This is a genomic window from Acinetobacter sp. WC-323 (genome assembly GCF_000314615.1).
Lineage (GTDB): Bacteria > Pseudomonadota > Gammaproteobacteria > Pseudomonadales > Moraxellaceae > Acinetobacter > Acinetobacter courvalinii.
Map to the genome: position 1 here is coordinate 1 of NZ_AMZS01000033.1, position 57671 is coordinate 57671.

Annotated in this window: 57 protein-coding genes (1 of these 57 running past the window's edge); 21 read left to right on the top strand and 36 right to left on the bottom strand. The window is 45.0% G+C overall.

Annotated features, from left to right (window positions below; translation table 11 throughout):
• Window positions 1-754: 754 nt before the first annotated feature.
• From ACINWC323_RS13345 to ACINWC323_RS13330, 4 genes are all read right to left on the bottom strand, one after another.
• Window positions 755-2731, bottom strand: coding sequence for a glycine betaine transporter (locus ACINWC323_RS13345; RefSeq protein WP_032881263.1), 1977 nt, complete (start codon window positions 2729-2731; stop codon window positions 755-757).
• 233 nt (window positions 2732-2964) lie between these two features.
• Window positions 2965-4185 carry a CaiB/BaiF CoA transferase family protein gene (locus ACINWC323_RS13340; protein WP_009510472.1) on the bottom strand — a complete coding sequence of 407 codons (1221 nt, stop codon included), beginning with the start codon at window positions 4183-4185 and terminating at the stop codon, window positions 2965-2967.
• Between the two features lie 16 nt (window positions 4186-4201).
• Window positions 4202-5518, bottom strand: coding sequence for an MFS transporter (locus ACINWC323_RS13335; RefSeq protein WP_009510456.1), 1317 nt, complete (start codon window positions 5516-5518; stop codon window positions 4202-4204).
• Window positions 5519-5743: 225 nt separating this feature from the next.
• Window positions 5744-6952 carry an acyl-CoA dehydrogenase gene (locus ACINWC323_RS13330; RefSeq protein ID WP_005228422.1) on the bottom strand — a complete coding sequence of 403 codons (1209 nt, stop codon included), beginning with the start codon at window positions 6950-6952 and terminating at the stop codon, window positions 5744-5746.
• Between the two features lie 229 nt (window positions 6953-7181).
• Here ACINWC323_RS13330 and ACINWC323_RS13325 point away from each other — a divergent pair, with 229 nt between their 5' ends.
• Window positions 7182-8138 (top strand): LysR family transcriptional regulator, encoded by a 957-nt coding sequence (locus ACINWC323_RS13325; protein WP_009510421.1) that lies wholly within the window; start codon window positions 7182-7184, stop codon window positions 8136-8138.
• Here the strand turns inward: ACINWC323_RS13325 and ACINWC323_RS13320 are convergent.
• Window positions 8132-8815: an ion channel gene (locus tag ACINWC323_RS13320; RefSeq protein ID WP_032881281.1), complete on the bottom strand. Its 684-nt coding sequence runs from the start codon at window positions 8813-8815 to the stop codon at window positions 8132-8134. The two genes, ACINWC323_RS13325 and ACINWC323_RS13320, sit on opposite strands and share 7 nt — an antisense overlap.
• 46 nt (window positions 8816-8861) lie before the next feature.
• Window positions 8862-9458 carry a TetR/AcrR family transcriptional regulator gene (locus ACINWC323_RS13315; RefSeq protein ID WP_005281178.1) on the bottom strand — a complete coding sequence of 199 codons (597 nt, stop codon included), beginning with the start codon at window positions 9456-9458 and terminating at the stop codon, window positions 8862-8864.
• 85 nt (window positions 9459-9543) lie between these two features.
• Between ACINWC323_RS13315 and ACINWC323_RS13310 the strand changes: the two genes are divergently transcribed.
• A complete protein-coding gene (locus ACINWC323_RS13310) occupies window positions 9544-10752 on the top strand; it encodes an oxygenase MpaB family protein (protein ID WP_009510413.1) in 1209 nt (402 codons plus the stop codon).
• Between the two features lie 50 nt (window positions 10753-10802).
• On the opposite strand, the gene ACINWC323_RS13305 is transcribed toward ACINWC323_RS13310, so the two are convergent.
• Window positions 10803-12518 carry a cation acetate symporter gene (locus ACINWC323_RS13305; protein WP_009510431.1) on the bottom strand — a complete coding sequence of 572 codons (1716 nt, stop codon included), beginning with the start codon at window positions 12516-12518 and terminating at the stop codon, window positions 10803-10805.
• Between the two features lies 1 nt (window position 12519).
• Complete coding sequence (locus ACINWC323_RS13300) at window positions 12520-12852, bottom strand: DUF485 domain-containing protein (RefSeq protein ID WP_005228407.1); 333 nt, start codon at window positions 12850-12852, stop codon at window positions 12520-12522.
• 184 nt (window positions 12853-13036) lie between these two features.
• Between ACINWC323_RS13300 and ACINWC323_RS13295 the strand changes: the two genes are divergently transcribed.
• Window positions 13037-16531: a hybrid sensor histidine kinase/response regulator gene (locus ACINWC323_RS13295; RefSeq protein WP_162137899.1), complete on the top strand. Its 3495-nt coding sequence runs from the start codon at window positions 13037-13039 to the stop codon at window positions 16529-16531.
• Window positions 16532-16846: 315 nt separating this feature from the next.
• Window positions 16847-17608 (top strand): hypothetical protein, encoded by a 762-nt coding sequence (locus ACINWC323_RS13290; protein WP_009510353.1) that lies wholly within the window; start codon window positions 16847-16849, stop codon window positions 17606-17608.
• 47 nt (window positions 17609-17655) lie between these two features.
• Here the strand turns inward: ACINWC323_RS13290 and ACINWC323_RS13285 are convergent, their stop codons facing one another.
• The 4 genes from ACINWC323_RS13285 to def all read right to left on the bottom strand — a co-directional run bounded on the left by ACINWC323_RS13285 (window position 17656) and on the right by def (window position 22089).
• On the bottom strand, window positions 17656-18843 hold the full coding sequence (locus ACINWC323_RS13285) for a hypothetical protein (RefSeq protein WP_009510450.1): 1188 nt from the start codon (window positions 18841-18843) through the stop codon (window positions 17656-17658).
• 64 nt (window positions 18844-18907) lie between these two features.
• Window positions 18908-21028: a TonB-dependent copper receptor gene (locus tag ACINWC323_RS13280; RefSeq protein WP_009510448.1), complete on the bottom strand. Its 2121-nt coding sequence runs from the start codon at window positions 21026-21028 to the stop codon at window positions 18908-18910.
• 73 nt (window positions 21029-21101) lie between these two features.
• Window positions 21102-21539: a DUF2946 family protein gene (locus tag ACINWC323_RS13275; protein ID WP_009510458.1), complete on the bottom strand. Its 438-nt coding sequence runs from the start codon at window positions 21537-21539 to the stop codon at window positions 21102-21104.
• Between the two features lie 19 nt (window positions 21540-21558).
• Window positions 21559-22089 (bottom strand): peptide deformylase, encoded by a 531-nt coding sequence (gene def, locus ACINWC323_RS13270; protein WP_005281196.1) that lies wholly within the window; start codon window positions 22087-22089, stop codon window positions 21559-21561.
• A gap of 123 nt (window positions 22090-22212) precedes the next feature.
• On the opposite strand from def, the gene ACINWC323_RS13265 reads away from it, so the two are divergent.
• From ACINWC323_RS13265 to tsaC, 3 genes are read left to right on the top strand one after another with little or no spacing between them, the layout of a single operon-like run.
• Window positions 22213-23364 (top strand): LysM peptidoglycan-binding domain-containing protein, encoded by a 1152-nt coding sequence (locus ACINWC323_RS13265; RefSeq protein WP_005228394.1) that lies wholly within the window; start codon window positions 22213-22215, stop codon window positions 23362-23364.
• Window positions 23365-23372: 8 nt separating this feature from the next.
• The gene (gene dprA, locus ACINWC323_RS13260) at window positions 23373-24503 is read left to right on the top strand and encodes a DNA-processing protein DprA (protein WP_009510379.1); all 1131 of its coding nucleotides are present in this window, start codon (window positions 23373-23375) and stop codon (window positions 24501-24503) included.
• Between the two features lie 37 nt (window positions 24504-24540).
• On the top strand, window positions 24541-25110 hold the full coding sequence (tsaC, locus tag ACINWC323_RS13255; RefSeq protein ID WP_009510486.1) for an L-threonylcarbamoyladenylate synthase type 1 TsaC: 570 nt from the start codon (window positions 24541-24543) through the stop codon (window positions 25108-25110).
• A gap of 393 nt (window positions 25111-25503) precedes the next feature.
• Here the strand turns inward: tsaC and ACINWC323_RS13250 are convergent, their stop codons facing one another.
• Both ACINWC323_RS13250 and ACINWC323_RS13245 read right to left on the bottom strand, forming a co-directional pair.
• Window positions 25504-26424 (bottom strand): DMT family transporter, encoded by a 921-nt coding sequence (locus ACINWC323_RS13250; protein ID WP_009510330.1) that lies wholly within the window; start codon window positions 26422-26424, stop codon window positions 25504-25506.
• Window positions 26425-26528: 104 nt separating this feature from the next.
• Window positions 26529-27182, bottom strand: coding sequence for a TetR/AcrR family transcriptional regulator (locus tag ACINWC323_RS13245; protein WP_165569319.1), 654 nt, complete (start codon window positions 27180-27182; stop codon window positions 26529-26531).
• Between the two features lie 136 nt (window positions 27183-27318).
• Between ACINWC323_RS13245 and ACINWC323_RS13240 the strand changes: the two genes are divergently transcribed.
• The 5 genes from ACINWC323_RS13240 to ACINWC323_RS13220 all read left to right on the top strand — a co-directional run bounded on the left by ACINWC323_RS13240 (window position 27319) and on the right by ACINWC323_RS13220 (window position 32298).
• Entirely contained in the window at window positions 27319-28539 is a 1221-nt protein-coding gene (locus ACINWC323_RS13240; protein WP_009510417.1) for an MFS transporter, read from the top strand.
• Window positions 28540-28860: 321 nt separating this feature from the next.
• Complete coding sequence (locus ACINWC323_RS13235; protein ID WP_009510419.1) at window positions 28861-30075, top strand: MFS transporter; 1215 nt, start codon at window positions 28861-28863, stop codon at window positions 30073-30075.
• Between the two features lie 16 nt (window positions 30076-30091).
• A complete protein-coding gene (locus tag ACINWC323_RS13230) occupies window positions 30092-30865 on the top strand; it encodes an AraC family transcriptional regulator (protein WP_005228385.1) in 774 nt (257 codons plus the stop codon).
• Window positions 30866-30982: 117 nt separating this feature from the next.
• The gene (locus ACINWC323_RS13225; RefSeq protein WP_005281224.1) at window positions 30983-31528 is read left to right on the top strand and encodes a glutathione peroxidase; all 546 of its coding nucleotides are present in this window, start codon (window positions 30983-30985) and stop codon (window positions 31526-31528) included.
• Window positions 31529-31701: 173 nt separating this feature from the next.
• Window positions 31702-32298 carry a PM1805 family lipoprotein gene (locus tag ACINWC323_RS13220; protein WP_009510429.1) on the top strand — a complete coding sequence of 199 codons (597 nt, stop codon included), beginning with the start codon at window positions 31702-31704 and terminating at the stop codon, window positions 32296-32298.
• 58 nt (window positions 32299-32356) lie between these two features.
• On the opposite strand, the gene ACINWC323_RS13215 is transcribed toward ACINWC323_RS13220, so the two are convergent.
• From ACINWC323_RS13215 to ACINWC323_RS13165, 11 genes are all read right to left on the bottom strand, one after another.
• Window positions 32357-32842 (bottom strand): DUF2846 domain-containing protein, encoded by a 486-nt coding sequence (locus ACINWC323_RS13215; protein WP_009510478.1) that lies wholly within the window; start codon window positions 32840-32842, stop codon window positions 32357-32359.
• A gap of 133 nt (window positions 32843-32975) precedes the next feature.
• Window positions 32976-33395, bottom strand: coding sequence for a F0F1 ATP synthase subunit epsilon (locus ACINWC323_RS13210; protein ID WP_005228378.1), 420 nt, complete (start codon window positions 33393-33395; stop codon window positions 32976-32978).
• A 28-nt stretch (window positions 33396-33423) separates the two neighbouring features.
• A complete protein-coding gene (gene atpD, locus ACINWC323_RS13205) occupies window positions 33424-34818 on the bottom strand; it encodes a F0F1 ATP synthase subunit beta (protein WP_004930535.1) in 1395 nt (464 codons plus the stop codon).
• Between the two features lie 30 nt (window positions 34819-34848).
• The gene (gene atpG, locus ACINWC323_RS13200) at window positions 34849-35718 is read right to left on the bottom strand and encodes a F0F1 ATP synthase subunit gamma (protein ID WP_004773227.1); all 870 of its coding nucleotides are present in this window, start codon (window positions 35716-35718) and stop codon (window positions 34849-34851) included.
• A 77-nt stretch (window positions 35719-35795) separates the two neighbouring features.
• Complete coding sequence (atpA, locus tag ACINWC323_RS13195) at window positions 35796-37340, bottom strand: F0F1 ATP synthase subunit alpha (protein ID WP_004773229.1); 1545 nt, start codon at window positions 37338-37340, stop codon at window positions 35796-35798.
• 42 nt (window positions 37341-37382) lie between these two features.
• Window positions 37383-37919, bottom strand: a complete 537-nt coding sequence (locus tag ACINWC323_RS13190; RefSeq protein ID WP_004773231.1) for a F0F1 ATP synthase subunit delta — start codon at window positions 37917-37919, stop codon at window positions 37383-37385.
• A gap of 11 nt (window positions 37920-37930) precedes the next feature.
• Window positions 37931-38401, bottom strand: a complete 471-nt coding sequence (locus ACINWC323_RS13185) for a F0F1 ATP synthase subunit B (protein ID WP_005228377.1) — start codon at window positions 38399-38401, stop codon at window positions 37931-37933.
• 39 nt (window positions 38402-38440) lie between these two features.
• On the bottom strand, window positions 38441-38686 hold the full coding sequence (atpE, locus tag ACINWC323_RS13180) for a F0F1 ATP synthase subunit C (RefSeq protein WP_000424060.1): 246 nt from the start codon (window positions 38684-38686) through the stop codon (window positions 38441-38443).
• An 82-nt stretch (window positions 38687-38768) separates the two neighbouring features.
• Window positions 38769-39644, bottom strand: coding sequence for a F0F1 ATP synthase subunit A (gene atpB / locus ACINWC323_RS13175; protein WP_004773235.1), 876 nt, complete (start codon window positions 39642-39644; stop codon window positions 38769-38771).
• A gap of 99 nt (window positions 39645-39743) precedes the next feature.
• Window positions 39744-40142: an ATP synthase subunit I gene (locus tag ACINWC323_RS13170; RefSeq protein ID WP_032881266.1), complete on the bottom strand. Its 399-nt coding sequence runs from the start codon at window positions 40140-40142 to the stop codon at window positions 39744-39746.
• A gap of 170 nt (window positions 40143-40312) precedes the next feature.
• A complete protein-coding gene (locus ACINWC323_RS13165) occupies window positions 40313-41152 on the bottom strand; it encodes a metal ABC transporter substrate-binding protein (RefSeq protein WP_005281233.1) in 840 nt (279 codons plus the stop codon).
• A 220-nt stretch (window positions 41153-41372) separates the two neighbouring features.
• Between ACINWC323_RS13165 and ACINWC323_RS13160 the strand changes: the two genes are divergently transcribed.
• Genes ACINWC323_RS13160 through znuB form a run of 3 tightly spaced genes read left to right on the top strand, consistent with a single transcriptional unit; the run spans window position 41373 to window position 43444 of the window.
• Complete coding sequence (locus ACINWC323_RS13160; RefSeq protein ID WP_005228375.1) at window positions 41373-41870, top strand: transcriptional repressor; 498 nt, start codon at window positions 41373-41375, stop codon at window positions 41868-41870.
• Window positions 41843-42631, top strand: coding sequence for a zinc ABC transporter ATP-binding protein ZnuC (gene znuC, locus ACINWC323_RS13155; protein ID WP_032881268.1), 789 nt, complete (start codon window positions 41843-41845; stop codon window positions 42629-42631). Before ACINWC323_RS13160 ends, znuC begins: the two co-directional genes overlap by 28 nt.
• Window positions 42632-42634: 3 nt before the next feature.
• A complete protein-coding gene (gene znuB / locus ACINWC323_RS13150) occupies window positions 42635-43444 on the top strand; it encodes a zinc ABC transporter permease subunit ZnuB (protein ID WP_009510381.1) in 810 nt (269 codons plus the stop codon).
• An 8-nt stretch (window positions 43445-43452) separates the two neighbouring features.
• On the opposite strand, the gene ACINWC323_RS13145 is transcribed toward znuB, so the two are convergent.
• Window positions 43453-44076, bottom strand: coding sequence for a LysE family transporter (locus ACINWC323_RS13145; protein WP_009510468.1), 624 nt, complete (start codon window positions 44074-44076; stop codon window positions 43453-43455).
• A gap of 154 nt (window positions 44077-44230) precedes the next feature.
• Here ACINWC323_RS13145 and ACINWC323_RS13140 point away from each other — a divergent pair, with 154 nt between their 5' ends.
• The 3 genes from ACINWC323_RS13140 to ACINWC323_RS13130 all read left to right on the top strand — a co-directional run bounded on the left by ACINWC323_RS13140 (window position 44231) and on the right by ACINWC323_RS13130 (window position 47999).
• Entirely contained in the window at window positions 44231-45151 is a 921-nt protein-coding gene (locus ACINWC323_RS13140) for a Dyp-type peroxidase (protein ID WP_009510394.1), read from the top strand.
• 174 nt (window positions 45152-45325) lie between these two features.
• Window positions 45326-47116: an arginine--tRNA ligase gene (argS, locus tag ACINWC323_RS13135; RefSeq protein ID WP_009510506.1), complete on the top strand. Its 1791-nt coding sequence runs from the start codon at window positions 45326-45328 to the stop codon at window positions 47114-47116.
• Window positions 47117-47390: 274 nt separating this feature from the next.
• Entirely contained in the window at window positions 47391-47999 is a 609-nt protein-coding gene (locus ACINWC323_RS13130; RefSeq protein WP_009510346.1) for an SPOR domain-containing protein, read from the top strand.
• A gap of 55 nt (window positions 48000-48054) precedes the next feature.
• On the opposite strand, the gene ACINWC323_RS13125 is transcribed toward ACINWC323_RS13130, so the two are convergent.
• The 6 genes from ACINWC323_RS13125 to ACINWC323_RS13100 form a co-directional block, all read right to left on the bottom strand.
• Window positions 48055-48708 (bottom strand): glutathione S-transferase family protein, encoded by a 654-nt coding sequence (locus tag ACINWC323_RS13125; protein ID WP_009510439.1) that lies wholly within the window; start codon window positions 48706-48708, stop codon window positions 48055-48057.
• 98 nt (window positions 48709-48806) lie between these two features.
• On the bottom strand, window positions 48807-49205 hold the full coding sequence (locus ACINWC323_RS13120; protein ID WP_009510428.1) for an OsmC family protein: 399 nt from the start codon (window positions 49203-49205) through the stop codon (window positions 48807-48809).
• Window positions 49202-50149 carry a pirin family protein gene (locus ACINWC323_RS13115; protein WP_009510513.1) on the bottom strand — a complete coding sequence of 316 codons (948 nt, stop codon included), beginning with the start codon at window positions 50147-50149 and terminating at the stop codon, window positions 49202-49204. Before ACINWC323_RS13115 ends, ACINWC323_RS13120 begins: the two co-directional genes overlap by 4 nt.
• Window positions 50150-50317: 168 nt before the next feature.
• Entirely contained in the window at window positions 50318-50587 is a 270-nt protein-coding gene (locus tag ACINWC323_RS13110; RefSeq protein ID WP_005228361.1) for a DUF2798 domain-containing protein, read from the bottom strand.
• A 51-nt stretch (window positions 50588-50638) separates the two neighbouring features.
• Window positions 50639-50935 carry a DUF3861 domain-containing protein gene (locus ACINWC323_RS13105; RefSeq protein ID WP_009510515.1) on the bottom strand — a complete coding sequence of 99 codons (297 nt, stop codon included), beginning with the start codon at window positions 50933-50935 and terminating at the stop codon, window positions 50639-50641.
• 145 nt (window positions 50936-51080) lie between these two features.
• Window positions 51081-51608, bottom strand: coding sequence for a PadR family transcriptional regulator (locus tag ACINWC323_RS13100; RefSeq protein ID WP_032881270.1), 528 nt, complete (start codon window positions 51606-51608; stop codon window positions 51081-51083).
• A 196-nt stretch (window positions 51609-51804) separates the two neighbouring features.
• Here ACINWC323_RS13100 and ACINWC323_RS13095 point away from each other — a divergent pair, with 196 nt between their 5' ends.
• Window positions 51805-52146, top strand: a complete 342-nt coding sequence (locus ACINWC323_RS13095; protein ID WP_009510462.1) for a DHCW motif cupin fold protein — start codon at window positions 51805-51807, stop codon at window positions 52144-52146.
• A 139-nt stretch (window positions 52147-52285) separates the two neighbouring features.
• On the opposite strand, the gene ACINWC323_RS13090 is transcribed toward ACINWC323_RS13095, so the two are convergent.
• Complete coding sequence (locus ACINWC323_RS13090) at window positions 52286-53080, bottom strand: ANT(3'')-II family aminoglycoside nucleotidyltransferase (RefSeq protein ID WP_009510340.1); 795 nt, start codon at window positions 53078-53080, stop codon at window positions 52286-52288.
• 62 nt (window positions 53081-53142) lie between these two features.
• Window positions 53143-54711 carry a glutamine-hydrolyzing GMP synthase gene (gene guaA / locus ACINWC323_RS13085; RefSeq protein WP_005228357.1) on the bottom strand — a complete coding sequence of 523 codons (1569 nt, stop codon included), beginning with the start codon at window positions 54709-54711 and terminating at the stop codon, window positions 53143-53145.
• 443 nt (window positions 54712-55154) lie between these two features.
• Between guaA and ACINWC323_RS13080 the strand changes: the two genes are divergently transcribed.
• Window positions 55155-56381 carry a DUF445 family protein gene (locus ACINWC323_RS13080; RefSeq protein WP_171062171.1) on the top strand — a complete coding sequence of 409 codons (1227 nt, stop codon included), beginning with the start codon at window positions 55155-55157 and terminating at the stop codon, window positions 56379-56381.
• Window positions 56382-56427: 46 nt separating this feature from the next.
• Here ACINWC323_RS13080 and ACINWC323_RS13075 read toward each other — a convergent pair whose 3' ends face one another.
• The gene (locus tag ACINWC323_RS13075; RefSeq protein ID WP_005228356.1) at window positions 56428-56796 is read right to left on the bottom strand and encodes a NirD/YgiW/YdeI family stress tolerance protein; all 369 of its coding nucleotides are present in this window, start codon (window positions 56794-56796) and stop codon (window positions 56428-56430) included.
• Window positions 56797-56937: 141 nt separating this feature from the next.
• Complete coding sequence (locus ACINWC323_RS13070) at window positions 56938-57354, bottom strand: DoxX family protein (protein WP_005228355.1); 417 nt, start codon at window positions 57352-57354, stop codon at window positions 56938-56940.
• 236 nt (window positions 57355-57590) lie between these two features.
• Between ACINWC323_RS13070 and ACINWC323_RS13065 the strand changes: the two genes are divergently transcribed.
• Window positions 57591-57671: the start of a DedA family protein gene (locus tag ACINWC323_RS13065; protein WP_005228354.1), read on the top strand. Its footprint extends 558 nt past the window's final position; 81 of the gene's 639 nt are visible here — the first part of the coding sequence; the start codon lies at window positions 57591-57593; the stop codon falls past the right edge of the window.

Genomic DNA, 57671 nt, shown 5'->3' on the forward strand with positions numbered 1-57671 from the left:
CCAGCGTTCAATCTGAGCCATGATCAAACTCTTCAGTTTAAAATCATTAGTAGCTTATGGCTACAAATCTTGGCTCATCAATTACTGACTTAATATTTACTCAAATAAACTTCGAGAAATTTAAACCAATTAATCAATGAAATATTTTCGATCGATCAACCAGTAAAAATCCACACAAGTTGTTCTTCTATTCTCTTAATGATCTTCTCGATGATTCGTCATCATCAAGCCAGGTCGGCTATATTACTCTCAATTTCTTAAAAGTCAACAGGTAATTTAGATATTTAGCAAACTTATCAACCAACTCAAGAATCCAACCATTTTAGCCAAATCCTTGTTTCTCAACAAGTTTTTATCTGCATCACCGCCGATGGATGTGCATTCTACAGTATTTCAGATCAGACGCAAGCACTTTTAAAAATTAAATTATTCGGTTGTTTTATTTTTAAACTTTAACTTATCTAATTTACTGATTTATATAATTTAAAATTTATTCATTATCTTAAAAATTAATTTAGCCAACATTTAAATCCACCAAGTCACTGTTATCTATAAATTTTTATCTATATTTGTTTTAATTATCAGCGAAAATCTTTTTAATTTTGATCATTTCTTTCTCACAGGCTCACTTTTTTTATCAATAAACCGGGTTCCAACTAAAAATTATATTGAAAAAAATATCTCCAAAAAGCAAAACACCGGCTCTGAGGTGCTCAAAACCGGTGTTGCTATTATTTTCAGTCAACATCCCCTGTTAAGACGATGTGCCTCTTACAATATTCAAGAAGTAAAGATGACGTTCATATTGATCAATAATGTCCTGAATCAGGTCTTCCTGAGTCCAGTCCATAACATCATAGTTTTGTCCGCCTTCTCTCAAGAATACTTCAGCCTGGAAATATTGCGCTTCATCAGCATCGCCCTGCCCCAGCATAAAACTTGGCGGTACGGTTTCATGTGCATAGACCGTATAGATGAAGTTAATCTCATGATGATGATCGACGCGCAGCTGCAAGCCTTGTTCAGTATTTTGAATATCGACTTCAAGATGACGGCGTTTAAACTCTTTCTGGATACTTTCAAACGCTTTTCTGACCTGTGTATCAATATAATGCCGAACCTCATCCTCAGTATGCGGATAATGCATGATTAAACCCAAACGCTGTTGCCAGCTTCTTGGATTATTGATCGCTCTCGGCGTAGTCCGTGCTTCATTCAGCATTCTTGACTTGGTCGCATCCAGATTCAGGGCTTTTAATAATCCCCATCCCATCAGTAGCATAATCAGAGCGAAAGGCAAAGCACTTACCAGCATGGACGCCTGTAAGGTGGCTAGTCCTCCCACCAATAATAAGCAGATGGTGAGTGCTGCAATTAGAACAACCCAGAATACCCGTTGCCATGCTGGTGTATCTTCTGTTTTGGCAGTTAAATAGTTCACAACCAGCGCGCCAGAATCTGCAGAGGTAACAAAGAAAAGAAGGACCAGAATTGCCCCTAGCATGCTCATCACACCAGACAGCGGTAGATGATTTAAAAACTCAAACAAGGCAACAGATGAATCTTTCTGAACCATTTCCATCAGGGCAATATTATGTTCTTGCATGATGCTAAATAGTGCGGCATTGCCCCAAAACCCCATCCATACGATGGTAAATCCTGTCGGGATCAGAATAACCCCCAATATGAACTCTCTGACTGTTCGTCCACGAGATACCCGGGCAATAAACATGCCCACAAACGGAGACCATGCAATCCACCACGACCAATAGAAAATTGTCCAGCCACCGATCCAGCCTGTTGAATCATAAGCCTGCAAATTAAAAGTCATGACAAAAAGATTGGAGAGGTACTGCCCGGTATTCTCTACGGTTGTTCGCAATAGATGAATTGTTGGGCCGGCAAGGAAAACAAAAATCAGGAGAATCACGGCAAGCACAAGATTTAACTCTGATAAACGTTTGACCCCTTTATCCAGTCCTGCAAATACAGAAAGACCTGCCAGAATGCTGACAAAAATAATCAGACCAATCTGGGTCGGGACTGACTGTTCCACACCAAATAAATAATTTAATCCGGCATTTACCTGGAGAACCCCAAAACCCAACGAGGTAGCAACACCAAAGATGGTGCCTACGGTTGCGAAGGTATCAATTGCATCCCCCCACAAGCCATAGATACGTTTGCCAATAATCGGATATAAAGCAGAGCGGGTTTTTAAAGGTAAATCATGACGATAAGCAAAATAGGCCAGTGACAAACCGACAAGTGCATATACCGCCCACGCATGTACCCCCCAATGGAAAAAAGTAATACGTAAAGCGTCTTTTGCAGCAGCCACGGTTTCAGGGTCGCTATTTGGTGGCGTGACATAATGCATGACCGGTTCTGCCACACCAAAGAACATCAGGCCAACGCCCATACCCGCAGTAAATAGCATCGCGAACCATGAACCATTACTGTATTCTGGCTGACTATGGTCAGGACCCAATTTGATATTACCGCTGGAAGAACAGGCGATGTACACCAGCACGATTAGAAAAATAGCGACACAGACAATATAAAACCAGCTAAAAGAATCGGTAATCCATTGTTTGGCTTGTGAAGTTAAGGTTTCGAAGAGTTGAGGTGCTACAATTGCAAAGACAACAAACATTGCAATAATCAGTACCGTACTAAAAAACACATTCCTGTTGACATTGGACAACCAGGATATTGTTTTGGAAGGCATAGTTCCCCCATGTTTTTTTAATGATAATTGACAGACATTCAAGTCAAATGAGACGTTCACGATGTGAATAAAAGCGGGTTCATGACATGTAAAACCCGGACTCTAGTATAAAAAATATCAATAATAACGCCGTTGTAATGCTGTAACAGGATATGAAACAAATTATAAGTATTTGATTTAATAAAAATAAAGTTTAAATTCTTGGTCATCGAAATCACTTTGGGCATTGTTGATCAATGCCCAATCACACCTTGCTCGGTTAACTCCGCCAAGTGCTCTGTGGAACAGTATTGTGCTAAGACCTGTTGAGTATGTTCTCCCAAACGTGGTGGTGCAAGACGGTATTCCACAGGTGTGGCAGACAACTTTAATGGCGAAGCAATCATTTTAAATTGACGATATTGCGGATGTGGAATCGACACCACCATTTCTCTTGCTTGTACTTGCGGTTCTTGTAATGCCTCCTCCACATTATTGATCATGCCGACCGGCACTTTGACCGCATGAATCCGCTCTACCCAGTATTGTGCAGATTGCGTAAGAAAATGCTGATCCATTAACGTGGTCAATTCACCCCGATGCGCAATCCGGTCCTGATTCAATCTAAACTTGGGATGCACTGCCCATTCCGCCTGACCGATGGCCTGACACAAGGCTTTAAACTGGGCATCATTGCCACAGGCAATAATAAAGTCCTTATCTTTTGCCTTAAAGGTTTGATAAGGCACAATATTGGCATGCGCATTGCCCCAGCGTTGCGGTGCCTGACCGGTAATCAGATAGTTCATGCCATGGTTGGCTAAACCCGCAACCTGTACATCCAGTAAGGACAGATCAATATGTTGTCCTTTGCCTGTACGTTGACGCGCCCAGAGCGCTGCCTGAATCGCAATGGTGGCATATAATCCGGTTTGTAAATCCGTGACTGCAACCCCCACCTTTTGTGGGCCGCCACCCGGCAAATCATCCTTTTCACCGGTAATACTCATCAATCCGGCCATCCCCTGAATGACAAAATCATAACCCGGCTCAGACGCACGAGGTCCGGTTTGCCCAAATCCGGTAATCGAGCAATAGACCAGTCCCGGATTGATCTCACGCAGGCTGGCATAGTCCAGACCATATTTATGCAGTGAACCGACTTTATAATTTTCAATCAGCACATCACTATCCTTGACCATTTCCCGTAACAAGGCCTGACCCTGTTTTGAGGCAAGATCAATAGTGACCGAGTATTTATTGCGGTTGGCAGACTGATAATAGCCCGCCTCGCGCGTGGGCTGCCCTGCATCATCCTTCATCCACGGCGGCCCCCACATCCGGGTATCATCGCCGGTTTGAGGACGCTCAATCTTGATCACTTCAGCCCCCAGATCAGCCAGAATCTGGCTACACCACGGTCCTGCCAGCACCCGGCTCAGATCCAGTACACGTAAGCCTGTTAATGCACCCATGTTCCTTCCTCCTTGCTTATGATTGTTGTGGATCGTATTGGCGATCCCGTATAAATAGTCCCGGTAACACACCCGCAATAAAATAAGCGGCACCCATGACAATAAAGGCCATGGTGAATGTTCCGCCAGAGGCTAAAAAACCGATGGTGGCCGGTGCAATCGCCGCCCCAACCCGACCAATGTTATAGGCTCCGCCAATGGCAGTACCGCGAACATCCGTTGAAAAAGATTCCGCCATATAGGTGGCATTGACCCCATATGGAATCCCATAAAGAAATCCAAAGGTAATGAGTAAATACAGAATATTGTCAGGGGTATTAAAGAAGATAATGATCGGCAGGAAGATTGCGCTGGCCAGCGTTCCAAACACGAAAATGGTACGGCGGTTAAATTTATCTGCCAGATAACCCGCCAGAATCTTGCCTAGAATCATTGCCGTATACGAACCCACCATATAACTGGTCAGCGACTTGAAGTTCATATTCACTTCGGTTTCCAGATAACTCGGCATCCAGTTGTTAATGCCGTAATAACCGAACTGTAAAAAGAAAGCTGTCGTCATCCAGAGCAGGAACATTTTGCGATGTTTGAAATTGGCAAAAATCTGTTGATAGATACTTTGGCTTTGCGGTTGCGGTTGCGTCGTAATAACTTGCTGCGTTTGCGGAGTCAAACTCTTCATTTTCGTCAGCTGCCAGGATTTAGGCTCAGGCACAAAGCGCTGTAAGATGATATTGATCGCTGCTGGAATCACGGTAATAAAGAATAAAATACGCCAGCCGTGTTCTGGAATGATGGCACCAGCCAGTAAGGTTGCCACGATATAGCCAACCGTTTGTCCGGTTTGCAAGGTGCCCAGTACTGTGGTGCGATACGAGGTCGGAACATACTCCGCCATTAAGGTATTACAGGCCATATAAAGGGCGCCAATCCCTAAAGCCCCAATAAAACGTAACGACATAAACTGTTCAAAGCTTTGGGTAAAACCCAATAGACAGGTGGCAATTGAAAAGAAAGTCACGGAATGGGCAATGGTTCTGACCCGTCCATATTTATCACAGGCCCAGCCACCCAGAATACCGCCAATTCCCATCCCGGCGAGAGAGGCACTCCCCAGCGCACCCGCCTGAAAGGTTGATAATCCAAATTCTGCCTTTAAACTGGTCAGACTGTATGACAGCAGCATGATATCGATGCCATCTACCACCATGGCGAAGTAGGCAAATAGCAAGGCAAATTTCCATGTGTGCGGCGTAATCCGCGCATAGGTTCCCAGATTAGAAGGCCATTTGCTCATCGCTGAGCTTGCTACCGTTTGAACATCATTGTTCATTTGACACCTCATTTTCTCAAATGGGTCTGGTCTTTCATCAACCATTCAAGTGATGAATCCTTTGCGACAGTACTATTTATTGTTTTGGCAAAGTGTCATTTTCTACCGGAAATGTGCTTGATGAATCCTTGACGATTTTAATTGCTATAAGTCAATTTTTTAGGCATGAATTTGCCCGAAGATACGCCCGCAAGCGTATCTTTACGTTTAAACAATGCAGAAGTTTTAGTTAGAAAATGCAGCGATACCGGTTTGTGCACGCCCAAGAATCAAGGCGTGTACATCATGGGTGCCTTCATAGGTATTCACCACTTCCAGATTAACCAGATGACGGGCCACACCAAACTCATCACTGATGCCATTGCCGCCCATCATGTCACGCGCCAAACGGGCAATTTCCAGCGCTTTACCACAGTTATTGCGTTTGATCAGGGATGTTCCTTCCACTGAAGCAATGCCTGCATCTTTCATTTGCCCAAAACGCAAAGCTGCTTGTAGGCCCAGCGCAATTTCAGTCTGCATATCCGCCAGTTTCTTCTGAATCAGCTGATTGGCTGCCAGTGGTCGACCGAACTGTTTGCGATCCATGGTGTATTGATGTGCGGTATGCCAACAAAATTCAGCGGCCCCCATTGCACCCCAGGCTATGCCATAACGGGCACTGTTCAGGCAGGTAAATGGCCCTTTTAGGCCGCGCACTTCAGGGAAAGCATTCTCTTCAGGCACAAAGACCTGATCCATCACGATTTCACCGGTAATCGATGCTCGCAGCCCGACCTTGCCATGAATGGCAGGCGCAGACAGCCCTTCCCAACCTTTTTCCAGAATAAAACCACGAATCTCCCCGACATTGCCAGTTTCCGAGACTTCTTTGGCCCACACCACAAACACATCTGCAATCGGGCTGTTGGTAATCCACATTTTGCTACCACTGAGGCGATAACCGCCTGCAACCTTTTTGGCACGACATAGCATACTGCCCGGATCAGAGCCATGATCCGGCTCGGTCAATCCGAAACAGCCAATGTATTCACCTGTCGCCAGTTTAGGCAGGTATTTCTGTTTTTGTGCTTCGGTACCAAATTCGGCAATCGGCACCATCACCAGTGAACTTTGCACACTGGCCATCGAACGATAGCCCGAATCTACCCGTTCAATCTCGCGTGCAATCAAACCATAACTGACATAGTTTAGCCCCGCACCACCATACTGCTCCGAGATGGTTGGGCCTAATAGACCTAGCTCACCCATTTCCCGAAAAATACTTGGATCGGTTTTTTCATGACGGAACTGCTCCAGTACCCGTGGCATGAGTTTGTCTTGACAATAGGCCTGAGCGCTATCCCGAATCATGCGTTCTTCCGAGCTGAGTTGCTGTTCGAGTAAAAAGGGATCTTGCCAGTTAAAAGAGACACGCTTTCCTTGATTTGCCATGACTTGTTATCTTCCTGTTGATTAATTTTGATATACATTCTGCTCTTGATGCTAGGCCAGATTGTGCCCTCAGGCAAACGATGTTTTTTCATACAGCTATGCGTTTTATGCATAACTCAATTGCAATCAGTGGCATGCTTCTGTTAAAAATAAAGCAGAGAATAATCTACAAAGCTTGAGCTAACCAAACCTCATTGCTGATTTTCGCACACAACACAAGGACGCTGTTATGCGACGTATGATTCCTTCACTGCAATCATTGATCTGTTTTGAAGCCGCTGCCAAACATAAAACCTACACCCATGCGGCACAGGAACTGAGCATGACCCAAAGTGCGGTTTCCCGACAGATTCAGCAACTGGAAGCGTTTCTGAATCTGCCGCTGTTTCATCGGGTACGACATGGCGTCGAACTGACCCTTGCGGGTGAACAATATCTGAAAAATATCAAGACGCATTTGCTCGGGCTGGAACACAGCACACTCGACCTGATGTCGCATCAAGGTTTAGGAGGTACGCTCAAACTGGGTGTAGTACCCACATTTGCGACACGCTGGCTGCTGCCACGCCTACATCGTTTTAATGGAAAATATCCAGAAATTACTATTCATCTGGAAACCAGTACCAAACCCTTTCTGTTCAGTGAGCAGATTTTCGATGCTGCCATCTATGCAGGTACACCCGCTCAGGTAGAAAACTGGCCCGGAACGACTGCTCATTTTTTGATGCAGGAAGACGTCGTTGCCGTTTGCTCACCAACGCTGATTAGAAAGTTCTTCCCTGATCTGATTCAAAATCAATCGCCCTCGTCACTGGATTTGTCTCCGGCACAACTCTCACAACTGCCCTTATTACAACAGACCACCCGCCCAGCGATCTGGAAAGAATGGTTCGACAGTCTGGCCTATAACGCGCCTTATGCGATGGAAGGTCAACGCCATGAACTGTTTTCCATGCTGGCCGTGGCGGCAACCCACCATCTTGGTGTGGCCCTGATTCCACAAATGCTGATTGAGAAAGAACTGAGTCGAGGAGAATTGATGATCGTGTCATCACATAAACTCAGTGGTTCACGTTGCTACTATTTTGTTTATGCCGAACAGCCGCATAACCCGATTATGCTGAAATTCATCGAATGGCTGGAACAGGAAACCACAACCCGTCCCCATACCACCACGAATTACTGATTTTTGGGTAAATGCGCAATATATTGCAGTGCAATCAGACGCGAGACCACCACGGCCAGATACATGACCCCGCCAAACATTTGCAGCATGGCAAGCACTCTGGCGGCTGGGCTCATCGGCATCAAGTCCGATAAACCGGTTGCCGATTGCAAACTAAAACTCAGGAACAACAAATCCAGCCAGCTTTGCAGCACTTGGGGCTGATTGGGATTCAGAAAACTGTTTGGCAAAAGTAGCTGACAAATACTGTATAAAAAGGCAAAGGCCCAGGCGATCAGGGTAAATACTGCACCTGCAGCAAACAATTCATCTTTGGTGAGATAGCGGTCGGCAAACATATAACGAAGCAAGCCATAAGCTGCATAGAAATAGGCCATCGCTTCAAAACTGTAGGCCATGATCTGGATGGTCGGTGTGCTATAGCCATTAAACAGCATAATCGAAAAGACAAAGGCACCACTGACAAAGATGAGCCCCCAAAAGGTAAATACCGGGGTTTGCCGGATCACCTTGGCAATAATTAACAGCGCCAAAACACCCAATGACCAAGTCAAGGCACGATATTCACTATCACCATAGGTCAGCATATACAGAATTAATAAGGCCAGTTGAACCAGCAACAACCATGCGGATGGCAGCAAACGAAAGGTACGCCAGAATTGTTTTAAGCTTTGCATGTGCTTTTCCTGAATCTTGTTATGCTTTTCATTTTTGTTGAGTGCATCATACTGCATCTAAAAAAGAAACAATCATTTTAGACAGTTCTTGTTGCAGGCGTTGTTCTTCGATCAGAAAAGTATTTTTACTGGCATAACGCATCATGGTAAATAAGGTACTGTTAATAATCACAAAAGACTTATGTTTTAAAGTTTCAAAATCCCAGTGCGGATAATAACGCCCGAATAGGTACATGCCGACTTCTAAAAAGTGCTGCTCTAACACCTGTGCCGCTTCCGAATCACTATAGGCATGCCAGTTTTTTAAAATTTCGATAAAAAACCCCTGATCAGATTTTAACGACTCAAAGCCAAAGGCAATGCTTAATGTGATGATGTCCTGAATAGTAGTTTGCTGTTGTAGCATCACCAGTTGCTTTACCGCCTGTCCCAAGTTTTCGCTTTTACGTAGCAATAATTCCGCAATGATTTGCTCTTTATTTTCAAAATACTGATAAATCGATCCGACACTGACCCCTGATTTTTCAGCGATTTTAGGTGTAGTCACCTGCAAAACCCCATGTTCAGAAATACATTGCTGTGCCCCTTCCAGAATACTTTCGACAATCATTTTGGCACGTTGCTGTTGGGGTCGTTTTCTCATGCTCAGCCTCAATTGAAATGCGAATTGAATGCGAATAATTATTCATATTAAGCTTTGATTAAATAACAATCAGGGACTTTATGCAATGCACGGTATCGTTAAACCTAAACGCTTGGCAGCATTTGAAGACATGACCCAGCGTAATCTCAAAACTAAGATTCTCGGTTATATGACCCGACAGGAGGTTCAACCGAGTTATCAGGACTATCAGGCCTTGAATACGGCCCTGCAAAGTGGTGATGAACCCATGGATCAGCTGCTGCTGTGGATACTGCAAAATCCGAAACAGCATCGACAATATTTTGAAACGGCGCTGTATCAAGGTTTAGATAAATTACCGCATGAGATTCCTGAACTCACGACCTTCTTCAAATTCTTTGAACAAAAACCTGCTTGGTATGATCAAAACAAAATTGATACTGCACTGAAATTTACCTATCGCTTGGGAATCAATAACGGCCTGATCCTGCGGGATTTATCCTTAATGACCGGCTACCTGTATCCGGGTTTTAACCAGCCTTTGATCCTGACCGGCGCATTAAAAAAACAGGCAGGCACACGGCTGGCGGAAACCACCAAATGGTGGGTCGATATTACTGAACCGGATGGTTTTTCCCGTTTTAGCAAAGGCTTTACCTCTACCATTTTTGTCCGTTTTATCCATGCCTTAGTTCGTCACCAATTGCAAAAATCCGAGAGATGGGATGCCGAAACTTGGGGAATCCCGATTAACCAATATGATCAGGCCATGACCAATATTGCCTTTAGTGGTGTGGTGCTGATCGGCATTCGCGCTTTGGGGATTTTTCCAAGCAAGCAAGAAGTCGACAGCTTTTTACATTTCTGGAAATATGCGGGCTGGTTAATGGGCGTTGAAGAGAAATGGCTGGTTGATCAGGAGGCAGAGGGCTGGAAACTGATGTACTGGATGCAATTTGCCCATCCACAGTCCGATGCCAGTAGCATTTCGCTTGGTTCCAGTCTTTCTAAAGAACCCTTTGAACGCAAATACCGTTATCTACGCACTTTTCAACAAAAACTGGCCTATAAGCAACACTTAGAAATTACCCAGTTCTTTATTGGCCGTAAGAACATGCAAAAGCTTGGTTTAACGCCACAACCGGCTTCCTGGTTTGCCTACTATCTGATTGGTCGAAATTTAGCGTTGTATAGCAGTGCCCGATATATTCCAAAATTGAATCGCTTTCTTGAACAAAATGGACGTCATTTGCAACGTATTGGCTTGTCACTATATCGCAATCAGTCGCAGCAGCTGGCCAGCATGCATCAATAAGCCATAAAAAAGCCCTCAATCAATGAGGGCTTTCTTTTAGCTCAAGCGAATTAGTGATCTGACGCGCCAGACGCACCGATCCCGGTCATTGAGCGAACGAACTGTGCATCAAAGGCTTTACGCTCTTTCTCAGCACGTGCTGACTTGTCGGTTACAGAGAAGAACCAGCAGCAGAAGAATGACAGTGGCATTGCAAATAATGCTGGGCCATTGAATGGGTTTGGCGCCGTTTCAGAAATCGCTAGCGTATCTACCCAAACCGCTTTCGACAGAATGATCAGGCTGACTGCACCGACCAAACCTACGACACCACCAATCACTGCACCACGTGTGGTTAAGCCTTTCCAGAACATGGATAACACGAGTACTGGGAAGTTTGCACAACAGGCTACCGAGAATGCCAAGCCAACCATAAAGGCAACATTTTGTTTCTCGAACAAGATACCCAAGATCATGGCAAAGATCGCTAAACCTAAAGTTGCGATTTTTGACATTCTTAACTCAGACGCAGGGGTGGTTTGGCCTTTCTTGAATACGTTGGCATAAAGGTCATGTGAAATTGCAGAGGCACCTGACAGTGTTAAACCTGCCACTACCGCAAGGATTGTTGCGAATGCTACCGCTGAAATGAAGCCCATGAACAAGTCACCGCCCACCGCATCACTCAGGTGAACCGCGGCCATATTGTTACCGCCCACCAACTCTAATTTGCCTGTTACCGCTGCTTTAGCAAGGTCAAGGAATTGCGGGTTGTTGGCAACAAACAAGATCGCACCAAAACCAATGATGAACGTTAACAGATAGAAGTAACCAATAAAGCCTGTTGCCACCACAACTGATTTACGTGCTTCTTTGGCATCTTTCACCGTAAAGAAACGCATCAGGATATGCGGTAAACCTGCAGTACCAAACATCAAGGCAAGACCGAGTGAAAGCGCATCAATCGGGTTAGCCGTTAACGAACCTGGCCCCATGATCTTAGCAGCCTCATCCCAGCTCATGCTATGCGCCTGGCTATACACTCCAATCGCCTGGTTAAACATATTGGTGAAGCTAAAGCCAACCGCTTTCATTACCATAAAGGCCATGAAGGTCGCACCGCTGAGTAACATCACCGCTTTAATGATCTGTACCCAAGTGGTTGCCAACATACCACCGAAGATCACATAAGCCATCATCAACAGGCCCACGATCACCACCGCAATGTTATAGTTCAATCCAAATAACAATTTGATCAGCTGACCTGCACCGACCATCTGTGCAATCAGGTAGAACGCCACCACAACCAGTGAACTGAAAGCCGCCAAGGTACGCACTGGCTTTTCTTCCAGACGGAACGACACCACATCGGACAGGTTATATTTACCCAGGTTACGTAAACGTTCCGCAACGAGGAACAGTACGATTGGCCAACCCACCATGAAACCGAGTGAATAGAGCAGGCCATCAAAGCCCGAGCTGAATACCAGTGCCGAAATACCCAGGAACGATGCGGCAGACATATAGTCACCGGCAATCGCCAAACCGTTTTGGAAACCGCTGATTCCGCCACCAGCGGTATAGAAATCTTGTGCAGACTGGGTTTGCTTGGCTGCCCATTTGGTAATGAACAGGGTAAAACCGACAAAGATCGTAAACATGATGATCGCATGCCAGTTGGTCGCTTGCTGTTCAGCGGTACCTAGATCCGGGCCTGCGAAGGCAATACTTGTGCAGCAAAAGCTCAACAGTGTGAACAGTACCGCTTTGAATGAGGTCCCTTTCATCTCAGTGCATCCCTTTTTCACGTGCAATGGCCTCAACTTCCTTGAGGGCTGCTTCATTCAACTGGTCAAGCTTGTTATTGGCAATGTAGGAATACACACCACATAACACAAATGACAACACAATAATGCCTAAACCGAGGGGAATACCCCAAGTGGTCACACCACCGCTAAATGAACTTGCTAAAAATTCTTTGTTATAGCCAACCAAAAGCATAAATCCAACGTAGATAAACAGCATGATTGCTGTTAATGTCCAACTTAATGTACGCTTTTTGCTGACCATTTCCTGAAACTTTGGATTATGTAGAATTCGATCTACCTGAGAATCATCCATAATCAACTCCTTATTTTTGTGTCCAACCATGGACCCCTTTTTACGTGGGATTTTTCATTATCCAACTTAACAAGATTATGCTTGACTCGTAACTTAGACTTTGGTCTCTAAATGCAATTCTCTACTCCTTGCTGTACCTGTGCTTCGGGTATGATTAAAAATGGAAGTTGATCACGTGAGCAATATGAACAGTTGGCTTATTCTCGGGGTATTGGCCCTGTACATCGTGCTGCTATTTGGCTGTGCCTTTTTTGGTGAAAAGCACGCCAGCCGTTTAAGTATGCGTGGTCGAATGCTGCTGTTCAGCTTAACCTTGGGCGTATATTGCTCTTCATGGACCTTTTATGGCGCCACCGGTGCCGCGGTTCGCCAAGGCGTGATTTTCCTGCCGATTTATCTGGGACCATTGCTGTTTATCTGGTTTGGTTATGACATCTGGAAACGATTGGGTCGTATCCGCCAGCATCATGCCATTTCATCAATTGCCGATTTCGTGGCTGCCCGCTATGGTAAAAGCGGAAGTCTGGCCGCCTTGGTGACCATTCTCGCCGTGATTGCCATTGTGCCCTATCTGGCGTTGCAACTACGCGCCATTGCACTGAGTGCCTCGGTGATTCTGGAACAAAACGCGCATATCCATACCACCACCAATAGTGTTCTGGTACTGACTGCGGTACTGGCGATTTTGGCGATGATTTTTGGGACCCGGCATATTGCCCATACCGAACAACACGGCGGGTTAATGTTAGCCGTGGCCTTTGAGTCCTTTGTTAAACTGTTTGCCCTGCTCTGTGTGGCAGCCTTCTTCTTATTACAGTCACCCGACAATATTAAACAGGTCAGTACCGATGTACATCAGCATTTTCATGACCTGCAACAACTGGGTGTGCCTGAAACTTTCTGGGTGCAAACATTACTGGCAGGTCTAGCGATGATCTGCCTGCCACGCCAGTTCCATGTGGCAGTGGTGGAATTACGCGATGAAAAACATATCCGTGGTGCACGGCGCTGGTTTGCGGCCTATCTGATCCTGACCGTCATGGCAATTATTCCGATTGCCAGCTGGGCGCTGCATTCTCTACCCGAATCGCTGGGCACACCAGACATTGCCGTACTGGCCTTACCGATGAGCTATCAGCAGGATTGGTTAGCGCTATTGGCCTTTCTTGGAGGCTTTTCCGCATCAACTGGCATGCTGTTAGTGGCTTCAGTGGCCTTATCGATCATGCTCAGTAATGACCTGATCATGCCAGCCCTGTGGCGTTTTAAAATTATTTCCCGTCATGATCAGCATTTACCGCGCGTGCTCAAACTGACCCGGCGCATTAGTATCATTAGCGTGATGTTACTGGGCTTTTTATTTTTCCATTTCTTTAATGATATCAACCAGCTTTCGGTATTTGGCTTACTGGCCTTTAGCGCCGTGGCACAGTTTTCGCCGGCCTTGATTGGCGGTCTATACTGGCGTGGTGCAAGCCGTCAGGGTGTGTATGTCGGGCTATTGATGGGCTTCGCCATGTGGAGTTACACCTTACTGTTCCCGACGGTCCTGCGTAGCCTGCCCGACCAATATCAGGATTTGGCACAGCATATTTTACTGTTTGGACCGTTTGATATTAATGGCCTGCGTCCAGAGGCCTTACTGGGTTTTGAATCCTTTGCTCCACTGACACATGGGGTATTGTGGTCATTAGGTTTGAATGTGGTGCTGTATATCTGGGTATCGCGTCTGTACCGACCCAGCGTAGCGGAACAAATTCAGGCTGAAAGCTTCTTCTATTATGAAAGTAAACCGCTGCCATCAGCCCAGTCCAATACCGATCTCACTGATCTGCACCTGAATGCCGCCCGCCTGAAAGTCGGCGACTTACTGGCGCTGGCCAAACGGGTCACAGGCGATAAACCGACGCTACAGGCTTTTCAGCAATTTTGTGAACAGAATCATGTGGTTTTAAATGAAAATCATGTGGCCAATGGCATGTGGTGGCGCTTTACCGAGCAATATCTGGCCGGGATTATCGGAGCAGCCTCTGCTCGTACCTTGTTGACCACTGCCATGATTAACAATGGTCTGGCATTGGGACAAGTCGCCAATATTCTCGACCAGGCCTCACAATGGCAGCGTTTTAACCAGAACCTGTTGATGACCATGATCGACCATATGACCCAAGGTGTCAGTGTGGTAGACAAAAATATGTGTCTGGTGGCCTGGAACAATCAATACCTGAAACTGTTTGATTATCCAAAAGATCTGGTTTACGTCGGCTGCCCGATCGCGGACCTGATTCGTTATAACGCGGAACGTGGTGAGTGTGGTCCGGGCCCAGTCGAAGAACATGTGCGTAAACGACTGCACTGGATGAAAGTAGGTAGCGCCCATGAGTTCGAGCGAATTCGTAAAGATGGTCTGGTGATCCAGATGCGGGGGAATCCTATTGAAGGCGGTGGTTTCGTCACCACCTTTGCCGATATTACCGCGTTCCGTGAAAATGAAGCGGTGCTGGAAGAGCGCGTCAGTGACCGCACCCAGCAGCTTGCCAATGCCCTGACCGAACAGCAACTGGCACTGGAACAGGCGGATAAAGCCAATCAATCGAAAAGCCGTTTCCTGGCAGCCGCCAGTCACGATTTACTCCAGCCCATGCATGCAGCACGTCTGTTTAGTACTGCGCTTGAACAAAGTGTCCATTCGGCAGAAGATCAACAGACCTTGCAACAGCTGGATCGGGCACTGTATGGCGCGGAAAGCATGCTCTCTGCCCTGCTCGATATTGCCCGTTTAGAAGGTGGCACCATCCAACCCAAACGTCAGGCTTATTCCTTGCACGATCTCTTGAATGATCTGGAGTTACAGTTCAAATCCATTGCAGCCCAGCGTGATATTCAATTGTCCGTGCATGATACCAAGTTCTGGGTCGACACCGATCCGCAATGGATGCGACGGATTATCCAGAACTTTGTCAGCAATGCTTTACGTTATACCGCCCGGGGTCGCGTGGTGGTTGGTGTGTTGCGTTCAGCCCAACGACCAAACCATATTCGCATCGGGGTCTGGGATACCGGCCCGGGTATTCATGAACAACAACGCCTGAAACTGTTTCAGGAATTTGAGCGCTGTGGACACACCTCCCCTTGGGGTGAACAGGGTCTGGGACTCGGACTGGCCATCGTACAACGGATGACCAGCCTGCTGGATTTCCCCGTGCATGTCTATTCCGAGCTGGGCAAAGGTTCCTGTTTCATGATCGAAGTGCCTTTAGCCGAAGCACCCAAAATTCAAATGGCAATACCTCAGGTAACGGCATTGCAGCATACGGCCTATAAAGTGCTATGTCTGGACAATGATGAAACCATTCTGGAAGGCATGCGAACCTTGCTGAGCAAATGGGGCTATCAGATCTTCACCGCAACCGAACCGGAAGAAGCGCTACGCTTGATTGAGCAGGAAGATATTCAGGTCTGGTTGATCGATCAGCATTTGAATCATGATCAACGGGGTCTGGACTTTATTGAACAACACCGACCAGCCCATATTCCTGTGGCATTAATTACCGCAGATTCTGATCCGGAGCTACCGCAATATTTAAAACAGCAGAATATTGTGTTGCTGAAAAAGCCACTCAAGCCTGCCGGTTTACGGGCCTGGTTATCTGGTTTAAAAATCATGCCAATGCAATAAATGACCAAATATTTTGCAGCCATAGGCAAAAATCATCAAAAAGTAGCACTTTGAGTGCTGAGAAATTGACCAAAATGCTCAAATGATTTTTGACTATGGCAAAAACGTTCACTTACATTAGTGAACGTTTGTACACTTACTTACAATTAATTAAACATTTGTTTTTATTTATAAATTTTACTCCTAAAAACCAGTCTACAACTTTAGTCGTATTCTACTTGCTTTGTTGATCCCGCATAAATTGATGCATAAATGGAAACCTGTGTCTCATCGTGTTGGGTTTCTTGCAACAGACTGTCGAAAAGGACATTGATCATGAATAATAGTCACCCCACCACCGACCATAGCTCGCAACAGTTTTATCGCCAATATAGTGCCAATGCCTTATTACCGCAACTGGACTGGCAACATATTTTTGTACATAGCAAACTTGAAAATACACATTTACGTGCCTTGGATGCGCTTTATCAGGCAGCGGTCCCGCTGGCCCTGAATGTATTCCATGAACTGAATTTTGATGTGTTTACGCCTGCGGCCTACCATCCACAAGGGTTGGGCTTATTTGAAAAACTGGCTCAACAAGAACAGAAGTTTTTAGATGTACTTGAGGCAGAGTCTGCCCATCTCGACCATGAAACACGTCATCAGATCTGGAGCATGCTATTACGTGGCGGTGCTGTTCTGGTCTTTAAAGCCTGGTTAAGCCATGTCAAAGGTGATGCAAACCAACTGGACAAAAGCCAGTTTGATGAACTTTCCGATTTACTGTTTATCAAGACACGTCCTGAGCAATTGGCGCAACGTTTAAAAGTCGAAGTCAATGCACCATTCACCCACATTTTCCTGATGCATGATAATGATGTCTTCCTCGATCATTTTAATAGTCTGGAAACCGCTGCTTTATTTGTTGATTTAGGCGTTTACGATGCCGCCTTTTTAAGTCTGCGTGACGACCGCGTGGCGGAATACCTCAAAAGCAAAGCTTATGTCACCCAGGAACAGATTGATGATCTGCAATGCGCATTAAATCCTTTATATTGCGATAGCCTGATGCCAAAACAGGACTGTCTGGCCTAAGCAGTCGAAGCCACAATCAAGATTGTGGCTTCGCTTTGATATTGAGCTTAAGAAGCATTTTTTTCTAAACGCTGTTTATGAATCTGCATCACCACATCACTAAATTCATTTAAAACATAATGCACCCATAAACGGCTATACCAGTTATATTCGGTGGATAACCGATAATCAATGCTCAGAATCAATCTGGTGGTGTGTGCATCGATTTGTTCCAGTTGATAATCTGTTTTCAGCAAATCGAAATATTTCCCGCCCATTTCCAGATGATCATCCAAGGACCCCTTCGGAAACGAATCTGGCGCAAACTGGTATGTCCAGGACAATAGATACGGCGCATGCGATGCGGTCACCTGTTCTTCAAACTTGATGCCACGTTCCCACTGGATGGTACGAACCAGCTCACCATGACGCTGCTCGGTCATGCCAAAAACAGGTTTGGGAAAGCCCATGGTAAAAATAAAACTGTCTTTGACTTCCTCTGGTCGTATCGTGCCAATCTGGTTAATGGCCTGAAATACTTGCTGTGCTGGCGCATGAATCACAACCGAGCGCTGGGTTTGACCATATTCGGTACGACTAAAATCAGGTAATAACAACCATAAAATCAACGGCAGCAGTGCAAAAGAATAGATTTTGGCACTGGGTTTCCATAAATAATGACAAATCAAGCGCATGAAACCTGCACCCAGCAGCAGGCCGATGAGTAAAATCGGGAGCAGCATGATCAGACAGATAATCCCTTCTCTTAACACGATCACGCAAAACACAATCACGATCACAAAAACCAGCGGCTGAATCTTGAAAAGCTTGGTCAGGAAAATAGGATTGGGCTGTTTTCGAATCATAAAATATTCAAATAATGCGCCCAATAGTGCAGGAATAACCAAGACAATTACAAAGGACATCAGATCTTGCGAATAACTGCTTAACAGAACTGTCACCGCAATCAGACCCATCGCCACAATTAAAGGCAACACCATGACAAAAGACGTTCTGGATGGATAAACTTTTTCTAACTGATAAGGAAGCGGGGTGTCAGTGCCTTTGCGTACAATCAGATAATCGTATGCTTCATTCTTGATTTTATGTATTTGATAATCTTGTATACCCGCCTGCAACAAGCGTTGCTCCAGACTGTTACGCGTCTGTTCTGTCCATTGAGTGACCTGAATACGGACATAACCTTGTTGTTGTAGTTCTTGAATAATTGTATTGGAATCCTGAAGATGATGCATGTAAGCCTCGTCAAAACGCAATCAGCTCAATGCAGATCATTGAGCTGACTGATTCTAACTCAGCTTAGAACTTCATGCTCATCCGCATCCAGTAGTTGCGACCGGTATTATTGAATTGCTCTTCGCTGGCAAAACCAAAACCTGAACTGCCTGCTTTATTGAGGTGTTCGGTATAGGTTTTATCGAGCAGGTTATCAACGCCCACTGAAAGATCGACATCTTTACTCAGACTATAACTGCCATTCAAAGAAATGGTTGAGAAACCTGCACTTGGTTTCAGGTCATATCCCACAATATTGCCCTGATGCAAACTGACACGATTTTGTTGATCCACCACACGCCATAACATACCGAGTGTATATTTATCAGCAACATAACGCAGATTCACACGGCCTTCTAAAGGTGCAATTTGTGGCAATGGCGTATTGTCGCTGGTATTTTTACCCCAGGCATACATCGCACTGAGGTCGGCCTGAATATGATCGGTAAACTGATAGCCAACGCCAGCCTCAGCCCCTGCAATGGTGGCATCGACATTCTTGGCACCTGCAGTGATTCCGCCGCTACCATGCCCGCTATGACCACCTGCATGTAAGTGGCTATGATCGTGGTAGTTCATCAAGATATAGTCATCGATCAGTCCGGCATAAGCAGACACCCATGAGTTAAATGCGCCCTGTTGCTGGGTAAAACCAAGATCGAGCTGCAAGGTTTTCTCTGGACGCACACCGTTAAAGGTGTTGCTCGAACCCGCATTGCCGTGCTCAGGACTGAATAGCTCCCAATAATCGGGCATACGTTCGACATAGCCCAGTCCGACATAGCTGTTGAGGCCATGCTCGGCATTTTCATTTTCCAGACGCACAAAAGCACTCGGCAAGGTTTTTTCCAGCTGGGTATTAAGTCCTTTTTTAGCTTTAGAGTTAGCACGTTCATCATCCACCTTGACCTGATCGACACGCACGCCTGTCACAATCTTGTTCTGCGGATTCAACTGATAGGTCAATTCACTAAAAGCACCATAAGACTGAAACTTCATATCTTCTTCAAATGGAGAACTTTCCTCTGGCATCGTGTGCATAATCATATTGCCGCCATGCTGATTATGCTGGCTATCGACACCAGACACGACACTAAATTTATCCCAATCAGTCGTAATAGCTAAACGTGAATTCAGGGTACGACGGGTCACCTGCATTTCCATTGGCATCAATACTTTCATAACATGATCGCCATGTTTCATCTCTACTTCTGGTGAACGTAGGCTAAAATTGTCCATAATGTGATCGTTGTAGCTATAGTTCACCTGACCTTCAATTTTCTTGATCACCTCGGTGACATTTTTCTTTTCAAAGCGCAGGCCTAAACTCTCACGTGCGAACTGCGCACCATCCATCTTTCGTCCTGCATATTCAGACTCGCCGTCTGCCTTGCCACCAGTCAGTTCTACCCAGGTATTTTCATCCGGTGTCCAGCCCAATGCCACGTCGGCATTCCAGCGTTCCCATGAAGACGGCACAGTTTCACCGTCACCATCCTGATAGCTGTTCGACTCGGAACGATTGGCATTTAAACGGATATATTTTTTCTCATCCCCCACCGCAGCTTCAACATTCTGGTCTAAACGCCCAAATGAACCCCAGAGCACACTGGCCTGCCCACGATACGGTTTGGCCTGAGTCAGTTTCTCAGGTTGACGTTCAAAAATCACGGTTGCCGCTGAACCGGTATTGGCATATTGAACAGTCTGTGGTCCTTTAATCACGGAAATACGGTCATAGCTTTCAGGTGAAATATAAGAAGTCGGTGCATCCATACGACTTGGGCAGGCACCCAGATTTTCCGTACCATCGGTCAGGATCTTGATGCGTGAGCCAAACATGCCACGGAAGGTCACATCACTATTGGTTCCGCCACTCTGTATGGCATTGAAACCCATAATACTTTGCAGATAGTCGGCACCATCCGTTGCAGGGATCGGCTGAATCGGTTGTTTGGGATCGGCTTGCACCACCAGACCATTGCGCTCATTCGGTTGTTGAGCCGTCACGACAATCGGTGCCAGTGACACATGGGCATGTGCAGATACAGACAGATCGACTGGATTTGCCCACACCATTGCAGTATTTGAGGCAGCAAGAATCGCAACCGTGAGCGGTTGTAATAAAAATTTAGGTTGAGCCATGAGTGGTCTCTCTTAAAACATAAGTAAAACTAGGCTAGAGTTTTGGAAAACCCTAATGAAAATAACGTTTTATTTATGCAAAGAGTGGTGGGGCACGCCCTTGGGGCAATAGAAATAAGCGTTGCAGCGCAAAATAAACATGCTTAAACGCTTGCTGATAAGCCACTAAACGGATTTGAATCCGGACCAGTACTTCTTTCACACCCAATTCAGGCGGCAAGACCAGATTGGCATAGACCGTACAGTACTGACATTGGTGATTAGGATCATGATGGTCATGATGCGGCAGCGGGGCCTGAGCTTGCTCAAGCTGGTGTTCATGCGAATGTGAACTATGTGCCGAATGGCTCTGTGTGCTTTGTGCTTTGGGTAACAGCAGCGCCTGGGTGATGGTTTCACACACCGGCGCAATCTGGTATTGCTTCGGGAGCAGCGGCTGCAAGAAAACCGCAATCTGCAAACAGACCGCGGTCAAAGCCAGCAGCAAACCACAACGAAACAAAGACAACATCTTAAACAGTATCGATCACTTAACGTTTAACAGCGACTTTCTCTTTATCACGCTGGCGCACCACTTTTTCCACTTTCTCACGGGCACGCTGACGTTTTAAAGGCGATAAATAATCGACAAAAAGTTTGCCATTTAAGTGATCCATTTCATGTTGGATACAAACAGCGAGAAGTTCGTCAGCTTCTAACTCAAATGCTTGACCTTCAAGGTTAATTGCCTCGATTTTTACGCGTGACGGACGCTCAACTTTGTCGTATATTTGAGGCACAGAGAGACAGCCTTCTTCATAAGGCTGAGTTTCTTCGGTCAGTGGAATGACTTTGGGGTTAATGAACACCATCGGTTGGTTTTTCTCTTCCGAGATGTCCATAACAATAAGCTGAATATGATGATCAACCTGAGTTGCCGCCAAACCGATACCTGGTGCTTCATACATGGTTTCAAACATATCTGCTGCAAGCTGACGAATTTCATCAGTGACTTCTTCGACTGGCTTGGCAATGGTACGAAGGCGGGGATCAGGAAAACTTAAAATAGGTAATAAGGCCATACTGTCGTCCTCACTTATGCCATTGATCAAAAAACCAACTGAAGGGAATGCTTGATCAAAAAAATTGTGTGTAAAGTCGTTATTATAGCGCAACTACACACATAATTTTTAGGAATTATGATAATGAAAAAGGTTTTAAACGGCATACCATCTTTTCATGCCTTGGGGTTAAAAAAACAACTGATTGCAGCTGCAATTTGTGCGGGATTGGGAATGACTGTCAATTTTGCCCATGCTGCTAGCCCGAATGTCAGCCCACCTGCAGTTAAAGTAGGCGCTCCGCATGTTTATGTGGTGAAAAAAGGCGATACGCTGTGGGATATTTCCGGCAAATTTTTAAAGAAGCCTTGGCGCTGGCCTGAAATCTGGGCAAGTAACAAGCATGTGAAGAATCCGCACTGGATTTATCCGGGTGATCGCTTATTACTCTGTAGCCTGAACGGTAAACCATTGATTGGTAAAGATGAAGGTGACGGTTGTGACGGTATCATTCGTCGCTATACCGGCAATACCGCGACCTTGCGCCCGCAAGTCCGTATTGAAGCACTGAACAATAGCGTCCCGGTTATCCCCTTGACCCATATTCAGCAATGGCTGGAACGCACTTCGGTACTGCCTGCAGAGGCGATTGCCAACACCCCTTATATTCTGGGCACCGCGGATAACCGTGTTATGGCCGGTAAAGGTCAAAGTGTTTATGTGCGTGGCCAGGGCCTTGAAAATGGTCAACGCTATGGCGTATTCCGTGAAGGCGAGCCTTATATCGTTCTGGATCAGAATGGCAAGAAGCAGAATCTTGGCATTGAGCTGACCCAAGTCGCTTCAGGTGTGGCCATTCGTAGTGAAAATGACATCACCACGGTTGAACTGACCGACAGTTATAACGGCGAAGTGCGTCGCGGTGACCGGGTCATGCTTGAACAGGATGCCATGTTACCAACCCTGTTCTACCCGACCGATGCCAATCAGGTCAAAGACGGCGGTAAAATTATCCGGGTGATGGGTTCGATCGGTACAGCTGCAAAAAATGGTGTGGTGACTGTCGATCGTGGCACTGTGGATGGGATTGAGGTCGGTCAGGTATTCAGTATCTATCAAGATGGCGAAACCGTTCGTGATCCAAAAACCAAAGAGCAAGTGAAACTACCCGGCCAGTATTTAGGGAGTGCCATGATCTTTAAAAGCTTTGACCGTATCAGCTATGCCTACGTACTTGAAAGCGAATTACCGATCAAGCTGGGCTCAGACATCAAGCCACCACGTCTCGACGATTAAGGTCTCAAATGTTGAATCAATTATCGCCTCATCACTACCCTACCGTGCTGGTGTGGTACTTGGTTCAACATTCGCTTTCCAGCTTTCACAAGATTCAGCAATATTTTGGCAGCTGTGAACAGGCAACCCAACCGCAGCGTTTTTCGGAATGGGAGCAACTGGGTCTGCATGCCAACCATTTAAAACGTCTAAAAGAATTTCAGACCGCACAAGGCCAGCAACAGTTTGAACAGCTGCTGCAACTGATTTACCGTCATAGTGATTTTATTTTAACGCCCGACGATATTGGCTATCCGACGCAGCTACTGCCTTATAGCGACCGCCCACCGATCCTATTTGGACAGGGTCAGGCCCAAGCGCTATTACAACCCCAGATTGCCATGGTCGGCAGTCGTAAGCCGAGCCCTCATGGGCGACAGGTGGCTTATGATTTTGCTTACTATTTAAGTGAAAAGGGTTTTTACATCAGTAGTGGTCTGGCACATGGGATTGATCAGGCCGCGCATCAGGGTGGACTGGCGCATCAGCGCACTATCGCAGTGACGGGTACAGGACTCGACAGTGTCTACCCTGCCCAGCATAAACAACTCGCGCAACAGATTATTCAGTCAGGCGCGATTGTGACTGAATTTCTACCCACCACCATGCCTTTACAACAACATTTCCCACGACGAAACCGGATTGTCAGTGGCTTGAGTCTGGGCGTATTGGTGGTCGAAGCTGCGCTCAAAAGCGGTTCATTGATTACCGCCAATGAAGCAGCCACTCAGGGCAAAATGGTGTTCGCCATTCCTGGACATATTTATAGTGAGCATCATCAGGGCTGTCATCAACTGATTCGCGAAGGCGCGATTCTGGTCGATCATCCTGAACAGGTGATTGAAGATCTGGCTTTACCGACGCAATGGCAAGCGCAGCAGCAGCCAGCAACAGAGAGCAGCTCGGCACCACCAACCCTACCCGCACATTTAATTGAGCTCTATCAGGTTTTAGACTGGGTCGGACAGGATCTGGATCAGCTGGCGCAACGCTATTCTGCACCTATTGCTGAATTAACCGCCCAATTAATGGAACTGGAATTACTCGGTTTAAGCATGCAACAGGCAGGACGCTATTTACGTTGCCGTCCAATGCATTAAACTACTCACATCTCCCTTTTATCGTTTCATTCTCCCTATGATGACGTCCTCTATTGCTGAAGCAGCACAACTTTTAAAACAAGGCCAGGTCCTGGCTTACCCGACCGAAGCGGTCTGGGGACTGGGCTGTGATCCCTACAATGAGCAGGCTTTTCAGGATATTCTGGAACTCAAACATCGTCCCGTTGAAAAAGGCGTGATTTTACTGGCCGGCCATCTAGATCAGGTCGAACATTTACTACAGGGTTTAACTTCCGACCTTCGTCAGCAAGTGATCAATAGCTGGTCTAACCGCCAGCCAACCGAACGTGCCACCACCTGGCTCCTGCCTGCCGATCAGCACATCCCGACCTGGATCAAAGGCCAGCATCCGCTGGTGGCGGTGCGTGTCACCACGCATCCTTTATGTATGCAACTGTGTCAGGATTTTGGTGGGTTTATTGTCTCGACCAGTGCCAATCTCGCAGGTCAGACACCGGCCCATAGTCTGGCAGAGGCCCAAGCCTATTTTGGCGATGCATTACATTATCTTGAAGGTGATCTGGGACTCAGCCGTGAACCGAGTCGCATTTTAAACGCGCTCACGGGTGAAATTGTTCGCGCCTGATTAAGTGAATAGCGGACAAAAAAAAGCTCAGTTATATAGGGATAACTGAGCATAAAAAGGATGTGTATAATCACATCCAGAGGGTTCATCAATTCGGTGAGCAACTTATTCATTCTAAAATGAATGATCTTGCTGTGGCTGGTATTATGAGCTAATCATTTCATTTATACAAATATATTATTTATCTAACAAAAAAGGTGAAAAGCGTACCTTTTTTGTCACTTTCGCCTTTTTAATAAAATTATATTTTTATTTTTATTCAGCTTTTTTTGAGCATAAACTTCACTGATCTTCGAAAATATATTTGCAAATCAGATACAAAGAACAATCATTTAAAAAATAAATTGGTGCGTTTGTTTGTTTTTTAAACAAACGCACCTTTTAAATTCATCTTTACGACGCTGACTCTGCCAATTTCACCGAAGCTTTTACGGTTTTCTTCTGTGCCATGATAATGCCCACCAGAATCATCACACCACCAATGCTATGATAAATGGTCCAGTGTTCCGACAGCCACAGACTGGCAATAATGGCAGTAAATACCGGCATCAGGTTCATAAAAATACTGGTCCGGTTTGGCCCGATCACCTGCACAGCAACCATCCACAATAACGGTGCAATTAATGACGGGAACACACCAGCATAGAGCACGCTGGCGGCATTCTCAGCATTGATGCCATCTAGCCCCAGCCACAGTAAAAATGGGACGTGATACAACAAAGCAAAAGCAATCTGTACATAGAGACTGGTCATCAATGGCAGCTGCACTTGCCATTTTTTCAGAAATACCCCATAGAAAGCATAAAATCCTACCGCCAAGATCATGACTGCATCGCCCCAATGACCGCCCTGCTCAAACAGGCTGGCAATACGGCCCTGGCTCATCACATAAATCAGACCGGCGAAAGACAGCAAACTGCCAAAAATTGCATAGCGATTCGGTGCATCTTTTAAAATGAGATAGGAGATAAAAATGGTAAAAATAGGCACAAAGGCATTCACAATGCCCATATTGGTCGCGGTGGTATAATGTGCTGCGGTATAAGACAAACCTTGATAAAGCACCATACCAAATGCACTGAGTACCGCCAGCTTGGGGATAAAGGGGCGGATCAAAGCACGTTGCTTCCAGACCTTGGGCAACATAAAGGGTGTCAAGATCAGGAAGGCCACAAACCAGCGATAAAAACTGATACTGACCGGTGAAATATAATCGGCCACATAGCGCGTTACCGCGATGTTAAGTGACCAAATCAACACCGCAATCAAAGGCAATACAAATGCCCATTTTTGGTATTTGCTAAACTGACCCATCATTTTTCTCACAATATCTCAGCAATGGGGCTATTGTGGTAGATGTCCAAAATAATTGAAATATCGTATTTCAGACATTTATATCGCACTCACGACATTGCTGCTTAGAACAGCTCCCAAGCTCGCATCGCATGCTCCACCACTTTATGCAGTTGCTCAACCGTTGCCCCATCTCGAGCCTGAATGGTTAGCCCCTGCACAACCGTTGCATAGAAGTCGGTCATTTCCTGTAAAGGCGCAGTTGCCGCCAGATCACCATCCGCGACTCCCTGCTCTAAACGCTCCAACAGTTTTTGCTTGGTCTGTAAACGTTTTTCCAGAATATTGTGTTGCACTGCCTGAGCATTATCTGAGCAATTCATGGTCGCCACCACCAGCATACAACCTGCAGGTTTATTGGGTTGCGCCAAACGCTTAACGTTGTCATATAAATACAGCTCAAATGCAACTTTGGCGGTTTTGGCTTCTAGAAAGATAGGCACAATCGGACAGGCTTCATGGGCCAGATAATAATCAATGCATTTATAAAACAGCCCAGCTTTATCACCAAAACTACTGTATAGACTCGGCGCAGTCAGTTCCAGAGCCTGAGTCAAATCACTGATCGAGGTCGCTTCATAGCCATGCGCCCAGAACAATAACATCGCTTTTTCCAGCGCCTGCTGTTCGTCAAAACACTTCGGACGACCACGCTTTTTTTTCAAGCTGTCATCACAGGGTGCTACTGTTGGCTCATGTGCATTGGTCATAGCTGTCACAAATATTTCATAACAATCACTATTAAATTAATTGACGACTCAACTTTAATCAACTATTTTATTTTATATCGATCGTTATAAAAACTAATGTTTTTTCAATTTTATTGTTATCCCTATAACAATAAAGGGAATTATTATGGAAAACTCCACTCCGGCAGACCTTAGTGCACTTGAATCCAATCCTTCTCAAGGGAACTGGTTTGCCTTACTTTCCGTCACCTTTAGTGCATTTGCCTTGGTGACAGGTGAATTCCTGGCCATTGGTGTCCTCAATGACATCGCACGTGACTTTCAAATTTCAGTCGGAACAGCGGGTCTTACCGTTTCTTTAACTGCGATCGTCGGCATGTTTGCTGCGGTACTGATTCCAGTTTCGGCGAAGACACTGGATCGGCGTACCTTGCTGTTGATGCTTACCCTGTTGATGATTATTGCCAATCTGCTGACGGCATTTGCCCCTAATTTCATGATTTTATTGTTCGGACGTATCATTCTGGGTGTGGCGGTGGGAGGCTTCTGGGCAACAGCCGTGGCATTAAGCGGTCGACTGGCACCACCGCATTTACCGATTGCCAAAGCGACTGCCTGGGTGGCTTTCGGGGTGACCTTAGCCAGCGTCTTAGGGGTACCAATGGGGACATGGCTGGCCCAATATAATGGCTGGCAAACCTCTTTCACGGCGATTTCCCTTATGGGTGTCCTGCTTTTGATCTTCCAGTACCTTTATCTGCCTCAACTCAAACCGTCTTCATCTTTGCGCTGGAAAGAACTGCCGATTCTGCTGCAACACCCTGCCGCACGTAAGGGCCTGATCATTTTTCTGTTTATGGGCTTTGCGCATTTTGCTGCGTATAGCTACTTTTCAGCCTTCTTTAAACATGAGCTCGATTTTTCGGATAGCCTGATTAGCCGTCTACTGCTGGTCTATGGCATTGCTGGAATTTTCGGGAATGTTTTTGCAGGCTACCTCGGCCAGATCAATATCCGTTATGCCTTTGCAGTCAGTGGCGCTGCGTTCTTGCTGGCATTTTTAGCGCTTCCGCTAGTCGGGGCCAATGTCATGCTTGCCATTGTATTAACGGCTTTATGGGGCTTCGCCTACGGGATTATTCCAACTGCGGTGAATATCTGGATGTTTACTCATGCTCCTGAAGCGGTTGAAAAAGGCATGCCAATGGTGACTTTAACCTTTTTAATCCTGATTGCGCTGGGCAGCATGTTCGGTGGCCTGATTGTTGACCATTTTGATGGCACCATCTTATTTTTTGCCATGCTCCCACTGATACTTTGTTCGCTCATCCTGATCTTTACACTGGCACGGGGCTTGAATAATCCCAAAGTCACTTATAAAAATTAATCCTTAAGCTACAGATCAAACAGAAAATTAAGCGACTTCTGTTTGATCTGTGAGAACAATCCAGAAATTTGCTTTTCCTCTTTTACAGTTCGCCCACTCCCATGATTCAGGGCGACTGTATTTTTCTTGAATCATCTCCTGCGTACGCATTCTGGCAGCTCATGCACAATTTGCATAAGTGGCCCAGATATTTTCATAACGATCACTATAAAATTAATTGACGGATTCTGTTTTATTCTTTATTTTATTTCATAACGATCGTTATAAAATAAAATTTGATCTTTAGCTTTTATTCTTGTGCTGACAAATCAGGAAAATCCCATGCAAGCATCCACCTCATCAGACGAGCAGCCCACGCAAACCACACAAGGAAGCTGGTACGCCATTTTGGCGGTTGCCATTGCGGCCTTTGCATTGGTCACCAGCGAATTTTTACCTGTCGGCGTACTCAATAGTGTCGCAGCCGACCTGCAGATCTCAGTCGGTACAGCAGGTCTGATCATTACCCTTCCCGGGGTGATGGCTGCGATTGCAGCACCACTGTTACCCGTATCGGTCAAACAGCTCGATCGACGCTATGTATTGATCTTACTCACCGCAATCATGGTGATTGCCAATACCATTACCGCCTTTGCAGAGAGCTTCCATGTGCTGCTGTTGAGCCGTTTGGTATTAGGCATTTCCATTGGTGGTTTCTGGGCAACTGCGATTGCCTTGAGCGGGAAACTGGCGCCGCCTCATTTACCCATCGCTAAAGCCACTGCCATCGTTATGGCAGGCGTGACTTTTGCCACTGTACTCGGTGTTCCAATCGGCACCTGGCTCAGCGAGTTTTATGGCTGGCGCAGTGCATTCGGTATTACCGCTGCTATTGGTTTGATTGTATTGGTGGTCCAGCTGATTTGCTTGCCTGAACTGAAACCTGAATCTGCCATTCATTTCCGTGATTTACCTGCGTTATTGCGCACGCCAAAAGCCCGTAGTGGCATGTTAATCGTATTACTGATTGGTCTCGCGCATTTTTGTGCGTATAGCTATCTGGCACCGTTCTTTAAAAACATTGCAGGCTTTAACGGTACCACCATCAGCTCGCTGCTATTACTCTATGGAATTGCAGGTATTTTCGGCAATGCATTTGCAGGCTATAGTGGTAACCTGAATGTACGTTATACCCTTGCCTTTGTCGGGATCTGTTTTGCGATTGTGTTCTTTGGCTTCCCGATCTTTGCGGTTCATGAGTTCGGTGCGATTGTATTAACCGCGCTGTGGGGCTTTGCCTTCGGTGCTTTCCCTACCTCAGCCAATATCTGGATGTTTGTGCATGCCCCGCATGCGGTAGAAAAAGGCATGCCTTTGTTTGTCGGCATGTTTCAGGTCATGATTGCGACCGGTTCCTTACTCGGCGGTTATGTAGTCGACCATTTCAATGAAAATATCCTGATTTATGGCGTCATCAGCTTTGTGGCCTTGGCATTGATCAGTATCTTTACTTTAGCCAAAGGCTTGAATAATCCTAAAATGACATGTGAAAACTAACAGTGAGTCTCTCCGGATGAAGCAGAATGTTGCTGAACAATTTCCCTTGTTACGTGATATAGAAGTGCATGAATTTCTATATCAAAAAGATGATATTGTCAGCCCGCATTCTTCAATCTGGGGAGATTTTAACTTTAGTTTAAACGGGACTTTAGAGTTTGATATTGAAGGGCAATATTACTTGTCTCCACCCAGCTATGGATTATGGCTGCCACCGCGTACCGAGCATCAGTCGCTGCCGGTTGAGCATGAAATTCACTATATCTGTATTCGATTACATCCGCGACTCGGTGATTTTTTAGGCGATGTTTGCCGCTGTTTTAGTATTGAACCTTTTTTCCGTGCGCTGGTGATTCATATTCTGGAACAGCAAAAACTGGCTGCTGCACCCGAGTATCTGGAGCACCTGCTGCAAGTTTTATATGATCAGCTAAAACAGGCCCCTGCTTATTCGCATTATCTTCCGCAAAGTACCCATCCCGTTCTCGCCCCAATTCTGGAGCAACTGTCAGATCCAGCTTTATTTCAACTCAGCCTGCAGAAAGTCTTAGGAAATTTTGCGGTCAGTGAGCGTCATGTACTCCGTCTCAGCCAGCAAGAGCTGCAACTGTCATTATCAGAATGGCGTAATCGGGCAAAAATCATTTTTGCGATCAATCAGATCCGCCAAGGAATGACCATTAAACAGTTGGCTTTTGCTTTGGGTTATCACCACAGTTCCAGCTTTATTGAGTTCTTTAAACGCTATACCGGACAAACTCCGATTCAGCTAAAGAATGCTTCCCTCTAAAATAAAGACTTGGTTTTTCTGATTATTTGTATGGATTCATATCAAGAGCATTGCACTCTGCGGCAATAGCAGTTAAAACAATCGGGTATTGTCACAACAACAAATTAGGACTATTTCATGAGCCAGTCGGTTTATCACATCCCTGTTAAGGACATTAAAGGTCAGGATGTTGATCTTGATCAATATCAAGGCAAAGTGCTCTTGATCGTCAATGTTGCATCTAAATGCGGCTTAACCCCGCAGTACGAAGGCTTGGAAAAACTTTATCAGGCCAAGAAAGATCAAGGTCTGGAAATTCTTGGCTTCCCTGCCAACAACTTTCTGGAACAGGAACCGGGCAGCAATGAGGAAATTCAGCAATTCTGTTCACTAAATTATGACGTGCATTTCCCACTTTTCGCCAAAATTTCGGTTGCGGGCGATGATAAGCATGCTTTATATCAAACCTTGACTCAAGCCATTCCTGAGCGTACAGGTGAAGGCCCTTGGTGGAAAGATCTGGTTGATTACGGCTTAACACCAAACAACCCACCTGAAGTATTATGGAATTTTGAAAAATTCCTCATCAATAAGAAGGGTGAAGTGGTTGCCCGTTTTGCACCAGATATCACTGCTGACGACGAACGCATTGTCAGCGCGATTGAAGCTGAACTAGCAAAATAAGCATTAAAAATATAGAGAAAAGAATAGTTTATCTGTTCTTTTCTTTTAACTTCCTAGACAGTTCCTTCTATTATTTTCTTAGATCAAACTGTTGATGAATTGCAAAAATCACTTTTTTCTCCACATTTTCTCATTATAGTGACGCTCTTCTCATAATCTGGTGTAGTTCAGCCATGATGGAACGTTTCTCTATCAAAGCCATTCTCTCAGTAACCACCTTGGTGAGCCTATTCACGCTGGCAGGTTGCGATCAGGTCCCTCATGACAATGAGCAAGCTGAGCAAAACACTGAGATTGAACAATCAATAACAACTTCTGAAAATATAGAACGTGAAGCAAGCATTGCTCAGGACACCCAAAACCTGAGTAAGGGTAATATGCTGAATATCGCCCGCGATATGGCCAAGTTGCAAATTGAAACTGATGACTATGTCACCCTGCTCAAGCAATCGCAAAGCAATCTTGAACAAGCAATTCAAGATAAAAATGTCCAGAAATTACAGCATACAACAGGCGATTTAAACCAGGAACTGCATGGCTTACATGATGCTTTATTATCGTTAAATTTGAAAAGTAATGAAGTCGATCAGATCCGCCAAAGTTTATTGAGTGCAAATCAGCAGCTGCTCAATATGCCGTTATTACATGGTCAAACCGATCTTTCCAAAATTGATTTTGCCAAGATCGAAAAACAGTTCAACACCATTCAAATGGATATGGTGAAACTGGCAACCTTGGTACTCGGCAATAAAGATGATTCAAACGCTTAAAATATTTATTTTAATTTTCGATGTATTATAAAAAAGCCACCTGACGGTGGCTTTGTTTTTACTTTTTATCCAGCGTGATCGTTGCTTTACTACACTTACCCGCTTGGGCAAGTTTATATTCACTCACCGCTTTTTCACCTGTTAAGGCATCGACTTGTTTTAAATTTGCTCCACCAACCATTACGCCAGGTTTCATAAATTGCTGAACAAAATAATTTTTACCTACTTCAGTTTTCAATACTAAATGATTTGGTGAAAATTCTGATTCAGTCGAAATTGTATGCTCTTGATTTCCTAAAACTTCCTTTAAGAAAAATGTACCACGAGCAGTTTCACCTAAACATTCCCCATCCACCCATACATCTTTCTTGAGCGCCGCACCGACAATACTATTTGAACGATAAACATAAATTGCGGATTTACCCTCTGAAGGCGCTGCAAGCTTCTTGGCTTGTTCATTCAGTTGATCGTTCGCTGGTGGTACCGATGCACACCCGACAAAACCCGCAACAATCAAGAATGGAAGAATTTTTATCATTTTCATGATGATTTTTACTCTTTGGTTTAATAATTCTAAATATGCTTGGTAATTTATAGAAAATTTATAATTATTCAATACCTTAAAAATAAAAAAAGCCACCTGACGGTGGCTTTTTTTAATCTCGAACCAGCAATAATTAAAGTGCGCGGTTTTTGATTTTACGAATCGTTTCAAGCTGAGCTGCAGTTTCTGCAAGCGAAGCAAGCGCAGCAGCAGAATCCAAGTCACTCTTTTGGTTGGCTAGCAATTGTTCAGCTTGTTTACGAGCTTCCATAATTGCCGCTTCATCCAAGTTGTCAGCGCGAATTGCAGTATCTGCAAGTACGGTCACAACGTGAGGTTGAACTTCTAACACACCGCCTGATACATAAACGATTTCTTCTGTACCATTTTCCAACTGAACACGAATCGGGCCCGGTTGGAGCAAAGTTACGAGTGGCGCATGTCCTGGTAAAATACCAAGCTCACCGCCCGCACCTTTTGCGATTAACATCGTAACTTGTCCAGAGTAAATCGACTCTTTAACACTTACAACATCACATTGCATCGTCGCCATGAGAATCTCCTTAAATTAGAGTTGCTAATTAAAGTTTCTCGGCTTTAGCAATCACTTCGTCAATACCACCAACCATATAGAACGCTTGTTCTGGGATGTGATCGTATTCACCAGCTAATAGACCTTTAAAGCCACGAATCGTTTCTTTAAGTGGGACTAATTTACCAGGTGCACCCGTAAAGACTTCAGCGACGTGGAACGGTTGAGAGAAGAAACGTTGGATTTTACGCGCACGGTAAACAACCAATTTATCTTCTTCTGCTAACTCGTCCATACCCAAGATGGCGATGATGTCTTTAAGCTCTTTATAACGTTGCAATACGTTCTGTACAGAACGTGCAATTTCATAATGCTCTTGACCAACAACCAATGGGTCTAACTGACGTGAAGTTGAGTCAAGTGGATCGATCGCTGGGTAAATACCAGAAGATGCGATGTCACGGCTCAATACAACGGTAGCATCCAAGTGAGCAAACGTTGTTGCAGGCGATGGATCTGTTAAGTCATCGGCAGGTACGTATACTGCCTGGATCGATGTGATCGAACCAGATTTAGTCGACGTAATACGCTCTTGAAGAACACCCATTTCCTCTGCAAGTGTCGGTTGGTAACCTACTGCAGATGGCATACGACCTAACAATGCTGATACTTCAGTACCCGCAAGTGTATAACGGTAGATGTTGTCGACGAATAATAATACGTCACGACCTTTACCATTTTCGTCTTTTTGATCACGGAAGTATTCAGCCATGGTCAAACCAGTTAACGCTACGCGTAAACGGTTACCTGGTGGCTCGTTCATCTGACCGTAGACCATTGCTACTTTGTCAAGAACGTTAGAATCTTTCATTTCGTGATAGAAGTCGTTACCTTCACGAGTACGCTCACCAACACCAGCAAACACAGATAAACCTGAGTGAGCTTTCGCGATGTTGTTGATCAACTCCATCATGTTAACGGTTTTACCAACACCGGCACCACCGAACAGACCAACTTTACCACCTTTCGCGAACGGGCAAAGTAAGTCGATGACTTTAATACCAGTTTCTAAAAGGTCAGTCGAAGCTGCTTGTTCAGCATAAGAAGGTGCTTGACGGTGAATCGGCAAACGCTCTTCAGTCGCTACAGGACCTGCTTCATCAATTGGGCGACCCAATACGTCCATGATACGACCAAGAGTCGCTGGACCTACTGGAACAGAAATCGGTGCATTTGTGCTAGTTACATTAAGGCCACGTTTAAGACCTTCTGTAGAACCCATTGCGATGGTACGAACAACACCATCGCCAAGCTGTTGCTGAACTTCTAAAGTAGTTTCAGTACCGTCAACTTGGAGAGCGTCATAGATCTTAGGAACGCTATTGCGCTCAAACTCGACGTCGATAACCGCGCCGATGATCTGAATGATACGACCGCTACTCATTGCTGTCTCCTCAATTCAAACTTAATAATGTTAAACGGCAGCGGCACCGCCAACGATCTCGGAAATTTCCTGAGTAATCGCGGCTTGACGCAGCTTGTTGTAAATGAGTTGTAGGTCTTTAATCAGTTGTCCTGCGTTGTCTGTCGCTGCTTTCATCGCGACCATACGAGCTGACTGCTCACATGCAACGTTTTCAATCACACCTTGATAAACCATAGACTCGATATAGCGAACCAACAAACCATTTAACAATTCTTCTGCTTCTGGTTCGTAGATATAGTCCCAACCATAAGTACGGTTGAGGTCATCGCCTTCTTCTGCCGGTGCTAAAGGAACAAGTTGTTCTACTTTAGGCTGCTGAGTCATTGCATTGATGAAGCCATTTGAAACGAGATAGATACGATCTAGTTCGCCTTTATCAAATGCATCAAGCATTACCTGTACTGAGCCTGTTAACTGTTCCAAACTCGGCGCATCGCCAAGTTGGGTAGTTGCACCAAGCACTTTACCGCCGTAATTCTTAAAAAACGAAACCGCTTTTTGACCAATCAAAGCAAATTCAACTTCAATTGACTGCTGTTGTTGTGCTTTGACATGCTGCACAACTTTCTTGAACAAGTTAATGTTCAAGCCACCCGCCAAGCCACGATCTGAAGACACCACGATATAGCCAACGCGCTTAACCGGGCGTTCAACCATATAACGATGTTTGTATTCAGGGTTTGCTTGGACCAAGTGAGCAATTACACGGCGCATATTATCGGCATACGGACGGCCCTGAGCCATGCGCTCTTGCGCACGACGCATTTTCGAAGCAGCTACCATTTGCATCGCGCGAGTAATCTTTTGCGTGCTCTTGATACTAGCTACTTTGGCGCGAATTTCTTTTAAATTTGCCATACGCTTAACCTAGTAGTCGAAAGCTCTTTCGAGCTTCCGAAGGTTGATCCGTGAACCAAACTTAACTAAAGATAAACTTAGTAAGTTTGAGTCGCTTTGAAGCTCTCAATACCTGATTTGATTGCTGCTTCGATGTCTTTGTTGTAATCACCAGTTTCATCGATCTGTTGCATTAACGCAGCATATTCAGAACGGAAGTAAGAGATTAACGCAGCATCAAAGTCTACGATTTTCTTCACTTCTACGTCAGCCATATAGCCTTCGTTAGATGCATAAACAGATACAGCCTGGTCAGCGATTGAGTAAGGAGCATATTGTTTTTGCTTCATTAACTCAGTTACACGTTGACCATGCTCAAGTTGCTTACGCGTTGCTTCGTCAAGATCAGAAGCAAACTGAGCAAACGCAGCCAATTCACGGTATTGCGCTAGAGCGGTACGGATACCACCTGACAATTTTTTGATGATCTTGGTTTGCGCAGAACCACCAACACGAGATACAGAGATACCCGCGTTCACAGCAGGACGGATACCTGCGTTGAATAATGATGTTTCTAGGAAGATCTGACCGTCAGTAATCGAAATTACGTTCGTTGGTACGAATGCAGATACGTCACCAGCTTGAGTTTCAATGATCGGTAATGCAGTTAAAGAACCAGTTTGACCAGTTACTGCACCGTTCGTGAATTTCTCAACATAATCAGCTGAAACGCGCGAAGCACGTTCAAGAAGACGCGAGTGAAGATAGAATACGTCACCTGGATACGCTTCACGACCTGGTGGACGACGTAACAATAATGAAATTTGACGGTAAGCAACAGCTTGCTTAGACAAATCATCATAAATGATTAACGCGTCTTCACCACGATCACGGAAGTATTCACCCATTGTACAGCCAGAGTACGGAGCCAAATACTGCATTGCTGCAGGATCAGCGGCCGCAGCTGCGACAACAGTGGTATACGCCATAGCGCCAGTTTCTTCTAACTTGCGTACCACGTTTGCAATTGTTGATTGTTTTTGACCAATCGCAACGTATACACATTTAATGCCAGAGTTTTTCTGAGCGATGATCGCATCGATCGCCATTGCTGTTTTACCAGTTTGACGGTCACCAATAATCAACTCACGCTGACCACGACCTACAGGGATCATGGTATCAACTGATTTATAACCAGTTTGAACAGGTTCGTCGACAGACTGACGCCAAATTACACCTGGTGCTACTTTTTCAACAGCATCAGTAAGTTTTGCATCAATAGGGCCTTTACCATCAATTGGGTTACCCAAAGCGTCTACGACACGGCCAAGAAGTTCAGGACCAACCGGAACTTCTAATACACGACCTGTACAACGAGCTTTTTGACCTTCTTGCAGGCTTAGGTAGTTACCTAAAACAACGGCACCCACTGAATCCTGTTCTAGGTTCAGTGCCATACCAAATAAGCCGCCGTCGAATTCGATCATTTCACCGTACATTGCATCCGCAAGACCGTGAATACGCACGATACCGTCAGATACCATGACGATGGTACCTTCATTCTTAGCGGTCGCGCTGGTGTCCAGATCGCCGATACGCTGTTTAATGAGCGCACTGATCTCGGATGGATTCAGTTGTTGCATTGCGCTATTCCTCAATCTTTTTTAAGTTCAGTCTTTTTGCTGTTAGGCAAGAAGACGAGTCCGCATTTTTTCAAGCTTGTTAAGCGCAGAGTCATCTATCACTTGGTCGCCTGCACGAATCACAACACCTGCGATGAGCGCCGGATTAACGTTAACAGTTACCTGAACGGTTCTGTTAAAACGTTTTTCAAGCGCATGAGCCAAAATGTGCTCTTGTGTCGCATCCATTGGGAAAGCAGATTCAATCTCTACTTCCAATGTGTTGTTGTTCTGCGATTTAAGTAATTCGTATTCTGCAGCGATTTCAGGCAATAAAACCAAACGATCGTTATCCGCAAGCAATGTCAAAAAGTTAGACACTGATTGTGATTGATCTTCACCTAAAACCTTTGCAAAAAGACCTACTTGTTCCGCAGGAGTCAGCTCAGGGCGATTTAAATAAGCGGAAAATGCTTCGTCTTGCACCGCAGCACCGAGCAGTTGTAACGCATTTGACCAAGCGTCAGTTGCATTCTGCTCAGATGCATAAGCAAATGCTGCTTTGGCGTACGGGCGTGCTAACGTCAAGAGTTCAGCCATATTCGCCTCGCTTAAAGTTTAGCAGCCAGCTGATTCAGCATGGCATTATGAGCTTCTGCGTCAACTTGTTGGTTCAGAATTTTTTCTGCGCCAGCAACTGCCAAAGCAGCAACTTGTTGACGTAATTCTTCGCGAGCAGAATTGATGTCCTGATCAACAGTTTCTTTCGCCTGTTGACGGATACGCTCACCTTCAGCAGATGCTTGGGTACGCGCTTCTTCGATCAATTGTGCTGCACGACGGTTCGCTTGTTCGATCAATTGAGCCGCTTGTGCTTTTGCTGCGTCTAACTCTGCCTTAACTTGTGCTTGCGCATCAGCAAGGTCAGCTTTAGCTTTTTCAGCAGCATTTAAGCCATCAGCGATTTTACGCTGACGCTCACTAATCGCATTGATTAGTGGTGGCCAAACAAACTTCATGCAGAATGCGACAAAGAACGCAAATGCAATCGCTTGGCCAATCAATGTGAGGTTGATATTCATTTCGCTATTCCTCAATATGTGGATTTAGGAATTAAGCTATTAACCTACAAATGGATTAGCGAAGATGAAGAACAAGCCAATACCAACACCGATCATAGGCACAGCATCAAGAAGACCCGCGATTAAGAACATACGAGTTTGAAGTTGTGGAGCCAATTCTGGTTGACGAGCAACAGCTTCTAAGAAGCGACCACCTAAAAGACCGAAACCAATCGCAGTACCTAAAGCACCGAAAGCGATCAAGATAGCAGATGCAATTGCAACTAGACCTAAAGTGAGTTCCATGAAAAATTCCTCAGAGGTTAGGTTATTACCAAATTAAACTAAAATTTAAGCCCAACCATCAGGTGACAGTTAGGCAATACCATTAATGCTTTTCGCTTGCCATGCTCAAGTAAACGATGGTCAGCATCATAAAGATAAATGCTTGCAGCGTGATTACGAGAATGTGGAAGATAGCCCAAGGCACAGATAACGCCCACTGGATCCAGAACGGTAATAATGCGATCAAGATGAAGATCAACTCACCCGCATACATGTTACCGAACAGTCGTAGAGCCAACGAAACTGGACGAGCAAGGAAAGTTACTAATTCCAAAACTAAGTTCACTGGAATCAATAACGCTTTTGCAAATTTGTTACTTGGGTTGAATGGGTTAAGTGCCAATTCACCGACGAAACCGCCGATCCCTTTCTCACGAATACTGTAGAACAAGATCAAGGCAAATACTGACAAAGACATACCTAAAGTAATGTTAGGGTCAGTAGATGGAACAATCTTGAAATACACGTGGTGAGGGTCCATACCAAACACACTTGCACCAATTTGTTGAGCTAGGTAAGGAACCCAGTCAACCGGGATTAAGTCCATTAAGTTCATGAGGAAAATCCACACGAAAATGGTTAATGCCAATGGCGCAATTAAGCGTGATTTGCCGTGGAAAGTATCACGAACACTTGAGTCAACAAACTCGATAATCATTTCGATTGCTGACTGGAATTTTGTTGGCACACCTGCGTTAGCAGCTTTGGCAACAATCCAGAACATCAAACAGAAAATAACACCAAGTCCGATAGACCAACCCATTGAATCCAAGTGAATTGCAGTGAACCCCATCGATTGAGCTTCTTCAGCAGTCTCAGCCAATTTCCATGTACCGTCAGGCATTTTGCCATAGGTCATATTGGTCAAGTGATGCTTGATATACTCGGTCGAAGTCAGGGCATGTTCTTCAGCAGCCATAAATCACACCTGGTCAATGTCAATCATTAAAAAGAAGAGAAACGAATCGTGCGGATGGCAATGATTCCGCTTCTACTTCCAAAAATCTTAAAATGTGTCTTACACTCGCTTTTGTAGACGCGCCACCCAAAATGGCGCGACCCACGACATCGCTTGTACGAGAATAAATCCACAAAACAATGCAACCGGTGACAGCGGTTTAACATTGCTCAAAATTAATATAAAACCCACGATCACAATCGCAAACTTACCGAGCATCCCTCGGTACATATTCAGCATGACTTGTTTTGATGCTCTTGCGCCTGCCGCTCTAAACGACTGCCAAGCAAAATAACAATGTGCCAACCAACATACCAAAGCCCCAAGCGCAGCACTCAAAGCAGCAGTTGTGTCTTTCATTGCCCATGCCAGCAAAGCGGCAACGGGAATCATACATGCTTGTAAGAAGACCAAAGCTTTTGCTAATCGTCGGTCAATCATGCGACTAGTTTGGCTCATTTTTTACCCACTTACAGCAGAACTGCTTGACAAGTTTTAATCATGATCGTTTCGAATCGCAGGCATTATAGAGTTACACCCCTGAACATGCAATCTTTTCTCGACTTAAGTCTGGTTTTTTCGTTACCATATTTTTTGACGCTAGAGTCAATTGATTTTTATTTTTTTCATCAATTTTGTGCACTTATTACGCATTTATCGGTTTTTGAAGCCAATTTTTTCCACGCTGTTACAAAATTGTCCTCACCGCGCATGCTTTCATCCACGGACTGGAAAACTACCGGGTTCATTTTTTGGTACTGACTCGAACTTGCTGTCGTTTCGGCCAATAAGCACATTTTATTCTGCGGACGATTGTCTCTTAAGTACTTAATTTGCGCTGCGGTCGGTGCAATATGCGGATCATCGGTCAAAGCCCCTGCAAATTTTAAATTTAACGCTCTTTCCAGATATTGATAGGCATCATGATAAGACCAGTAGCTTTTGGCCTTGCTTGAGCTTTCATATTGTTGTGATGCCTGCAGCATCTGCTGTGAGAATGCTTTGGCGTTGGCCATATATCTGGCTTTATTTTCCGGATTTTGCTGTGAACGCAAAGTCGCGATAAAGAAAGCAATCCGCACTGCATTGTTCGGTTCTAACCAGACATGGCTATCTACAGTATTGGCCAATGATGCGCCACGCAGGTTACGTTGCGGCAACACTGTCAAGATCCCCGAGTCCAGCAAGGCAATCGCTTTACGGTTGTGACTCAACATCTTTTCCAGTGGTGCTTCGTGCGACTTGCCAAGCCAGATCACCAAAGAGGCATCCTGAATTGCTTTACGGTGCGCCGGGGTCAGTTGTACATCGTGACCACTTTGATCTTTTAGCAGAAGAACCGGCTCTTCTACCCCTTCCGTGACTTCTTTCGCAATCAGGTAAATGGGATGTGTTGAAACCACCAAGCTTTGTGTCCAGCCCCATGTGCTTAACATTGAAAACAAGACGAGAACGATTAGGCGGGACATCACAAGATTACTCAGTTTGGCGAAGCATGTTATAATATAACAAAAGTTGTAAAATACCTATGTCTATTTTCAGATTTGCCGCACGATCCGTCGTGCCTTTCACTTATATAGATAGTTATCCTAAATTGCATGTTATGATAATAGGGCTATTGAGACATCAGCGAGCCATTAGGTGCCAGTGAAGAATCAATAGGCTCTACAAAAATAATGAGGTCAATCTATGAGTTCTTGTTCACACGAACATGACAATGCTTTACATGGTGTGCACGGTCATCACGATATTAAAGCGCGACTTGCTGAAGCAGAGATTTTATGTACTGCGGTTGGCGCACGCCTGACACCTTTGCGTAAAGAAGTGCTTGAACTCATTTTGAATGCCTCTGCACCAATGGGTGCCTATGACTTATTGGCCAAGATAAAAGGCCAGGCCGACCGCCCTGCTGCACCGCCAACGGTGTACCGCACTTTAGACTTCTTATTGGAAAAAGGTCTGATTCACCGTTTGACCTCTATTAATGCCTATATTCCCTGTTGTCATCCGCGAGAAGGACATCAGGCTGCATTTCTGATTTGCACCGAATGCCATTCTGTCAAAGAAGCTTCTGCGCAGGGACTGATTCAACAACTGGATCAACTTGCTGCCTCAGACCAGTTTTCTGCTCAACATAGCATTATTGAAATTTCTGGAAAATGTCATCAGTGCAGCACACTTCAGTAAGCACTCCACTTATTCAACTGGAGGGTATCTCGGTTCAACGTGATGAACGGGATATTTTAAGAAATGTCGATTTTTCGCTGCATCCAAAAGAAATTGTGACGCTGATTGGTCCCAATGGCGCAGGTAAATCAACTTTAATTAAAGTGCTACTCGGGATCATGTCGCCGACCAAAGGCAAAATACATTTCTCAAAGAAATTAAAGCTGGCTTACGTTCCGCAAAAGTTTAATCCTTCTGCCAGCCTGCCTTTACGGGTACAGGACTTACTGGATCTGGAAATTTGCGAAGCAGGTTTACGTGCAGAAATTATTCGTGATACGGGTATCCTGAAATTACAGTCATCTAAAGTACAGCAGCTTTCTGGTGGCGAACGGCAACGGGTTTTACTGGCACGGGCGCTATTACGCCAGCCTGACATTCTGGTACTGGATGAACCGATGCAAGGTCTGGATATCCAGTCTGAGGCGGAACTCTACGAATATGTACGCAGTCTGCCAGAACGCTATGGCTGTGCCGTCTTGATGGTGTCGCATGATTTACAGTGGGTCATGCAGGGTACACATCGTGTGGTGTGTCTGAATAAACATATTTGCTGTAGCGGTTTACCTGAAAGCATTCAGCAACATCCCGAGTATCAGGCCATTTTTGGCACTCAACGGATGTTCTATCAGCATCATCACAATCACTGCGGACACAGCGACCATGCCGAGCCCTGCTCACATGATCCACGCCCCCATATTCACCCTGAGCCAAAGGTCTAAGCCATGATGGAATGGTTACAACTCCTGTTACCCGCCTGGATCATGGGGTCATTGCTGGTGTTCCTGACCGCGCCACTCGGCTGCCTGATGCTATGGCGCAGAATGTCATTCTTTGCCGACACCATGGCCCATGGCACCCTGCTTGGGGTCGCGATTGCGGGCATCCTAAATTTACCGTTGTGGCTCGGTGTGGCCTTTCTGGCAGGCTTATTGGTAGCGATTTTATGGGTATTGCATGACTCGCGCCTGCCCAATGATGCACTGCTGGCTTTAAGCTCTGCCACCCTGCTCTGTTCTGGCCTGCTGTTGATCCAGCAGGTGCCAAGCTTGCGCCCAGAGTTGCTGAGCTATTTATTTGGTGATCTGCTCAGTATCGAATGGGCTGACTTGCCGTTGTTCGCTGTGGTCATTGCAGCTGCATTGGTCGTGCTGTACCGTTCATGGTCAGCGCAGATCCAGATTGCGATTGACCCCGATATTGCCATGAGTGAAGGCATCAGTGCCAACTGGCAGCGCCTGATCTTTATGTTATTACTGGCTTTATTTACCGTTCTGGCGTTACGTGCAGTGGGCTCCTTACTGATGGGCGCCCTATTGGTGATTCCAGCATTAAGCGCTCGCCTGCTGGCCCACTCTCCAAAACAAATGGTGATCTGGGCCTTTGTAATGGCTCAGATCGGCGTGACCGTCGGTCTCTGGTCGAGTGCGGCCCTGAATATTTCCACCGGCTTAAGCATTGTGCTATGTATGTCGTTGTGCTTTGCCGCGATTTTCATTGTGCAAAAACTCAAAAGCCAGACTCAAACAGCCTAATCAGGCTGTTAACCTGATTGTTGGATCGCACTTAATAGGAGTGCTGCACCACTAAACATCACGGCGAACCCACGATTTAAATACTTTTGTTGTGTTGGTGAGCGCAGTAATCTGAGAACTTTCGATGCCAGTCCGGTATAACCCGCCATCACAATCAGGTCGATGCTTACCATGGTAATGGCCATGATAAGGTACTGTAACCATTGCGGTCGGCTCAAATCCAGAAACTGTGGCAACACCGCAAGCAAAAACACAATCGCTTTAGGGTTACTCATGTTCACCACAAAACCTTTCATGATTAAGGCGAAAGCGGATTGATATTGTTCCTGCTCAATCTCAATGGTTTGAATCGGTGCAGTCCACTGTTTATATGCCAGATACACCAGATAAGCCACGCCAAACCATTTTACCGCCTGAAACGCCCAGGGTGTGGTTGCAAACAGCACCCCTACCCCTGCAGCCACAATCATGAATTGAACAATCAATGCCACTTGCAAACCAATTGCATTCCAGTAGCCATGCCGAAAGCCATAATTGAGACCACTCGACATGGAAGCGATGGCACCTGCGCCCGGTGAAATGCTAATCACCCAGCACGCCAACATAAAAGCAAACCAGACCTGCACAGACATAACAATGGTATCAACTCATAAAAACTAAATTATATCGATTTAAAGCAGGACCGGATGACATTACAGGCAATAAAATTGCACAAATATGCTACTCAGCTGCAGCGACATCAGGCACAATTATTCTTTTTATCCCTTAAAAGCTAAGGAGATTTTAATGACTGCGCAATCTGTCATTCTTCCATTACCTTCTGATCATGCACGCTTTATTGTTTTACGTTTAAAAGACCTCACCATTGCCGAATTAAAACAACAGATTGAAGCGCTACTCTCTACGCGTGACCGTTTAATCACTCAACATCCGAATGACCAGATTAAAACAGCCATCGCATTTGGTCCTGAACTTTGGGCTCGACTCCACCCGCAAACACCTGCAGGTTTTAAACAACTTGACCCTCAAAGTGGCGCATTTAACATGCTGGTGGTGCCCGCTGATGTCTTTATCCATATTGCCAGCGCCCGTGCAGATATCTGCTTTGCCATGAGCCAGGCCTTCTTTACCGGCATTCAGGATAAAGTTGAAGTGCTGGATGAGCGTGCCTGCTTCCGTTTCTTTGACGGTCGCGACATGACCGGCTTTATTGATGGAACAGAGAATCCACAATTTCCGGATGATCGTGCTGAAGCGGCTTTACTGCCTGAACAAGCGGGTGCATTTGCAGATGGCAGCTTTATCTTTGCCCAGCGTTATACCCATGATCTGGTCAAATGGCGCCAGCTCAAAGTCGACGCACAGGAACATGTATTTGGTCGCACCAAACTGGAATCGATTGAACTCGATGATGACATCAAACCGGAAAACTCCCATGTGGCACGCACCGTGGTGGAAGATGATGAAGGCGAAGAAATGGAAATCTTGCGCCACAGCCTGCCTTATGGAGATGGCAAGGGTGAACAAGGACTTTTCTTTGTGGCGTATACCAATAATTTAAGTATTATTGATGAAATGCTGAAACGCATGTTTGGAACAGCCGGAGATGGCATCCATGACCGTTTGTTGCATTTCACCACTGCAATCGACGGCGCTTATTATTTTGCGCCAAGCGATGAATTGCTGGAACAGATTTTAGCAGATTAAAAAATCGAAAGATGCTATGTTATTCAATAATATAGCATCTACCCTGTAACAACAAAAACAAGAACTGACAAAAGATTTAACGGAATAAGTCAATTCCTGCCAAATCACTCTCCCCTTAAGCCTGCAAAATTTGTTATATTTGACGTTTTTCCGCGACATTTATTTTCGGTAACTATGAATACGGCAATACAAGCAGCTCTTGATCATGCGGTACAAACCCTGCAACAGCAAGGTGTACTCCCTTCAGATTGGACCAACACGAGCCATTTAACCCGTACCAAAGACCGAAGTCACGGAGACTTTGCTTCAAATATTGCCATGATCGGTTCTAAAGCCGCGGGCATGAAACCACGTGACCTGGCTGAAAAAATTCTGGCAGCACTACCAGAAGTGGCAGACATTACCAAAGCAGAAATTGCAGGTCCGGGTTTTATTAACTTCTTTTTAAATGCAGACCAGCGCTATGCGGTGCTCGACCAGATTCAGGCACAAAAAGATGCCTATGGTCGTAGTCAGGCCAACGCGACTAAAAAAATTCAGGTCGAATTTGTATCGGCAAACCCGACCTCTAGCCTGCATGTCGGCCATGGTCGTGGTGCAGCGTATGGCATGACCGTTGCGAACTTACTCGAAGCAACGGGTGCAAAAGTTGACCGCGAATACTATGTCAACGATGCTGGCCGTCAGATGGATATCTTGGCGACTTCAACTTATTTACGTTATTTAGAATTGACCGGACAAACACTGGTTTTCCCGAAGAATGCGTATCAAGGCGACTACGTTAAAGAAATCGCACAAGAAATTATTGATAAAGATGGCGATGCACACGTTCGTGCGGTTGCCGACATCTATAAAGATGTACCAGAAGATGTGCAATATGCTGAAGAACTTGATGCTGAAGGCAATAAAGTTGTGCTTTCAGGCGATAAAGAAAAGCATATTGATGGTTTGATTGCGAACTCGCAACAACACTTGGGTGCAGCTTATCGCGTGTTCCATCAAGCGGCCTTACATGCCATTCTGGATGATATTAAAGATGACCTGGCTGACTTTGGTGTCACCTTTGACAAATGGTTCAGCGAAGATTCATTGACCGATAAGATTGACGAAGCTCTTGCAACACTGGATCAACGTGGCTACCTCTACGAAAAAGACGGCAACATCTGGTTTAAATCAACCGAATTTGGTGATGAAAAAGACCGTGTGGTCAAACGTCGTAATGGTCAAACCACTTACTTCGCCTCTGATATTGCTTACCACCTGAATAAATTACAACGTGGCTATACCGACCTGATTGATATCTGGGGTTCTGACCATCACGGTTATATCTCACGTGTCAAAGCTGCCATTGATGCCATGGGTTATGACTCGAAGAAACTCACCGTACTTTTGGTTCAGTTCGTGAGCTTATGGCGTGGCGGCGAGATGGTGCAAATGTCATCGCGTTCAGGTCAGTTCGTGACTTTACGTGACTTGCGTAAGGAAGTGGGTAACGATGCCGCGCGTTTCTACTATGTGATGCGTAAATCTGAACAGCACATCGACTTTGACCTTGACCTTGCCGTTTCACAAAGCAAAGATAATGCAGTGTATTACATCCAATATGCGCATGCACGTATTTGCCGTATGTTAGAAAAAGCAGCGACGACTGGTCTTAATTTCGACCTCAGCGCAGCACGCGAACATGCCAACCGTTTAGAGCTCGATGCTGAAACTGAGATCTTGTCTAAACTTGCTGCTTATCCTGATATTCTGGTGCGTGCAGCCAATGCCTACGAACCGCATCAGATTGGTAACTACCTCAAAGAGTTAGCTGCCCTATTCCATGCTTGGTACAATGAACATAAAGTATTAGGCGATGATGTGGCACTGACACAAGCGCGTTTGTTGCTTTCAATCAACGTCCAGCAAGTATTACGCAATGGCTTAGAATTGCTCGGTGTATCCGCTCCTGAAGCCATGTAATAAAGTGAAGCGAAGCTTCACACATGGCTGCAAGACCGAAAGCTATGCTTGAGGTGGGCTGTAAAACAGCAAAGCATCGCTTTGCACATCGTCGCAAGACGGAGGGCTATGCCTGAGGTGAACGGCAATCAGCAAAGCCAAGCTTAAAGCCATGTAAACTTAAGCCATCGTTGTTAAACAATATGGTAAACAAAGCATTATTTTTAAACATAATGCTTTGTTTTTAAGTAAACTCAAGTTACAAATAAACTAATAGGATCAAGAGGAATTTCCGGTGTTTGGAAAAACGCAACGTGGTGTATCTGAACGATCAAACAAGCCTAAAAAACCACTCATTCCGAAGTGGTTAGGAATGCTTGTCGCTATTCTTGCGATCCTATGCGTAGCTGTGATGCTGATGCTTTGGCAGCCTTGGCAACCTGTCCCGACCAAAAATCAGGTCACTTCCGAGCATTACCAAGAAGAAAACACCAATAAAGATTACCGTTTCTATGATTTGCTGCCTCAACAGCAAGTGACTCCAATTCCTGAACAGGCAGTACCTGAGACCAAACAACAAGGGAATGTGGTGATCATTGAATCGCCAAAGCCTGAAGCCCCAGCAGCAGAAGATCCAGCAGGCCTCACCCCAACTGAACCGTTTGCACCGGCACACGCAACTTATATTTTACAAGTCCGCAGCTATCCTGATCCTGACAGTGCCGATGCACGTCGTGCCGAAATTATCTTGAATGGCTTATCTGCAGATGTGGTGAAAAGTGTGGAAAATGGTCAGACCTGGTATCGTGTATTCTCTGGCCCTTATGATAGCCAGGACTCAGCACTTGCAGCGCAACAAACCTTACAACATAGTGGCATTGATTCGATTGTGATCAAACGCTAATCAGATACCGATTAAAAAAGGGGAGCAATGTATTCCCCTTTTTTAATCTTCAATTTTAGGTGCACTGCGAATGCAAGCTTTTCTGCTCCGCCCTTTGAAAAGCAGAACGTTGCTGAACACGTTGCACAAAAGCCTGAATATTCGGGTACTTGCCATGCAAGCGATTTTGAATCGCAATCAGTGGAAAGGCCATTTGAATATCCGCAAAAGAAAAGTCACCCGCAAAATAATCATGTTCTGATAAATATTGCTCAAGATACAGAATATGTTCTTTTACCCGTGGACGAACAAAACTGGCTTTTACCCCACCGGTAATTTTCTCTGCAATCGGACGAATTACCCAGGGTACATGCTTGCTAACACTATTCATCACCAAGGTCATCACCAGCAATGGCATTAAAGAACCTTCAGCATAGTGCATCCAGTAAGCATACTGCCGCTGGTCTTTGTCGGATGTTGGCTTGAATTGTTTTTCAGAATCATACTGTTGTTGTAAATAATCCAGAATCACGGCAGACTCTACAATCACCTCGTCATCATCTACCAGAATCGGTGCTTTACCTAAAGGATGAATATTCTTGAGACTCTCTGGTGCCCCATAACTCGGCAGCCTTTGATAATACTCAACCTGATAGTCCATCCCAAGTTCTTCTAATGCCCACAGGATACGAAACGAACGTGAGCATTGTAGATAATGTAAGGTAATCATTTTTGTGCCTGCTTTTTTGCTGTGTAATTGCGATTTCAGATCCCTCTCACAACTGCACTTAGAATTATGTTTTGCCCAAGCACAATAGCACTTTAGTCTTAAAGAATCATGGTGTGAATGTCTAAACTACGTAACAAAGTTTTAGTCACCGGGGTTTTACTACAGACATTGAGAAGTTTTTCTTGCAAGTCCTGTGACACAGGTTGCCGGAATACAACTCGGCGTTCAATACGCTCCTGCTGCTCGCGATTGGTATGAAAATCAACCTCAACTGTAAATTCACCCAGATCGATTCCCTTATGCTGCGCATACATACGCAAGGTGATCATGGTACATGAGGCCAGACTGGCCGTCAGGAAATCATACGGCGCCGGGCCTGTATCATGTCCACCAAACTGTTCGGGCTTATCGGTAAGAAACTGATGTGTGCCGCTACTGACCTCACCTTTCCACGGTTCAGGCAAAGTCAACACTTTGCTGCTGGCAATGATGCTCATTTTGACGCCCTCATCTGGTCGGGTAATACCGGCGCTTCTAAGCGCTTGCCTTGATAATCAGGAATTTCACCAAAACGTGCATCATGATTGATCCAGTCCTCACGAGCTTGCTGCAAGTCTTGCATGGTACGACCTACAAAGTTCCACCACAGCAGGATTGGCGACTCGAACGGTTCACCACCAATTAATAGCAAGCGATGGCCTTGGCTTAACTCGACCTCAATTTCGGTCAATCCAGTTTCCAGCACCACCATGTTATCAGCCGTGAGTTCATGTCCATTCACACGCGCTGTGCCTTCTAAAGCCATAAAGGCATATTCAAATTTTGGATTCAATGGAATACGGGTTTTGGTATCGGCTTGTGCAGTTAAATCAACACCGACCAAAGGGGTATGCACCTGCACAGGTGAGGTGGTATCCAGAAAGTCACCGACCAGCACGGTAAACTCAACCTGATCCTTGCTGACCATTGGCAATTCCGGGTAATGCTCAAACTTAGGGTCCATATTCAGCTTATCATCAGGCAAGGCAATCCAGAGCTGCGCCGCATGCATTTTGGTTTCGCTATCAGGCGCCACTTCAGTATGCGAAATACCGCGACCGGCAGTCATCAGGTTCACCTGTTTAGGACGAATCAACTGTTTTGAACCCAGACTGTCGGTATGCATCATGGTGCCTTCAATCATCCAGGTAAAGGTCTGCAAACCGATATGCGGATGTGGTCCTACATCCAGACCATCGCCCGCCGGAAAACTGACTGGCCCAGCATGATCAAGGAAACACCACGCACCCACCAAGCGCTTCTGGCGGCTCGGTAAAGCCCGCTTAATCACGGTTCCTTTGCCAATTTCAGCCGAGCGAATGGTAAATTCCTGAATAAATTGATTGATATACGTTTCACAGTCTTTTGAATCAGAAATATCGTATTCGTTATTATTGCTCATGATATTGCTCTCTTCTACCTATGCCATTGCAATGAGTCGTTTTATTGATCTTAACAATACCGCCCCCATTCAATATAGTCTTTTGGTAATACGCAGAGTGTCATGCATGAGACAATCTTAGTCCCAGATGGTATAAAAGCTTATCTTTAGCACTGAGCCAATCAACGATTATTTAGGCTGCATGTCGACAATCAAAGCCGTTAGACGCCGAACCAATGGCAGTAAAACCAGCACCAACGGATAAGCAATCAACCAAGAAAACATCCATGTCGCTGACCATTTATGCAGAAATTCTGGAATAAACCCTAGGCTCATCCACATATTCACAAACGACAGTGCTCCACTCATTAAAAAAGATAAAATCAGCGGCAAAATCCAGGCCGCATATTTGGCAGGCAATTTACTGATCAGGCGTGGGGTTATTTTCAATTCCTGCATGTTAAACGCGCTTCCATAAAATCAGATTGTTCGAGGTGTACAGTTTCATCTCTATTTCTTCACTTGCTGTTTAAGATGCTTCATAAACTGACCAAACTGCGGCCAGAAATCTTCAAAGAGTGGATGATCACGATGTTCCAGCATGACTTCACTAAACAGCTTTAAACCCACTGCAAATGATTTGGTGGTTTCGTCATCAAAAAACTCACCCTTCTTTAAACGCTCAACAATCTCGAAAATGTCATCATGATTGCCAGTATAAAATTCCAGACGTTCGGTATAGGTCGATGCCTGTCCTTTGTTATCTTTTAAGTGTTGTACAGTCACATGATATTGATGTTGTTTCATCGTTCTACTCCAGAATACTTAGGCACTCTTCTTAATTTCGACCTGCATCAGGCCAACCTGATATGGGTTAAATACAATTTTTAATGAACGCAGCAATTGCATCTGTTTGATTTTCTGCTGTCGCCCTAACAGCTTTCATTCCCGTCTATAGCCGCCCAATGGCAATCGCGGCCTGATCGATCTGCTCTGCAATCTGGTGAATTTGCTCGGGCTTTAAGTTCGCGATATTCAGTTTTAAACGTAATGCGGTTTTGAGATTTTCCATGGCACGGTGAATATCTATCAGCTGGTCATTATTGTGAATTTCACGTCTTAGTCGCAGCTTTTGTAGAAGTGCCAACAGCATGTCTTGCTGCTCTTTTAAATAGCTGTCGCCATAGTCGGTAATCTGATATTGCTTACGTTCAGCATCAAGCAACGAGATGCAATTCATCTCTTCCAAAGCTGTCAGGGTGGGATAGATAGTCCCTGCACTGGGTGAATAGCCATCGCCGACCAGATCACTAATTTCTTTAATGATTTCATAGCCATGCTTTGGACTTTGCTGAATGAGATGCAGGACCAAAAGTTTCATGCGGCCTGATTCAAAAAGGCGTCCACGGCGGCCTGAGCGATGCTGCTCTGTATGCTGAAGATCACCTTGGCTGTCGTGATGAGCTGATGCCTGTTTCATCTTTATTGTTCTCGGATTGCTTAATTTATGCATACCAAGATATATCTTAATATATCTTATAGCAAGTTAAGATATATCTTTAATTTTTAAGATTTTGATATCTAATAAATTATTTTAGCTTTTAGACTGAATAGAACGATTTGAACTATTTTGATCATTGCTGTAAAAATAATTAAATGTATGGAGTAAAAATGATATGAATATTGCACCTTTCCCATTTCAAATAACCGATTGGACTCAAATAGAAAAAACAGAGCATTATGGTGAAACAGGAATAGCATATTGGAGAACACAATATTTTGGTGAAGAGGGCAATAAAATTAGAGTAAGAATCGTTGAGTATTCTGCTAATTATTTAGCTGATCATTGGTGTGAAAAAGGTCATATCTTATTCTGTTTAGAAGGCGAGTTAGAAAGCAGGTTAAAAGATGAAAGGAAATTTATTTTAACCTCAGGCATGAGTTATCAAGTGGGTGATCATTCAGAACCTCATCAGTCTTTTACTTCAAAAGGAGCTAAATTGTTAATCGTTGATTAATCATCAAGCTCCTGTTTCAGCAAGTTGGATATATTTTAAATTATATAAAATGAGAAATAGATGATTTTTCAAAATAGAAAAAGAGCACTTTGGTGCTTTTGCTAGAATGAATTTGATTAAGAAATTGCAAATAACTTCTTTACTCATCAATCCTTAATAAGCCTCTCTGTCTAAACTGTTCATCAATTTTTGAAGTCAGGAAATCAACAACAGGTTGTAAAGCATGATGCTGTTGTTGCCAGTTTTGCTTTTCAATCCCACCTTTATATTCTTGCACCATTCGTTGCAAAACAGGCTGATGTTGCGGTTGTAACTGAGCAATCACCCATTGCGCAGCCTGATCTTTAGGTGCAATCTCATTCGTCACCAAACTAAAATAAATACGGCATAAGGCCAAAATCTGGTTACGCTCATCCGCATCTTCATCCCAATGCGCCACTATCGATGGATAGGTGTCTGCCATCGCCTGCCAGAGTTGCTGATCCGGAATCATAACCGACCAAGAATTTAGATCTGGCCCAAACAAGGTTTGGTGATGCATTTGCGCTTTCTTCAGCAAAATACTCAGATCTGGGTCTGCATGTTCGCTAAGTATATCGCCTTGACTTAACTCATCCCGCAACCATTCCCCAAACTGTAGTTCGTAGCTGAGAGGATAACTTCCCGAAAGAATATGGTCTTTGCGTATGATGGTGACTTCAAGTGCACGATGTGCAGCACCAATCGGGTGCGAAATTTGTAATAAGGTTTCTGCCAGTTGCTGTCGTTGCGGAAGTGTGATTGCTTGACTCAGCACAACCAGAACATCCAGATCACTTTCTGGACCTAGCCCGCCATCAACAGCTGATCCATACAGATAAATGGCAAAGAGGGATTCACCCAAAAGCTGCTGTAAATATCCTGTTAACTGTTCCAGTTGCAAGATTTCGGACATGCTTTACCTCTTTGTTAATCGCATAAAAAAAGGCAGGATGTTCATCCTGCCTTTTCATTTCATTATTCCCACTCAATCGTAGCTGGTGGTTTAGATGACACGTCATAGACAACACGTGAAACATCTTTAATTTCGTTCATGATACGGGTCGAGATTTTGTCAACCAGCTCGTATGGCAAGTGGGCAAAACGCGCAGTCATGAAGTCAACGGTTTCAACCGCACGAAGTGCAATCACCCATGCATAACGACGGCCATCACCGACAACACCGACTGATTTCACCGGTTGGAAGACTGCAAATGCTTGAGCAGTTTTGTCGTACCAGCCGCTGTCACGCAGTTCTTGCATAAAGATGTCATCTGCAAGACGAAGAATGTCAGCATATTCTTTCTTCACTTCACCCAAAATACGCACGCCCAAACCTGGACCCGGGAATGGATGACGGTAAATCATGCTATGCGGTAAACCAAGCGTGGTACCTAATTTACGGACTTCATCTTTGAACAGGTCACGTAATGGCTCAACCAGATCAAAGGCCAGATCTTCTGGTAAACCACCCACGTTGTGGTGTGATTTGATCACGTGTGCCTTACCTTGCTTGCTTGCAGCAGATTCGATCACGTCTGGGTAAATCGTACCTTGCGCCAGGAATTTCACGCCATCCAGTTTACGCGCTTCTTCAGCAAAGACTTCGATAAATTCACGACCAATGATTTTACGTTTTTTCTCAGGATCAACTTCACCTGCCAATGCCGACAAGAACCGTTGTTCAGCCTGTGCACGGATTACACGGATGCCCATGTTGTCTGCAAACATTTGCATCACTTGATCACCTTCGTTTAAACGAAGTAAACCATTGTCTACAAATACGCAAGTTAACTGATCGCCAATGGCTTTATGCAATAGCGCAGCAACCACTGATGAATCTACGCCACCAGATAAACCTAACAGAACTTTTTCATCACCGATTTGTTCACGTAACTGTTCTACACGTAAATCGATAATGTGCTCAGGAGTCCACAGACCGCGGCAACCACAAATCTGATGAACAAAGTTAGACAGTAATTCAGCGCCTTTAGCGGTGTGAGTCACTTCTGGGTGGAACTGAACGCCATAGAAACGACGTGCTTCATCACTTACTGCAGCAAATGGACAGCTTGGCGTGCTTGCAGTCACCTGGAAGCCTTCCGGAATCGCACTGACTTTATCGCCATGACTCATCCAGACATGGAGCTGGTTTTCGCGATCTTGCAAGTTACCGATCAATTTATCACGGACCAGAATATCAACTTCCGCATAACCAAACTCATGTACTGTGCCTGGCTCTACCTTACCGCCAAGTTGCTCAGACATGGTTTGTAAACCATAGCAAATACCCAATACCGGTACGCCTAATTCAAATACAACTTGCGGTGCGCGTGGGCTTCCCTCTTCATGTACGCTCTCAGGGCCACCTGATAAAATAATCCCGTTCGGATTAAACGCACGAATGTCTTCTTCAGACATATCGAATGCATACATTTCAGAATAGACACCCGCTTCACGTACACGACGTGCAATGAGCTGGCTATATTGAGAGCCGAAATCCAGAATAAGGATACGATCTTCAGTAATTTGAGTATTGGTCGTCATGGTTCATCTTAAAGGCAAATGAATTAAGCGCCACATTCTAACATTTTTCACGCTTTGACGCACCGCAATTCATCATCTATCTTGTTTTTTAATTGGACCTGAAAATCGGCACTGAAATTTAAAGTAAAATTCCATAAATACCTCCGAAATAAGGAGAGTTAAATCAACAATTCTTGCCTATTCTGCTCAACACAAAACAAAAATTGGTGCTAAGATGATGACTCGAAATAGGGATTACCACGGACAGGTATTCAATCGACAGCAGCATTGCCTTTTTATGCGATTGTGATGTCCTGAATGAAAGGAAAAATAAAAAGGTAATTAAGCATCACAAGGTCTTGGTAAATCACCAAGGTCCTAAAACATTTTACTATCATCTAGCGCTTGCCCGACTACGAGCAACAATTAGGACTTGAAGGACCAATAAAATAATGTTTCAAGAAATGATTGCGGATTTTCACCAAAATTTCTGGCTATATATTTCCATCCCCTTTATCAGCGGCTTTATTGGTTATGTGACCAAAGTCATTGCCATTCAAATGATGTTTTCTCCCCTCGAATTTAAAGGGTTGAGATTATTTGGACTTCCACTCGGATGGCAAGGGATCGTGCCGCGCAAAGCTGAGAAAATGGCAACCACAGCCGTTGAGCTGATGACCTCCAAGCTCATCAAACCTGAAGAAATCTTTGCCAGACTCGACCCCAAACGGATTGCTCAGGAAATCGAAAAGCCGTTAATGGCGGCTGCCGAAGATATTACCCGAGAAGTCGCGCAGCAATATCAGCCGGGTTTATGGGAAGGTATGCCAGAGTTTGCCCGTCAGCGACTGATCAAGCGGGTTCAGGCCAAAGCCCCGGAAATTGTTGAACACATCATGAGCGAAGTTCAGAAAGATGTGGCCAAGTATTTCGATATCAAGCATATGGTGGTCAACAACCTGCTCAAAGATAAACGCCTGCTGAATGAAATCTTTAAAAAAGTCGGCAAACAGGAATTCAAGTTCTTTAGTAATGTCGGTTTTGTATTTGGTTTCGCGATTGGTGTGGTGCAGATGCTGTGCTGGATCGTCACGCAAGGTAAATATCCATGGATGTTGCCGATGTTTGGCGGCTTTGTCGGTTTCTTTAGTGACTGGATGGCGCTGCAAATGATGTTCCGCCCTTTATATCCGAAAAAGATTATGGGCTATACCTGGCAAGGTTTATTTATTAAACGTCAGAATGAAGTGGCGGCTGATTATGCAGCCCTGATTTCAAAACAGCTTCTCACCTCACGTAACATGATGGAAGAGCTGTTTTCCGGCACTCATTCAGACAAGGTCATCGAACTGGTCAGCCGTCAGGTCAAACAGGAAATTGATTTACAGGCCGGTATTGTTCGCCCACTAGTGGTCTACGCCATTGGCGGTGAAAAATATCAAAACCTGAAAGCAGATGTGGCGGAGCGGATTTTAAAACAGCTTCCAGACACCATGCGCTACGTGGAATCTTATGCTGAAGATGCCATGAACGTGCGTAATACTCTGGTTGAGCGCATGCAGAAGCTCAGTCCGGAAGAGTTTGAAGGCATGCTACGTCCGGCCTTTAAAGAAGATGAATGGTCTTTGATTATTGTTGGTGCGGTACTGGGTTTTCTGGTTGGGGAAATGCAGATTCACTTTATGCTTTAAGGTAATGAAAGATATTAAAAAAGGAAGCTTAGGCTTCCTTTTTTAATTAATGGGCAAGTTTTTCAATTTTGACCACTTCAATATCGGTCGGCTTATAACGATGCGTATCGACTTCGCCAACCAAACGGACATGATCACCGACTTTGAGCTGGGCCTGACGCCAGATGTCATCATCGATTTCGACTCCAATAGTCCCGCTCTTGTCTTTAAACTCATAATGATCACCTTTTAATTGTTTGGTGATCTGACCCGTGAGCGTAATGCCGGTTTCATCGGCAAGTTTTGCCACCTGGCTGACCGTTACCACATTCTTTGCCGCTTCCTGCACAATCACGTGGTCATCTTTACCTGCCCAGCTCGTGGTTGATAGTCCCGCTAAAATCACAATCCCGCAACTTGCGATGAATTTTTTCATGTCATCTCCTGTTTTATTCTCAAGACTTATGATCTAAACAGAAATAGAGGTACATGTCGGCTTAAGTTTGTAATCAAGCGTGAACTTTATGTACGGACAAAATAAAGCCCGCGTCTCAGCGCGGGCTTTAGGATTTTTTGATTATTTTTCGATGAGATGGTCCAGACTGAAACGGCCTGCGCCATACAGCATTAACGCGAAGAAACCACCTGCCATTGCAAAGTTCTTCATAAAGTTAATCGCATCATCTGGTCCACCATGGAAGATGAATGCAGTGAGAATGCTAAAGATACCTAAGCCCAATGATGCAAAGCGGGTCTGGAAGCCAAATAGTAAGGCCAAGCCACCACCAAACTCAACCAGAATCACTAAGGGTAATAGAGCACCCGGAACACCCATTGATTCCATATAGCCAGCGGTGCCTGCATAGCCGACAATCTTGCCCCAGCCAGCCACAAGAAAGATATAAGCGAGCAATAAACGTGCTACCAAAATAACACCATTTGCTACGCCAGTTTGCGTTACGATATTTTTTACAACAACATTCGGATTAAACATGGTTGATCCCATACGGTTTGTTTTTTAACATGTTAGCAAGTTTATGTATCTTTAATTATGCAATAAATACCAAATTATTTAACATATCGTTCTTTATTTGCAACAATAAAAACATGATCTGAATGTGCTCCCTCCCCTCAGTCCCCTGCAAAGTTACCAATTAATTTGCTTTTTATACTGACATTCTATAGAGGCACTGCTAGGATTTAGCTCACATTTACAGTGTTAACATCTTCATGGAACTCATTGATTTTATTCTGCACGTTGACGAACACCTTTTAGAATTTATTACCAATTATGGCGTGTGGATTTATGCC

Coding starts and splice junctions, on each gene's coding strand:
- dprA (WP_009510379.1), top strand. CDS start 23,373: ATGTTGAATCAATTATCGCCTCATCACTACCCTACCGTGCTGGTGTGG.
- ACINWC323_RS13310 (WP_009510413.1), top strand. CDS start 9,544: ATGCACGGTATCGTTAAACCTAAACGCTTGGCAGCATTTGAAGACATG.
- ACINWC323_RS13190 (WP_004773231.1), bottom strand. CDS start 37,919: ATGGCTGAACTCTTGACGTTAGCACGCCCGTACGCCAAAGCAGCATTT.
- ACINWC323_RS13215 (WP_009510478.1), bottom strand. CDS start 32,842: ATGAAAATGATAAAAATTCTTCCATTCTTGATTGTTGCGGGTTTTGTC.
- ACINWC323_RS13120 (WP_009510428.1), bottom strand. CDS start 49,205: ATGAGCATCATTGCCAGCAGCAAAGTGTTGACTTTGCCTGAACCGTGG.
- ACINWC323_RS13140 (WP_009510394.1), top strand. CDS start 44,231: ATGACTGCGCAATCTGTCATTCTTCCATTACCTTCTGATCATGCACGC.
- ACINWC323_RS13165 (WP_005281233.1), bottom strand. CDS start 41,152: ATGTCCCGCCTAATCGTTCTCGTCTTGTTTTCAATGTTAAGCACATGG.
- def (WP_005281196.1), bottom strand. CDS start 22,089: ATGGCCTTATTACCTATTTTAAGTTTTCCTGATCCCCGCCTTCGTACC.
- ACINWC323_RS13295 (WP_162137899.1), top strand. CDS start 13,037: ATGAACAGTTGGCTTATTCTCGGGGTATTGGCCCTGTACATCGTGCTG.
- ACINWC323_RS13235 (WP_009510419.1), top strand. CDS start 28,861: ATGCAAGCATCCACCTCATCAGACGAGCAGCCCACGCAAACCACACAA.
- tsaC (WP_009510486.1), top strand. CDS start 24,541: ATGATGACGTCCTCTATTGCTGAAGCAGCACAACTTTTAAAACAAGGC.
- ACINWC323_RS13330 (WP_005228422.1), bottom strand. CDS start 6,952: ATGGCAAATCAAGGAAAGCGTGTCTCTTTTAACTGGCAAGATCCCTTT.
- ACINWC323_RS13075 (WP_005228356.1), bottom strand. CDS start 56,796: ATGAAAAAATTCATCGCAAGTTGCGGGATTGTGATTTTAGCGGGACTA.
- ACINWC323_RS13315 (WP_005281178.1), bottom strand. CDS start 9,458: ATGAGAAAACGACCCCAACAGCAACGTGCCAAAATGATTGTCGAAAGT.
- ACINWC323_RS13185 (WP_005228377.1), bottom strand. CDS start 38,401: ATGAATATCAACCTCACATTGATTGGCCAAGCGATTGCATTTGCGTTC.
- ACINWC323_RS13115 (WP_009510513.1), bottom strand. CDS start 50,149: ATGAGCAATAATAACGAATACGATATTTCTGATTCAAAAGACTGTGAA.
- ACINWC323_RS13225 (WP_005281224.1), top strand. CDS start 30,983: ATGAGCCAGTCGGTTTATCACATCCCTGTTAAGGACATTAAAGGTCAG.
- ACINWC323_RS13100 (WP_032881270.1), bottom strand. CDS start 51,608: ATGAAACAGGCATCAGCTCATCACGACAGCCAAGGTGATCTTCAGCAT.
- ACINWC323_RS13325 (WP_009510421.1), top strand. CDS start 7,182: ATGCGACGTATGATTCCTTCACTGCAATCATTGATCTGTTTTGAAGCC.
- ACINWC323_RS13105 (WP_009510515.1), bottom strand. CDS start 50,935: ATGAAACAACATCAATATCATGTGACTGTACAACACTTAAAAGATAAC.
- ACINWC323_RS13220 (WP_009510429.1), top strand. CDS start 31,702: ATGATGGAACGTTTCTCTATCAAAGCCATTCTCTCAGTAACCACCTTG.
- ACINWC323_RS13285 (WP_009510450.1), bottom strand. CDS start 18,843: ATGCATCATCTTCAGGATTCCAATACAATTATTCAAGAACTACAACAA.
- atpE (WP_000424060.1), bottom strand. CDS start 38,686: ATGGAACTCACTTTAGGTCTAGTTGCAATTGCATCTGCTATCTTGATC.
- argS (WP_009510506.1), top strand. CDS start 45,326: ATGAATACGGCAATACAAGCAGCTCTTGATCATGCGGTACAAACCCTG.
- ACINWC323_RS13275 (WP_009510458.1), bottom strand. CDS start 21,539: ATGTTGTCTTTGTTTCGTTGTGGTTTGCTGCTGGCTTTGACCGCGGTC.
- ACINWC323_RS13345 (WP_032881263.1), bottom strand. CDS start 2,731: ATGCCTTCCAAAACAATATCCTGGTTGTCCAATGTCAACAGGAATGTG.
- ACINWC323_RS13145 (WP_009510468.1), bottom strand. CDS start 44,076: ATGTCTGTGCAGGTCTGGTTTGCTTTTATGTTGGCGTGCTGGGTGATT.
- ACINWC323_RS13160 (WP_005228375.1), top strand. CDS start 41,373: ATGAGTTCTTGTTCACACGAACATGACAATGCTTTACATGGTGTGCAC.
- ACINWC323_RS13300 (WP_005228407.1), bottom strand. CDS start 12,852: ATGGATGATTCTCAGGTAGATCGAATTCTACATAATCCAAAGTTTCAG.
- znuB (WP_009510381.1), top strand. CDS start 42,635: ATGATGGAATGGTTACAACTCCTGTTACCCGCCTGGATCATGGGGTCA.
- ACINWC323_RS13095 (WP_009510462.1), top strand. CDS start 51,805: ATGAATATTGCACCTTTCCCATTTCAAATAACCGATTGGACTCAAATA.
- ACINWC323_RS13340 (WP_009510472.1), bottom strand. CDS start 4,185: ATGGGTGCATTAACAGGCTTACGTGTACTGGATCTGAGCCGGGTGCTG.
- atpB (WP_004773235.1), bottom strand. CDS start 39,644: ATGGCTGCTGAAGAACATGCCCTGACTTCGACCGAGTATATCAAGCAT.
- ACINWC323_RS13070 (WP_005228355.1), bottom strand. CDS start 57,354: ATGTTTAATCCGAATGTTGTTGTAAAAAATATCGTAACGCAAACTGGC.
- atpG (WP_004773227.1), bottom strand. CDS start 35,718: ATGGCAAATTTAAAAGAAATTCGCGCCAAAGTAGCTAGTATCAAGAGC.
- ACINWC323_RS13110 (WP_005228361.1), bottom strand. CDS start 50,587: ATGCAGGAATTGAAAATAACCCCACGCCTGATCAGTAAATTGCCTGCC.
- ACINWC323_RS13240 (WP_009510417.1), top strand. CDS start 27,319: ATGGAAAACTCCACTCCGGCAGACCTTAGTGCACTTGAATCCAATCCT.
- znuC (WP_032881268.1), top strand. CDS start 41,843: ATGTCATCAGTGCAGCACACTTCAGTAAGCACTCCACTTATTCAACTG.
- ACINWC323_RS13265 (WP_005228394.1), top strand. CDS start 22,213: ATGAAAAAGGTTTTAAACGGCATACCATCTTTTCATGCCTTGGGGTTA.
- atpA (WP_004773229.1), bottom strand. CDS start 37,340: ATGCAACAACTGAATCCATCCGAGATCAGTGCGCTCATTAAACAGCGT.
- ACINWC323_RS13125 (WP_009510439.1), bottom strand. CDS start 48,708: ATGATTACCTTACATTATCTACAATGCTCACGTTCGTTTCGTATCCTG.
- atpD (WP_004930535.1), bottom strand. CDS start 34,818: ATGAGTAGCGGTCGTATCATTCAGATCATCGGCGCGGTTATCGACGTC.
- ACINWC323_RS13305 (WP_009510431.1), bottom strand. CDS start 12,518: ATGAAAGGGACCTCATTCAAAGCGGTACTGTTCACACTGTTGAGCTTT.
- guaA (WP_005228357.1), bottom strand. CDS start 54,711: ATGACGACCAATACTCAAATTACTGAAGATCGTATCCTTATTCTGGAT.
- ACINWC323_RS13170 (WP_032881266.1), bottom strand. CDS start 40,142: ATGAGCCAAACTAGTCGCATGATTGACCGACGATTAGCAAAAGCTTTG.
- ACINWC323_RS13080 (WP_171062171.1), top strand. CDS start 55,155: ATGATTGCGGATTTTCACCAAAATTTCTGGCTATATATTTCCATCCCC.
- ACINWC323_RS13280 (WP_009510448.1), bottom strand. CDS start 21,028: ATGGCTCAACCTAAATTTTTATTACAACCGCTCACGGTTGCGATTCTT.
- ACINWC323_RS13210 (WP_005228378.1), bottom strand. CDS start 33,395: ATGGCGACGATGCAATGTGATGTTGTAAGTGTTAAAGAGTCGATTTAC.
- ACINWC323_RS13290 (WP_009510353.1), top strand. CDS start 16,847: ATGAATAATAGTCACCCCACCACCGACCATAGCTCGCAACAGTTTTAT.
- ACINWC323_RS13230 (WP_005228385.1), top strand. CDS start 30,092: ATGAAGCAGAATGTTGCTGAACAATTTCCCTTGTTACGTGATATAGAA.
- ACINWC323_RS13250 (WP_009510330.1), bottom strand. CDS start 26,424: ATGGGTCAGTTTAGCAAATACCAAAAATGGGCATTTGTATTGCCTTTG.
- ACINWC323_RS13090 (WP_009510340.1), bottom strand. CDS start 53,080: ATGTCCGAAATCTTGCAACTGGAACAGTTAACAGGATATTTACAGCAG.
- ACINWC323_RS13335 (WP_009510456.1), bottom strand. CDS start 5,518: ATGAACAATGATGTTCAAACGGTAGCAAGCTCAGCGATGAGCAAATGG.
- ACINWC323_RS13320 (WP_032881281.1), bottom strand. CDS start 8,815: ATGCAAAGCTTAAAACAATTCTGGCGTACCTTTCGTTTGCTGCCATCC.